The sequence below is a fragment of the Algoriphagus halophilus genome (assembly GCF_900129785.1).
Lineage (GTDB): Bacteria > Bacteroidota > Bacteroidia > Cytophagales > Cyclobacteriaceae > Algoriphagus > Algoriphagus halophilus.
In genome coordinates this window covers 1-57,395 of the sequence record NZ_FSRC01000003.1, presented here as the reverse complement: position 1 = coordinate 57,395, position 57,395 = coordinate 1, and the positions used below count along the sequence as shown (strand labels likewise).

At 38.6% G+C, this 57,395-nt stretch carries 62 protein-coding genes (1 of these 62 running past the window's edge); 32 read left to right on the top strand and 30 right to left on the bottom strand.

All coding sequences use genetic code 11. From position 1 onward, the window contains the following. A protein-coding gene (locus tag BUR11_RS17025) for an ABC transporter permease (RefSeq protein WP_074226231.1) crosses the window boundary here: on the bottom strand, positions 1–1,333 show its 5' portion. 1,190 nt of this gene lie to the left of the window's left edge; the window shows 1,333 of its 2,523 coding nt (coding positions 1–1,333); its start codon is at positions 1,331–1,333; the stop codon falls past the left edge of the window. Continuing rightward, on the bottom strand, positions 1,326–2,003 hold the full coding sequence (locus BUR11_RS17020; protein ID WP_074226230.1) for an ABC transporter ATP-binding protein: 678 nt from the start codon (positions 2,001–2,003) through the stop codon (positions 1,326–1,328). The genes BUR11_RS17025 and BUR11_RS17020 overlap by 8 nt, the downstream gene beginning before the upstream one ends. A gap of 239 nt (positions 2,004–2,242) precedes the next feature. Here BUR11_RS17020 and BUR11_RS17015 point away from each other — a divergent pair, with 239 nt between their 5' ends. From BUR11_RS17015 to BUR11_RS16995, 5 genes are all read left to right on the top strand, one after another. Beyond that, positions 2,243–2,929 carry an arylesterase gene (locus BUR11_RS17015; protein WP_074226229.1) on the top strand — a complete coding sequence of 229 codons (687 nt, stop codon included), beginning with the start codon at positions 2,243–2,245 and terminating at the stop codon, positions 2,927–2,929. 128 nt (positions 2,930–3,057) lie between these two features. Continuing rightward, positions 3,058–4,800 (top strand): GMC family oxidoreductase, encoded by a 1,743-nt coding sequence (locus tag BUR11_RS17010; protein WP_074226228.1) that lies wholly within the window; start codon positions 3,058–3,060, stop codon positions 4,798–4,800. A gap of 3 nt (positions 4,801–4,803) precedes the next feature. Then, positions 4,804–5,511 carry a gluconate 2-dehydrogenase subunit 3 family protein gene (locus BUR11_RS17005; RefSeq protein ID WP_074226227.1) on the top strand — a complete coding sequence of 236 codons (708 nt, stop codon included), beginning with the start codon at positions 4,804–4,806 and terminating at the stop codon, positions 5,509–5,511. A 102-nt stretch (positions 5,512–5,613) separates the two neighbouring features. Further along, the gene (locus BUR11_RS17000; protein WP_074226226.1) at positions 5,614–6,801 is read left to right on the top strand and encodes a hypothetical protein; all 1,188 of its coding nucleotides are present in this window, start codon (positions 5,614–5,616) and stop codon (positions 6,799–6,801) included. Further along, the gene (locus tag BUR11_RS16995) at positions 6,798–7,952 is read left to right on the top strand and encodes a hypothetical protein (protein WP_074226225.1); all 1,155 of its coding nucleotides are present in this window, start codon (positions 6,798–6,800) and stop codon (positions 7,950–7,952) included. The genes BUR11_RS17000 and BUR11_RS16995 overlap by 4 nt, the downstream gene beginning before the upstream one ends. Positions 7,953–8,003: 51 nt before the next feature. Here the strand turns inward: BUR11_RS16995 and BUR11_RS16990 are convergent, their stop codons facing one another. The 11 genes from BUR11_RS16990 to BUR11_RS16940 all read right to left on the bottom strand — a co-directional run bounded on the left by BUR11_RS16990 (position 8,004) and on the right by BUR11_RS16940 (position 17,369). Further along, complete coding sequence (locus BUR11_RS16990) at positions 8,004–8,597, bottom strand: porin family protein (RefSeq protein ID WP_074226224.1); 594 nt, start codon at positions 8,595–8,597, stop codon at positions 8,004–8,006. Between the two features lie 77 nt (positions 8,598–8,674). Beyond that, positions 8,675–9,046 (bottom strand): response regulator, encoded by a 372-nt coding sequence (locus tag BUR11_RS16985; protein ID WP_074226223.1) that lies wholly within the window; start codon positions 9,044–9,046, stop codon positions 8,675–8,677. Between the two features lie 138 nt (positions 9,047–9,184). Beyond that, entirely contained in the window at positions 9,185–10,570 is a 1,386-nt protein-coding gene (locus BUR11_RS16980; RefSeq protein ID WP_074226222.1) for a sodium-dependent transporter, read from the bottom strand. Positions 10,571–10,632: 62 nt separating this feature from the next. Next, the gene (locus BUR11_RS16975) at positions 10,633–11,568 is read right to left on the bottom strand and encodes an SDR family oxidoreductase (protein ID WP_074226221.1); all 936 of its coding nucleotides are present in this window, start codon (positions 11,566–11,568) and stop codon (positions 10,633–10,635) included. After that, complete coding sequence (locus BUR11_RS16970) at positions 11,540–12,388, bottom strand: peptidylprolyl isomerase (protein ID WP_234982188.1); 849 nt, start codon at positions 12,386–12,388, stop codon at positions 11,540–11,542. Before BUR11_RS16970 ends, BUR11_RS16975 begins: the two co-directional genes overlap by 29 nt. Beyond that, positions 12,385–13,323 carry a hydroxymethylbilane synthase gene (hemC, locus tag BUR11_RS16965; RefSeq protein ID WP_074226219.1) on the bottom strand — a complete coding sequence of 313 codons (939 nt, stop codon included), beginning with the start codon at positions 13,321–13,323 and terminating at the stop codon, positions 12,385–12,387. The genes BUR11_RS16970 and hemC overlap by 4 nt, the downstream gene beginning before the upstream one ends. After that, complete coding sequence (gene rimK, locus BUR11_RS16960) at positions 13,320–14,231, bottom strand: 30S ribosomal protein S6--L-glutamate ligase (protein ID WP_074226218.1); 912 nt, start codon at positions 14,229–14,231, stop codon at positions 13,320–13,322. The genes hemC and rimK overlap by 4 nt, the downstream gene beginning before the upstream one ends. 29 nt (positions 14,232–14,260) lie before the next feature. Continuing rightward, a complete protein-coding gene (locus BUR11_RS16955; RefSeq protein WP_074226217.1) occupies positions 14,261–14,710 on the bottom strand; it encodes an ATP-dependent zinc protease family protein in 450 nt (149 codons plus the stop codon). A 1-nt stretch (position 14,711) separates the two neighbouring features. Continuing rightward, positions 14,712–15,842 carry a DNA polymerase III subunit gene (locus BUR11_RS16950; RefSeq protein ID WP_074226216.1) on the bottom strand — a complete coding sequence of 377 codons (1,131 nt, stop codon included), beginning with the start codon at positions 15,840–15,842 and terminating at the stop codon, positions 14,712–14,714. Between the two features lie 12 nt (positions 15,843–15,854). Further along, entirely contained in the window at positions 15,855–17,051 is a 1,197-nt protein-coding gene (locus tag BUR11_RS16945) for a GlmU family protein (protein WP_074226591.1), read from the bottom strand. Positions 17,052–17,120: 69 nt separating this feature from the next. Beyond that, positions 17,121–17,369 (bottom strand): type B 50S ribosomal protein L31, encoded by a 249-nt coding sequence (locus BUR11_RS16940; RefSeq protein ID WP_074226215.1) that lies wholly within the window; start codon positions 17,367–17,369, stop codon positions 17,121–17,123. Positions 17,370–17,550: 181 nt separating this feature from the next. On the opposite strand from BUR11_RS16940, the gene BUR11_RS16935 reads away from it, so the two are divergent. From BUR11_RS16935 to BUR11_RS16920, 4 genes are all read left to right on the top strand, one after another. Continuing rightward, on the top strand, positions 17,551–19,251 hold the full coding sequence (locus BUR11_RS16935; RefSeq protein WP_074226214.1) for a hypothetical protein: 1,701 nt from the start codon (positions 17,551–17,553) through the stop codon (positions 19,249–19,251). A gap of 54 nt (positions 19,252–19,305) precedes the next feature. Then, positions 19,306–21,138 (top strand): ABC transporter ATP-binding protein, encoded by a 1,833-nt coding sequence (locus BUR11_RS16930; RefSeq protein WP_074226213.1) that lies wholly within the window; start codon positions 19,306–19,308, stop codon positions 21,136–21,138. Positions 21,139–21,164: 26 nt separating this feature from the next. After that, positions 21,165–21,530 carry a hypothetical protein gene (locus BUR11_RS16925; protein WP_074226212.1) on the top strand — a complete coding sequence of 122 codons (366 nt, stop codon included), beginning with the start codon at positions 21,165–21,167 and terminating at the stop codon, positions 21,528–21,530. 402 nt (positions 21,531–21,932) lie between these two features. After that, entirely contained in the window at positions 21,933–23,471 is a 1,539-nt protein-coding gene (locus BUR11_RS16920) for a YifB family Mg chelatase-like AAA ATPase (RefSeq protein WP_074226211.1), read from the top strand. 1 nt (position 23,472) lies between these two features. Here the strand turns inward: BUR11_RS16920 and BUR11_RS16915 are convergent, their stop codons facing one another. Both BUR11_RS16915 and BUR11_RS16910 read right to left on the bottom strand, forming a co-directional pair. Then, positions 23,473–24,318: an MBL fold metallo-hydrolase gene (locus BUR11_RS16915; protein WP_074226210.1), complete on the bottom strand. Its 846-nt coding sequence runs from the start codon at positions 24,316–24,318 to the stop codon at positions 23,473–23,475. Further along, the gene (locus BUR11_RS16910; protein WP_074226209.1) at positions 24,315–24,689 is read right to left on the bottom strand and encodes a PAS domain-containing protein; all 375 of its coding nucleotides are present in this window, start codon (positions 24,687–24,689) and stop codon (positions 24,315–24,317) included. Before BUR11_RS16910 ends, BUR11_RS16915 begins: the two co-directional genes overlap by 4 nt. A gap of 249 nt (positions 24,690–24,938) precedes the next feature. Between BUR11_RS16910 and BUR11_RS16905 the strand changes: the two genes are divergently transcribed. Together BUR11_RS16905 and BUR11_RS16900 are read left to right on the top strand one after the other, a co-directional pair. Beyond that, complete coding sequence (locus BUR11_RS16905) at positions 24,939–25,679, top strand: MBL fold metallo-hydrolase (protein WP_074226208.1); 741 nt, start codon at positions 24,939–24,941, stop codon at positions 25,677–25,679. Positions 25,680–25,790: 111 nt separating this feature from the next. Next, on the top strand, positions 25,791–26,156 hold the full coding sequence (locus tag BUR11_RS16900) for a cupin domain-containing protein (RefSeq protein WP_074226590.1): 366 nt from the start codon (positions 25,791–25,793) through the stop codon (positions 26,154–26,156). 289 nt (positions 26,157–26,445) lie between these two features. Here BUR11_RS16900 and BUR11_RS16895 read toward each other — a convergent pair whose 3' ends face one another. Further along, a complete protein-coding gene (locus tag BUR11_RS16895; protein WP_074226207.1) occupies positions 26,446–27,546 on the bottom strand; it encodes a trans-sulfuration enzyme family protein in 1,101 nt (366 codons plus the stop codon). A 287-nt stretch (positions 27,547–27,833) separates the two neighbouring features. Here BUR11_RS16895 and BUR11_RS16890 point away from each other — a divergent pair, with 287 nt between their 5' ends. From BUR11_RS16890 to BUR11_RS16880, 3 genes are read left to right on the top strand one after another with little or no spacing between them, the layout of a single operon-like run. Further along, complete coding sequence (locus BUR11_RS16890) at positions 27,834–28,364, top strand: RNA polymerase sigma factor (protein WP_074226206.1); 531 nt, start codon at positions 27,834–27,836, stop codon at positions 28,362–28,364. Then, positions 28,361–29,038 carry a hypothetical protein gene (locus tag BUR11_RS16885; protein ID WP_074226205.1) on the top strand — a complete coding sequence of 226 codons (678 nt, stop codon included), beginning with the start codon at positions 28,361–28,363 and terminating at the stop codon, positions 29,036–29,038. The genes BUR11_RS16890 and BUR11_RS16885 overlap by 4 nt, the downstream gene beginning before the upstream one ends. A gap of 28 nt (positions 29,039–29,066) precedes the next feature. Continuing rightward, entirely contained in the window at positions 29,067–29,825 is a 759-nt protein-coding gene (locus tag BUR11_RS16880; protein ID WP_074226204.1) for a hypothetical protein, read from the top strand. A gap of 48 nt (positions 29,826–29,873) precedes the next feature. Here BUR11_RS16880 and BUR11_RS16875 read toward each other — a convergent pair whose 3' ends face one another. Then, positions 29,874–30,350 carry a DUF4293 domain-containing protein gene (locus BUR11_RS16875; RefSeq protein ID WP_074226203.1) on the bottom strand — a complete coding sequence of 159 codons (477 nt, stop codon included), beginning with the start codon at positions 30,348–30,350 and terminating at the stop codon, positions 29,874–29,876. A gap of 101 nt (positions 30,351–30,451) precedes the next feature. Here BUR11_RS16875 and truA point away from each other — a divergent pair, with 101 nt between their 5' ends. The 7 genes from truA to hemE all read left to right on the top strand — a co-directional run bounded on the left by truA (position 30,452) and on the right by hemE (position 36,393). After that, positions 30,452–31,210: a tRNA pseudouridine(38-40) synthase TruA gene (gene truA / locus BUR11_RS16870; protein ID WP_074226202.1), complete on the top strand. Its 759-nt coding sequence runs from the start codon at positions 30,452–30,454 to the stop codon at positions 31,208–31,210. Positions 31,211–31,216: 6 nt separating this feature from the next. Beyond that, entirely contained in the window at positions 31,217–32,989 is a 1,773-nt protein-coding gene (locus BUR11_RS16865; RefSeq protein ID WP_074226201.1) for an ABC transporter ATP-binding protein, read from the top strand. 33 nt (positions 32,990–33,022) lie between these two features. Beyond that, complete coding sequence (locus tag BUR11_RS16860; RefSeq protein ID WP_074226200.1) at positions 33,023–33,607, top strand: hypothetical protein; 585 nt, start codon at positions 33,023–33,025, stop codon at positions 33,605–33,607. A gap of 2 nt (positions 33,608–33,609) precedes the next feature. After that, positions 33,610–34,134 carry a hypothetical protein gene (locus tag BUR11_RS16855; protein WP_074226199.1) on the top strand — a complete coding sequence of 175 codons (525 nt, stop codon included), beginning with the start codon at positions 33,610–33,612 and terminating at the stop codon, positions 34,132–34,134. Between the two features lie 70 nt (positions 34,135–34,204). Next, positions 34,205–34,714: a hypothetical protein gene (locus BUR11_RS16850; protein ID WP_074226198.1), complete on the top strand. Its 510-nt coding sequence runs from the start codon at positions 34,205–34,207 to the stop codon at positions 34,712–34,714. Positions 34,715–34,719: 5 nt separating this feature from the next. Further along, the gene (locus BUR11_RS16845) at positions 34,720–35,250 is read left to right on the top strand and encodes a hypothetical protein (RefSeq protein ID WP_074226589.1); all 531 of its coding nucleotides are present in this window, start codon (positions 34,720–34,722) and stop codon (positions 35,248–35,250) included. 117 nt (positions 35,251–35,367) lie between these two features. Then, positions 35,368–36,393 carry a uroporphyrinogen decarboxylase gene (gene hemE, locus BUR11_RS16840; RefSeq protein WP_074226197.1) on the top strand — a complete coding sequence of 342 codons (1,026 nt, stop codon included), beginning with the start codon at positions 35,368–35,370 and terminating at the stop codon, positions 36,391–36,393. A 52-nt stretch (positions 36,394–36,445) separates the two neighbouring features. Here hemE and BUR11_RS16835 read toward each other — a convergent pair whose 3' ends face one another. Beyond that, on the bottom strand, positions 36,446–37,255 hold the full coding sequence (locus BUR11_RS16835; RefSeq protein WP_074226196.1) for an MOSC domain-containing protein: 810 nt from the start codon (positions 37,253–37,255) through the stop codon (positions 36,446–36,448). Positions 37,256–37,693: 438 nt separating this feature from the next. Between BUR11_RS16835 and dnaK the strand changes: the two genes are divergently transcribed. After that, positions 37,694–39,613, top strand: a complete 1,920-nt coding sequence (gene dnaK, locus BUR11_RS16830) for a molecular chaperone DnaK (RefSeq protein WP_074226195.1) — start codon at positions 37,694–37,696, stop codon at positions 39,611–39,613. Positions 39,614–39,691: 78 nt separating this feature from the next. After that, positions 39,692–40,066: a co-chaperone GroES gene (locus tag BUR11_RS16825; RefSeq protein WP_074226194.1), complete on the top strand. Its 375-nt coding sequence runs from the start codon at positions 39,692–39,694 to the stop codon at positions 40,064–40,066. 35 nt (positions 40,067–40,101) lie between these two features. Here the strand turns inward: BUR11_RS16825 and BUR11_RS16820 are convergent, their stop codons facing one another. The 6 genes from BUR11_RS16820 to rocD form a co-directional block, all read right to left on the bottom strand. Beyond that, complete coding sequence (locus BUR11_RS16820; protein ID WP_074226193.1) at positions 40,102–40,461, bottom strand: hypothetical protein; 360 nt, start codon at positions 40,459–40,461, stop codon at positions 40,102–40,104. A gap of 300 nt (positions 40,462–40,761) precedes the next feature. After that, positions 40,762–41,949: a porin gene (locus BUR11_RS16815; protein WP_074226192.1), complete on the bottom strand. Its 1,188-nt coding sequence runs from the start codon at positions 41,947–41,949 to the stop codon at positions 40,762–40,764. Between the two features lie 97 nt (positions 41,950–42,046). Further along, on the bottom strand, positions 42,047–43,342 hold the full coding sequence (locus tag BUR11_RS16810; protein WP_143186081.1) for an ammonium transporter: 1,296 nt from the start codon (positions 43,340–43,342) through the stop codon (positions 42,047–42,049). Positions 43,343–43,866: 524 nt separating this feature from the next. Beyond that, on the bottom strand, positions 43,867–44,835 hold the full coding sequence (hemB, locus tag BUR11_RS16805; RefSeq protein WP_074226587.1) for a porphobilinogen synthase: 969 nt from the start codon (positions 44,833–44,835) through the stop codon (positions 43,867–43,869). 1 nt (position 44,836) lies between these two features. Further along, positions 44,837–45,490: an HAD family hydrolase gene (locus BUR11_RS16800; RefSeq protein WP_074226191.1), complete on the bottom strand. Its 654-nt coding sequence runs from the start codon at positions 45,488–45,490 to the stop codon at positions 44,837–44,839. A 2-nt stretch (positions 45,491–45,492) separates the two neighbouring features. Further along, entirely contained in the window at positions 45,493–46,728 is a 1,236-nt protein-coding gene (gene rocD / locus BUR11_RS16795) for an ornithine--oxo-acid transaminase (protein WP_074226190.1), read from the bottom strand. 74 nt (positions 46,729–46,802) lie between these two features. Here rocD and BUR11_RS21200 point away from each other — a divergent pair, with 74 nt between their 5' ends. From BUR11_RS21200 to BUR11_RS16760, 8 genes are all read left to right on the top strand, one after another. Then, positions 46,803–46,961, top strand: a complete 159-nt coding sequence (locus tag BUR11_RS21200; protein ID WP_159439240.1) for a DUF5522 domain-containing protein — start codon at positions 46,803–46,805, stop codon at positions 46,959–46,961. A 102-nt stretch (positions 46,962–47,063) separates the two neighbouring features. Continuing rightward, on the top strand, positions 47,064–47,306 hold the full coding sequence (gene rpmB / locus BUR11_RS16790) for a 50S ribosomal protein L28 (RefSeq protein WP_074226189.1): 243 nt from the start codon (positions 47,064–47,066) through the stop codon (positions 47,304–47,306). Between the two features lie 31 nt (positions 47,307–47,337). After that, positions 47,338–47,520: a 50S ribosomal protein L33 gene (rpmG, locus tag BUR11_RS16785; protein ID WP_014020702.1), complete on the top strand. Its 183-nt coding sequence runs from the start codon at positions 47,338–47,340 to the stop codon at positions 47,518–47,520. A 36-nt stretch (positions 47,521–47,556) separates the two neighbouring features. Further along, positions 47,557–47,709, top strand: coding sequence for a DUF4295 domain-containing protein (locus tag BUR11_RS16780; protein WP_074226188.1), 153 nt, complete (start codon positions 47,557–47,559; stop codon positions 47,707–47,709). Positions 47,710–47,798: 89 nt separating this feature from the next. Next, positions 47,799–48,755, top strand: coding sequence for a signal recognition particle-docking protein FtsY (gene ftsY, locus BUR11_RS16775; RefSeq protein ID WP_234982187.1), 957 nt, complete (start codon positions 47,799–47,801; stop codon positions 48,753–48,755). 119 nt (positions 48,756–48,874) lie between these two features. Further along, the gene (locus tag BUR11_RS16770; RefSeq protein WP_074226187.1) at positions 48,875–49,723 is read left to right on the top strand and encodes an SPFH domain-containing protein; all 849 of its coding nucleotides are present in this window, start codon (positions 48,875–48,877) and stop codon (positions 49,721–49,723) included. A gap of 2 nt (positions 49,724–49,725) precedes the next feature. Then, positions 49,726–50,214 (top strand): hypothetical protein, encoded by a 489-nt coding sequence (locus tag BUR11_RS16765; RefSeq protein ID WP_074226186.1) that lies wholly within the window; start codon positions 49,726–49,728, stop codon positions 50,212–50,214. A gap of 3 nt (positions 50,215–50,217) precedes the next feature. Further along, complete coding sequence (locus BUR11_RS16760; protein ID WP_074226185.1) at positions 50,218–50,379, top strand: Arc family DNA-binding protein; 162 nt, start codon at positions 50,218–50,220, stop codon at positions 50,377–50,379. Positions 50,380–50,466: 87 nt separating this feature from the next. Here BUR11_RS16760 and BUR11_RS16755 read toward each other — a convergent pair whose 3' ends face one another. Then, complete coding sequence (locus tag BUR11_RS16755; protein ID WP_074226184.1) at positions 50,467–51,963, bottom strand: TolC family protein; 1,497 nt, start codon at positions 51,961–51,963, stop codon at positions 50,467–50,469. Positions 51,964–52,139: 176 nt separating this feature from the next. Here BUR11_RS16755 and BUR11_RS16750 point away from each other — a divergent pair, with 176 nt between their 5' ends. Next, entirely contained in the window at positions 52,140–52,904 is a 765-nt protein-coding gene (locus BUR11_RS16750; protein WP_074226183.1) for a class I SAM-dependent methyltransferase, read from the top strand. Here the strand turns inward: BUR11_RS16750 and BUR11_RS16745 are convergent. From BUR11_RS16745 to BUR11_RS16725, 5 genes are read right to left on the bottom strand one after another with little or no spacing between them, the layout of a single operon-like run. Next, positions 52,901–53,863 (bottom strand): glycosyltransferase, encoded by a 963-nt coding sequence (locus tag BUR11_RS16745; protein ID WP_074226182.1) that lies wholly within the window; start codon positions 53,861–53,863, stop codon positions 52,901–52,903. The two genes, BUR11_RS16750 and BUR11_RS16745, sit on opposite strands and share 4 nt — an antisense overlap. Continuing rightward, entirely contained in the window at positions 53,863–54,825 is a 963-nt protein-coding gene (locus BUR11_RS16740; RefSeq protein ID WP_074226181.1) for a glycosyltransferase family 2 protein, read from the bottom strand. The genes BUR11_RS16745 and BUR11_RS16740 overlap by 1 nt, the downstream gene beginning before the upstream one ends. 3 nt (positions 54,826–54,828) lie before the next feature. After that, positions 54,829–55,377: a DUF4199 domain-containing protein gene (locus BUR11_RS16735; protein WP_074226180.1), complete on the bottom strand. Its 549-nt coding sequence runs from the start codon at positions 55,375–55,377 to the stop codon at positions 54,829–54,831. Between the two features lie 6 nt (positions 55,378–55,383). Continuing rightward, positions 55,384–55,896 carry a DUF4199 domain-containing protein gene (locus BUR11_RS16730; RefSeq protein ID WP_074226179.1) on the bottom strand — a complete coding sequence of 171 codons (513 nt, stop codon included), beginning with the start codon at positions 55,894–55,896 and terminating at the stop codon, positions 55,384–55,386. Next, positions 55,889–57,130: a dihydroorotase gene (locus BUR11_RS16725; protein ID WP_074226178.1), complete on the bottom strand. Its 1,242-nt coding sequence runs from the start codon at positions 57,128–57,130 to the stop codon at positions 55,889–55,891. Before BUR11_RS16725 ends, BUR11_RS16730 begins: the two co-directional genes overlap by 8 nt. Positions 57,131–57,395: the final 265 nt, after the last annotated feature.

The window sequence follows — 57,395 nt, the reverse complement described above, 5'->3', positions numbered from 1 at the left end:
CCCAAATAATGGACTGTGCAATGCCCCATAATATGCCAAAAGCAAAAACCACGAAAGCAGTAAAACCAAAGGCAAAATCCACCCGATCCAGCAGATAAAAACTAAATGCCCAAATAAACAATAAAATCCCTGCAATTACCATCCATCGAAGTGGATCTTTCAACAAGGTAGTATCAGCTGTTTCAGGTCTTAAGGTGGCCATCGGAGACACATTTCGAACCTTCAACAAAGGCAATAAAGCAAACAATACTGAAACAAAGAGACCGGTGATGATTCCAAAACCAACAGAGAGCCAAGAAATGCCAAAACTTACCTCAACAGGTAAGAAATCAGCAAATACAGCAGGCAGCACAAATTGTAATAGAGTACCCAAAAAGGCACCAAGTAGTGCTCCCACCAAGCCCATGATCTTGATTTCAGCCAAATAGATTAAAAGAACATCCCTCGATGAGACGCCCAAGCATCTCAACACTGCTACAGAAGCAAGCTTTTCCTTCACAAATACGTTCACTGCGCTTGCCACGCCTACACAACCTAATAATAAGGCGATAAATGCCACCAAACTCAGAAAGTTGGACATATTGGAGAATGACCTCCCAGTGGAACGCTTTTGATCTTCTACAGTATCTGCATCTACCCGATCAATTTCCCATTGTTCATCATAAGGTTGAATCAGCTCATCTACATTGGTTCCTTGTTCAAACAAATAATACCGGTTGTAATTTACCCTGCTTCCATATTGAACCAAACCAGTTTCCTCAAGGTAATCCATGGGTATATAAACCGCAGGTGCTACCGTCGCAGTGATCCCCGTTTGCCCTGGTACTGATTGTAATTCTCCGGAAACCACAAATTCCACATTCCCTACCTTGATCACATCTCCGACTTCAGCATTAAACTGAGCCATCAAAGTTTTTTCTACTAAGGCCTTTTTCCCTCCTGCCCTAAAATCTGCTTCTCCTGAGACAGGAATAGTTTCTAAAACACCATAAAAAGGGAAAGCTCCTTCCAACGCCCGAACTTGGGTAAGTCTACTGGCTCCGGTTCGAGGATAGGCTACCATGGAGGCGAAATTTACCTCAGAGGCCATTTCAATAGCTAAAGAATCTACAGACTGATCCCCTAAAGGTTGATTGTTTTCCAATCTCAAATCTGCTCCTAAAAGCTCTTTGGCCTGATTGTCAATATCTTTTGTCAGATTTTCGCCAAAACTACTAATCGCTACCAAAGCAGCTATTCCTACTACGATGGAACTGACAAATAATAAAAGTCTAGAGATGTTTTTCCGGAAGTCCCGAAAAGCCATCTTCATTATCCATCTAAAATCAGGCATGGGCATCCTCCTGTATTTTACCACCTTTGATATGAATAATACGCTGGGTTTTTGCTGCCAAATCCAAATCATGAGTCACCAATACCAAAGTGGTTCCTTGCTCTTTATTTAGATCGAAAATCAACTTTTCGATCATCTCTCCTGTTTCCGTATCCAAATTCCCTGTAGGTTCATCCGCAAATAAAATCTTAGGCTCATTGGCAAATGCCCTTGCAATGGAAACTCGCTGCTGTTCCCCCCCTGAAAGTTGTGTCGGGTAATGAGTCGCCCTATCTCCTAAACCTACCTTTTCTAATAATTCCTGTGCCTTCACACGGGCATCTTTCCTTTTTTTCAGCTCCAAAGGAACCATGACATTTTCTAAGGCAGTCAAAGTGGGTAAAAGCTGAAAATTCTGGAAAATGAAACCAACATGCTGATTTCTCACCGCTGCACGTTGATCTTCATTCATGGTCTGAAGATTTTCTCCATTTAGACTTACACTTCCTTTGGAAGCGGAGTCTAATCCGGCACAAAGTCCCAAAAGGGTGGTTTTTCCGCTACCTGAAGGGCCTACAATGGATATAATCTCTCCAGACTCTATATCAAATGACACTTCATCCAGCACAGTAAGTTTTCTACTGCCACTTTGGTAGACCTTGCTTAGGTCAGAAACTGATAAAATATTCATGGGGTGGTAAAAGAAGTAGGTAAAAGGATTGGCTATGACTTAACGATAAACCTCCAATTTAGTTTGTGGAAGATAGTAATCAAGCCATAAACCAACAAATTAGAGTAGGCACTCCCAGAAAAAGGGTTCATTTCCAACTCCAATGTCCCATTTTTGAGTATTTGAATTAGAATAATCGAACCTTTTGGCACGAAATTGCTTTTGGGTATATAGTTTTACATGTTAAACTATTGAACCCTATGAATCTTCAATTCAAGAATTTTCCAATATTCATTCTTAGCCTAGCTCTTAGCCTTTCCCTTATCTCTTGCTCAGAGAAAAAAGAGAAGGTTGCTCAAAATCAGACCAAAGAAGAAGTTGTAGAAGAAAAAAGTGACGAGAAGATCATCTTGTTTTTTGGCAATAGCCTCACTGCTGGATATGGGATTGAGCAGGATCTCGCGTTCCCAGGTTTGGTTCAAGCACGCTTAGATAGTTTAGGAGAAAACTATAAAGTAATCAATGGAGGACTGAGCGGAGAAACTACTGCTGGTGGAGTGGGAAGAATCGACTGGTTTCTAGAAGATGAACCAGACATTTTTGTACTAGAACTTGGGGGCAATGATGGCCTGAGAGGAATCCAGTTAAGTGAAACCAAAAAGAATCTTTTAACGATCATTGATAAGGTTCAAACCAAATATCCAGACACCAAAATCATTTTGGCAGGAATGCAGATTCCACCTAACATGGGACCAGAATATTCTCAAGAATTCCAATCTATTTACCCAGAAGTAGCAAAAGAAAAGGATGTGACTCTCATTCCATTTTTATTACAAAATGTCGGAGGCATTAAAGAACTCAACTTACCCGATGGAATCCATCCCACCGAAGAAGGTCATAAGCTAGTGTTTGAAAATGTATGGGAATACCTGAAGGAAGAAATTTAGCAGATCAGATTCTTCAAAAATTCTAACTTTTCCGCCATTTATTGAAAATATCCCTACTCAGAGCTAATGTTAATTTCATTTTCGAAAAAATTGAAGTAATTTTTAAACTTCATTAAAAATTTTCAAAAATGAGTTTTCAGATAAAATCATCCGGAGACAGCTATGATGTAATCATTGTGGGATCTGGAGCTGGAGGCGGGATGGCCTCAAAAATCCTTTCTGAGGCCGGATTGTCAGTAGCAGTAGTAGAAGCTGGAGGTGATTTTGACCCAGCAAAAGACGAAGATAGAACTCAGCTTCGTCCACCATGGGAATCACCAAGAAGAGGTGCAGGAACAAGAATTCGCCCATTTGGTGATTTTGATGCCGCTATTGGTGGCTGGGATATAGAAGGTGAGCCATACACTAGAGCCAATGGAACTAAATTTGATTGGTTCAGGTCAAGAATGGTCGGTGGACGTACCAACCACTGGGGAAGAATATCTCTACGCTTCGGACCGAATGATTTTAAAAGAGCAAGTATTGATGGGTTAGGAGATGATTGGCCTATAGGTTATGACGACCTGAAACCATATTACGATAAAGTAGATAAGTTAATCGGTGTATTTGGTTCAAAAGAAGGTATTTATAATGAACCAGATGGATTTTTCCTTCCTCCTCCAAAGCCAAGATTACACGAGCTTTTCTTGAAAAAAGGAGCTGATAAAGCAGGAATGCCGATGATCCCGGGAAGACTTTCCATGTTGACCCGTCCGATCAATAATGAAAGAGGCGTTTGTTTCTTCTGTAGCCAATGTAATAGAGCATGTCAAGTGTATGCCGATTTCTCTGCGGGAACCTGCTTGGTTCATCCGGCTATGAAAAAGGGTAAAGTTGACTTGTACACACACTCCATGGTAAGGAAGGTAACTACAGATGATACCGGCAAAGCCACTGGGGTATCTTTTGTAAGCAAAGTCGACATGAAAGAATACAAGCTGAAATCAAGAGTGGTAGTACTTGGTGCTTCTGCTTGTGAGTCAGCTCGTATCATGATGAACTCCAAATCCAAAACCCATCCAAATGGCATTGGCGGTGATTCCGGTGCCTTGGGACGTTACCTTCATGACTCTACCGGTGCAGATAGAATGGGAATCCTTCCTGATCTGATTGACAGAGACAGATACAATGAGGACGGTGTAGGCGGTATGCACATGTACACTCCATGGTGGTTGGACAACAAAAAGCTAGATTTTGCCAGAGGATACCATATTGAGTATTGGGGTGGAATGGGCCAACCTTCCTACGGAGCTGGCGGTGGCATGGACACCATGCGTAAATTCATCAAAGATGAGTTTGGCAACCCAAGCCCAAATGGAGGATATGGAGAAGGATTGAAGAAAGACGTGAGAAGAATCTACGGATCCACCCTAGGCATGTCAGGAAGAGGAGAAAGTATTCCTCGTTATGAAAACTACTGCGAAATCGATCCTAACACTGTAGATAAATATGGTATCCCTGTATTGAAGTTCAATTACAACTGGACTGATCAGGAGTTGAAGCAAGCCAAGCACATGCATGATACCTTTGAGGAAATATTAACCAATGCGGGAGCGATCCTATTGGGTGAAAAGCCAGGGCCAGAATCTCAGTATGGATTGCATGCTCCAGGTAGAATCATCCACGAAGTAGGCACTACCAGAATGGGGAATAGCCCTAAAGGTTCTGTGGTCAACTCAAATTGCCAGGCACATGACTGTGACAATTTGTTCGTGGTAGATGCTGGGCCTTTTGTATCTCAAGCAGATAAGAATCCAACTTGGACCATTTTAGCCCTAAGCTGGAGAACTTCAGAATATATTGTGGATCAATTGAAACAAAAAAATATCTAAGCCATGAACAGAAGAGAAAACCTAAAATTACTCTTTACCGGTTCGGTTGGAACAGGCTTATTATTAGCAGGATGTTCTCCTGAAGAGCAGGCGCTTCCTAAACAAGCACTACTATCTGGAGGGACCATTGGAGGAAGAACCGAAGAGGAGAAATTAAGAGATCAAGAACTTCTTTCAGAAAACTTCTTTACAGAAGATGAAATGAAGAAACTCAATATCTTGGTGGATATCATTATCCCAAAGGATGCTGAATCTCCTTCTGCCACAGAAGTAAAAGTTCCAGAATTCATGGAATTCATCATGAAGGACATGCCCTATAATCAAACCCCGATGAGAGGTGGATTGATGTGGCTGGACTTTGAAGCTGATGAGAAATTCGGTAAGCCATTCTTGGAACTAAGCCATGATCAAGTAATTGAAATCGTAGAATTGGTAGCGTGGCCGGATAAAGCAACTCCTGAATATGAAGGAGCTGTCAAATGGTTTAACCTGCTTAGAAATCTTACTTGTTCAGGTTATTTCTCTACCGAAGCGGGATGGAAATACATTGATTACAGAGGAAATCAACCTAATGTTTGGGATGGGGTACCTCAAGAAGTGATGGATAAACATGGCTTTACCTTACCTGAAAAATATGTACCGATCTATCTCAAACCGGAAGACCGTGGTACGGTAGCCAAATGGGATGAGGAAGGAAACCTAATCGGTTAAAATTTTGACCAGAAGCCTCTGAAAACTAATTTTTCAGGGGCTTTTTTCTTTCGAATTTTTCCAGATAAATTCTAATTAGTATTTTTCAAGAAACTAAACCACATGAAATCTTTACTCAAAACCAGCTTCTACCTTTTGCTGCTTTCTGCTATTTCTTGCTCCGAGAAATCAGAGACGATTATTGAACCCACCTCTTATTCTTTAGAAATATTGGACTCATTGGACCTCGCTATACTTGGAAATCCTTTGATAGCTGATGTTAAATCTGATGGATCAAAATTTCTTTTTTATGACTTTGCGAGCTCAGACCTAATCGTCACAAATGCGGAAGGTGAGATTCAAAGTAAATTCTCAAAAAAAGAGGACACCCCTGATGCCTATGGTTTCATGATGGAAGTACCCGGTTTTTTTGGCTCAAATCAAATAGCTATTGTAGGAATGAAGGGCATTTTCCTTTATGATTATGAAGGTAATTTGATCAAGAAAATGGATCATCCAGAATCCCTTGGAGGAGCAGGTTTTATGGCCTTTCCAGGGAAACACACAGAATCCACGGAAATCAATGGAAATGACTATTTGATCACAAAGTCTGTCAGGTCAAGGGATAGTTTTAATGGCGAAATGAAATTCTATAATAGTTTCAAGGCATTGGAATTAATCAATCCTGAATCAGGAAGTTTCACTGAAATGGTTCCGTTTGAAGAGGGAAGTATGTTTTTGAACGGCACAGGTTATTATGAAAGCGACTATGCCCCAGCTTTTGAAACAAAAGATGGAAAACTATATATCAGTCTTGGAGCAGAACAAAAACTCCATGTTTACAATCTTTCTTCAGAAGGAGCATCTCTTGACACTGCTATCTCCTTTTCTATTCCTGGTTTTGAAACATTAGTACCTAAAGATCTATCTGAGTTTTCCGAAGGAACTGTTACAATTAGTGGAAGCACCCCTTCCATTCGGAATATCCATATTATTGACAATAAAATTTTATTGCATTACTACCCAGGTATAGATCCTGAAAAGATGAAAGAAGCAGAACTTCTTTGGGAACAAGGCAAACAAGAAGAGGCTGGAGAATTATATGAAAAACTAGAAGCAGAACTGGACCAAGGACTTTTAGTGATTGATCAAAATTCTTTAAAACTTGAAGGAATCATCCCCCTTCCTGACAACATAAATAAAACTGGGTTTACTTCTGCAAATGGATTTCTCTGGATGGAAAAAGCAGCCAATGAAGAACAAGAGGAAGATTTTTTAAGAATATACAAGGTAAAAATTCTAGAAAAATGAAACTCAAAACCAACTTATTGATAGTCACTTTAGCTGTTTTCTCAATTGCTTGCTCAGAGGAAAAAGTGGCTGAACAGACCTCTATTCCCCTTCCTTCTCAAAATTTAGAGTTTGAAATATACGATTCACTGGTAGTGGATCATTTAGGCAACTTGACCCTAATGGACATCAGTCCTGATGGAAGCACCTTTCTTTTGCAGGATCAAGGGTCCAATGATATTTTAGTTATAAATGGCCAAGGAGAAATCCTATACCAATACAACAACTCGGAAGACGGCCCCAATTCCTACATAAATAAAAGTGGGAAAGCCTTATTCATCAACAATGAGGAATACCTTATCCCAACCACGATGAACCTTGTCCAATACAAGCTTTCGGGAGAACTTCTCAATACCTTTAAACCAGAATTTTCTGGCAGTGCCAATCTGATCGTTTCTTCTTCAAAATCAGTAATCAAACAGGGCGAAAATTATTTCTTCAAAATCCAGGGAAGGTATCCAGAACAAAATGATCTTGTTAACAGCAGGAATTTAGAAAAGGTGAATGTGAATACCGGAGAATACCAACCAATTATTCCAATTCCTAAATCTTCTAAGTTTGCAAATCCAGAAGCTAATTTTGCTGGCTTTGATTATTATCCTGTTTTTGACGTGGATCAGGATTCCTTGTATTTCATATTTAGGAATGAGCCCAATCTTTACACCTTCTCCTTATCCAATTTGGATAGTCCTGCATTTACCAAAACGATTCCGTTTGAGGAATTCATAGAGCGTAACAGCAGTCAAGGATTAGAAAACGGAGGCTTCAATATTAGGGACCTTTTACTGGGGTCAATCAATGACCTTAAAAAAATGGAGAGTGGAGAATTCTTGATCTTTTACACTTCAGGGTTGACAGACCAAGAGGCCGAAGAAGCAATGTCTGGTGTTTCTAGTGATTTCAATCAAATTTTTGAAAATGCGGATAAAGTGAATACGACAGGCTATGTAATTTTTGACGGACAAGCGGTGAGTAAACTCATCGAAAAAAATGAGCTTTTATCCAATTTGGCAAAATTTGTCTCCAGAGATGAAATTTGGTTCAATTTGAATTTCTCAGAAGTAGAAAACGATTATTCCGTTATTTACAAAACCCGGATTGTACAGAAATAAAAAAAGCCATTTTAATTCATCTTCAAATGGCTTTTCTATTCCCATGTGAGTTTAAAACAATCGGAATCCTAAGGATAGAATCCATTGGTTCAGTCGATGGTCTGTTTCATAACCTCCCACCGAGTTAGAGATATTCCCTAAAGCGCTTTCGTATTTGGCATCGATAATCAGGTTTCCTATATCCAAACCAAGACCTGCCTGGTAACCTAGGGTAGATTTTTTAAAGTCCACATCCCGCACATCTTCTCCCGCATTCTTTAATTCCGAGTTGACATTAAAGCTTGCAATAGGCCCCGCTTGAAGCCTCAACACATTGAATAACTTGAACCCTAGCATCACTGGGACATCCAGTCTATTAAAGCTAGACTCATACTCATTGCTTGGCTGAGATCCCATCTCCTCAAAGGAGAACCTTGCTTTGGTTTGAGTATACAGTAATTCAGGTTGAACAAAGAAACCACCTAATCCTACCCTTGCAAACAATCCGACATGATAGCCAAACTTGGCATCTCCAGATTTAAGGTACTCTTTTGAAAGGTCTAATTTGGTTTGGCTGATCCCCACCTTGGGTCCGATGGCAAAATCCTGAGAGAATGCCGATAGGGCAAAGCTCAAAAAGGCGAACGTAAAAAGAAGTTTTTTCATAGCTGCTAAATTGGTTTAGTCACCTAATAACGAAGGTTTGTGAAAAAAATTTAGCAATGTTCTTGCCAAGCCAACAATCAATTGAGCTGGGCGTCCACTTTTAGTTTGGCTAAAGTGTATAAATCATAAAAATCCAGAGGTTTAGAAACCAGCGAATCGAAAGCAATCGCACTCTTTTTACGGTAATATTCTACATCTCCTGCAGTAAAACCTATAACTGGAATTCTTTTGGAAAAATCCTGCTTTTTGAAATTCATTAAAAATTCAATGCCATCCATTTCTGGCATGACTATATCGGTAAGGATTACATGAAAGCCATGATCGGTTTCTAAAACCTTCAATGCCTCCAATCCATTATGCGCAGTAACCACCATGTCATGGGACTTTTCGAAAATCTTTCGAAGAATCAATAAGTGAATCTCATCATCGTCGACTACTAATACACGCATACTTGGTATGTCATTTTACAAAATACTTTTATAAGTATATGAAATTCATCTCATACCAGCATCAATTCCAAAAAGATATTTATTCAAAACAAAAAAAGGGAGCTTAAAAGCCCCCTTATTTAATTCTTAGTATTGGTTTTATGCAGCTTGAGGATCCCCAAATACTCCAACCATGTTTAAAATCAACAAGATGATAACAATCGGACAAACCCATTTGATGAAGAACATCCATCCTGTTCTAAACAAACCTTTAAACCCAGGAGCTCCTGAAGCCAATTCATCTGCATAATCGGAGAGCTTTTGTCCCCAACCTGTATACAAACTTAACATCAGACAAATCACAATCACTGCGAAAGTACCGAATACGAAGTCCATGATTCCGAAGAACCCTTCCAGTTGGTTACCGAAGAAATTTAAATGGAAAGAATGAAAGAAGTTACCAGGAATCTGGGACAAAGCTGAAGGCACAGATAGTAACATGGCTGCGATACCTACTGTCCACGTTGCTCTTTTTCTTCCCCACTTTTTGTCATCAATCAAATATGCAACTGGTACTTCCAACATGGAAATTGTGGAGGTCAAAGCAGCTACCATCAATAAAATGAAAAACAAACCTCCAATAATATTACCGCCTGGCATGGCATCAAATACCTTTGGAAGTACATCAAAAACCAATGCTGGTCCTGCTGCAGGATCTTTTCCAGGTAATAAGGCGAAAAGCGCCGGGAAAACCATTAAACCACCTAGGAGTGCTACGGAAGTATCCATCCCAGCAATCCAACCAGAAGACTGGATGATATTGGCACTTTTAGGTAAATAAGAGCCGAACGTAATCATCAAACCCCATCCTACAGACATGGAGAAGAATGCTTGACCGAGTGCCTGAAGGATCACAGTAGCATTAATCTTGGAGAAATCTGGGGTTAGGTAATATTCAATTCCAGCTTCAGCACCTTCCAGTGTAACTGACCTTCCAGCAATGAAAATGATAATAATGAATAATACAGGCATCAAAAATTTAGATGCTTTTTCAATTCCTCCACTTACTCCCCCTAAAACGATCAAGATCGTCATCATGATGAAAATGAAAGTCAATGGAATCACATACATCGGAGTTTCTACAAACACCTCAAAATCAATAGGAATATTGATGATTTCGGTAAAAATATACCCTACCGTCCATCCAGCGATTACTGAATAGTAGCTAAAAACAAAAAAGCAGACCAATACACAAAGTACTCCTGCTATTTGCCAAAATTTATTCCCTCCTGTTTCACGAATGGCTCCAATTGGGTTTTTACCTGATTTTCTACCTAAAGCAATTTCATTGAACAAAAGAGGTAAAGCGATTAAGAGTACACAAATAATGTATACAAAAACAAAAGCGCCTCCTCCGTTTTCACCTACTAGATACGGGAATCTCCAAATGTTCCCCAGACCTACTGCCGAACCTGCTGCGGCCATGATAAATCCGAGGCTCGACCCCCACTGACCTCTTTCTTCGGTGTTTGGACTTGCTGCCATAAATTATTACTTAATTAAATTTGAGTGATACTAAAGTTAAATATTGGGTAAGACTAGCTGTTTTACGAGCTGGCTAAGATAATTTGTTTTGATAAAATACCAATTGCCGTTCGGAAAGTTTTAGGCTCAAAATCAAGGACTTTTCTGGCTTTTTCAATAGAAAATCCTGTTTTAAGGGGTCTTTTTGCTGGCTGAGTAAATGTTTTTGAATCAACTCTTGCGATAAGGGATTTGTCTAAGCCAAAATAGTCCGCCGTAACCATGGCCATCTCATAAGGAGTAAGAAAATCGGGACCAGAAATATTAAATATTCCTTCAGCTCCTTTCTCAGCAATTAAGATACAACCCTCTGCCAAATCTTCTGCAAGCGTGGGAGTCCTGAATTGATCATCGACTACTTGAATATTTTTTCCGGATTCCAATGAAGACTTTACCCAAAGGATAATGTTGCTGCGACTCATGTCATGTGCGATACCAAACACCAGCACGGTCCTTGCAATTGCCCATTTAGTTGCGGAAGCTTGCACCAATTGCTCTGCCTCCAACTTCGTCTCCCCGTAATAATTCACCGGAGCAGGAACTGCCTGTTCATCTAAAGGACCTTCTTCTCCCGAAAAAATAAAATCAGTGGAAACAAAAATAAAGTGTGCTCCCACGCTTTCTGCAGCTCGCAATAAGTATTCAGTGGCTTTTACATTAACTTTATAGGCGGCCTCCTGGTGAAGTTCACATTCATCTACGTTGGTCATCGCTGCACCATGAATAATAATATCAGGATGAACCCTTTTAATTTCTGAATGTACTTTTGACTCGTCTGTAATGTCAAGTGTTACATATTCAAATTCCTGATTGGGAATTCGGCATGCACCTTTTCCAAAACCAATGACTTCAAAGGTCCCTCGGTCGATTAATTGGCTTACTAGCTTTTGGCCAAGCAATCCGTTTACCCCAGTAATCGCTATTTTCTGCTTACTTATTTTTGGGGTAGACAAACCCATATTCTTTCTCAATTTTATCCTTAGACATTTTTTCCACTGTCACAGTCATCCAAACCGGGTCGGTTGGTTTATCCCGAAAACCAGTTGGTTCCTCAGCAATTCTATCTACCACATCCATTCCCTGAACTACCTGACCAAAAACCGTGTATTCGCCATCCAAGTGGGGAGTTCCCCCTACCGTCGTGTAAGCTTCTACTTGGGCAGGAGAGAAATTTTTAGTCACATTAATATTCAGCGACTCTTCAATTTCCTTACTCTTTGATATCAGCAATGACGTCAAACTATCAAATTCCTGAGCCTCATATAACCTCACATATTCATTTTTTAATTCTTCTTGGCTTCCCAATTGAATGTACTTCATAAAAGCAGGCTGAAGTAAACTCAGATCCACCATCAATTCATCTTCAGAATATACTTTACCTAATACAATATAAAACTGGGATCCATTGGATCGTTTTTCAGGATTTATTCCATCTGGTTGGCGTGCCGCTGCAATCATCCCGCGTTGATGAAAATGATTCGAGGTGATTTCAGCAGGTAAGGTAGGCCAGGTAGCAGGATCCAATCCTTCTTTTGTGAAGACATCTCCTCCTTGAGCCATAAAACCTTTCATTACCCGGTGAAATTCGGTAGAATCAAATCTTCCCTCTTCCGCAAGGGAAATGAAATTGGATTTATGAACTGGGGTATCGTCAAAAAACACTGCGACTATATCTCCAAATTCGGTATGAATCGTGGCCACATAATCCTGATCCCCACCACAAGAAAAAGAGCTGATCAACAGAACAGCCCAAAGGACTAATTTAATTGGGTTCCTCACTTGTTCAATGTTGTTTTTATCTGATCTAATATCTTTTTACCACCTCTTGCAAATACTTCCTCTGCCAATTTCTCTCCTAACGCTTCCGGTTGATCTGCACTTCCGCTTACAGAAACACTGATTCTTTCTTTCCCATCTAAACTGACTATCCCCCCTTTCAAAGTAACGGTATCTCCTTGATTATCAGCCAAAGCAAAGACCGGAATACTACATCCCCCTTCTAAGACCCGCAAATAGCCTCGCTCTGCACGCAATTTGATTTCTGTTTCCCGGTGGTTACACGCTGAAATGATGAGTTCTTTTACTTTGGGATCTAAAGTGCTGGAAGCTTCAATGGCTACGGAACCTTGGCCCACGGCAGGGGTAAATTCTTCCAAGCTCAACTTTTCTACAATCATCTCATCATAGCCCATTCTATGAACTCCTGCATAGGCGAGCAAAAGTGCATCACAAAGCCCATCTTCCATTTTTCGAATTCGGGTTTGCAAATTCCCTCTTACCTCCACAGTCTTGACATGTGGGTAAAAGTGTTTGAGGGTGGCTACTCTTCTGGTAGAGGAAGTCCCCAAAACCAAAGGTTGGGAGCTATCCGAAAGTGTGATCCCTTTTTTATGTGAGGCAATCACATCATTTTCAATTTCCCTCTCAGTAAATGCAATAATTTCAAAGCCATCCGGAAGGTTTGACTGCATATCCTTGGCACTGTGAACCGCAATGTCAATTCTTCCATCCAGTAATTGATCTTCTAATTCTTGGGTAAAAACTCCTTTACTCCCAATTTTAGAAATAGACACATCTAAGATTTGGTCTCCTTTTGTATCAATGATGACAATTTCTGTGGCTAGTCCGGACTTTTGAAGAAGTTGTTCTACATGGTATGCTTGCCACAAGGCCAGTTTACTTCCTCTAGTTCCTATTTTGATCAATCTGCTCATTGATTAGTGACTCTACCGGAGTTTCTTTTTCTCTTTACTCCGCCTTCTATAAATTTAATGATTTCACCTGCGATGTCTATTCCAGTAGCTTTTTCAATTCCCTCTAGTCCAGGTGAACTGTTTACTTCAAGAATTAATGGGCCTCTGGCCGACTGTAACATATCTACACCAGCAACATCCAATCCCAAGGCCTTTGCAGCTCCTAAGGCAGCAGCCTTCTCAGCTCTCGAAAGTTTTATGACTGTAGCCATTCCTCCGCGGTGGAGATTGGATCTAAATTCACCTTCAGCACCTTGTCGTTTCATGGCCCCTACTACCTTTCCATTGACAACGAAAGCGCGAATATCGGCTCCTTTTGCCTCTTTTATAAATTCTTGGACAATAATTCTTGCCTTTAATCCATGAAAGGCTTCAATTACTGACTGTCCAGCTTTTTTTGTTTCCGCCAAAACCACTCCCAATCCTTGGGTTCCTTCCAATAGTTTGATGATCAGAGGAGCTCCACCTACTTGCTCAATTAATTGCTTCTCTCCCCCTTTGGAAAAATTGGTGAAGGCAGTCTTAGGCATGCCCAAACCCGCTGTTGATAAAATCTGCAAGCTTCTTAGTTTATCCCTGCTTCTCACTATCGCTTGGGAATTCACCACAGAAAAAGCCCCCATTAACTCAAATTGTCTTACTACAGCTGTTCCATAAAAAGTAACTGAAGCTCCTATCCTTGGAATGATGGCATCTACGTTAGTAATTTTTTCTCCTTTATAAATAATAGAAGGGCCTTCTTGCTCAATGATAATATCACAAATACTATGATTGATCACCATTCCTTCGTGGCCAGCAGCATGAACTGCTTCCAAAAGCCTTTTGGTGGAGTATAAATTTGGGTTCCTAGAAAGGATTGCAATTTTCATGATTTTCAATTTTTCCTAAAAGAAATTGGTTATTTCTCTTTTGGTTTTTGGCGGTAAACTTTAGCTAGATTATAACCTGATACGTCTACAAGAAACTTATCCTTCAATATCTTCCTACCTAGTAAAATAGGATTACGCATTTTGGACCGGTCCGAAAGAGTAAATTCCGCAGGATATTCTTCCCCTGCAAGTTGAAATGTCACTTGGATTAAATACCTGGTCTCTGCTTGTCCAAATGAATTTTTAACACTTTTCTCACGAAACCGATCCACCTTTATTTCTTTACCTGTATATGATCTATGTCCAGGCATCAATACCCGAAAGGTAAGTACCTTTTTCCCATCCTCTTCTTTTACCTGAATGTTTTCCGCATGGATACTGCTGGTGTAGGCACCTGTATCTACTTTTGCCCAAACCAGATCAAGGTCAAAATCCGGAATGGAAACTTTCTCTTTTCTACCAATAACTTTCTTTTCCATTTTAACTGGTTTTTGCCATTGAAAGCAAAACTTTCATAGAAAGGTCAGTAAATATCATTTTGGCATTCCCATTACGTTCCAAATGATAGTGGGCCTCATTGAAAGATTCGTACAACTCCATCACATGGGTTTCCTTAAGGACTCTTCCGGAAATTTTTTCAATAAAACCACGATCTTCTCCTGTCGTTCTCAGCAGTTCCTCCAAACTGAAGTTCTTGAGCATAATTTCTCTCAATACATTCAAACCAGTAAGGATCATAGATTTCTGAGCCTCTTTGTCAATTTTATGGAAGTTGTCAGCCAGTTCAAACAAGTCCTTTAATTTCTTGCTGTAGCACAGTAGAAACCATTCTCTTATTTTGCTTACCTGTTCATCCTCCACCTCATTGACTAAGCGATAGGCAGCTCTTAAATCGCCATCAGCCAGCATGGATATTTGCTCCGCCAATTTACTTTCACACTGCCCGGATTCCACCAAATGATTTTTTACCTCTTCATCAGAAAAGGCTCTTACCATTACCTTTTGAGTCCTGGACAGAATGGTGGTCAGCAATTGGTCTGGTTGAGAAGTAACCAGCATAAACACAGTTTTTGCAGGCGGTTCCTCAATAATTTTCAAAAGAGAATTGGCTGCCGAAGGGTGTAGATACTCAACTCCCCAAATCAACATCACTTTATACCCTCCTTCAAAAGACATCAAAGACAAAGACTGAATGATCTTTCTGGCTGCGCCTTTCGAGATATTTAATTGTTTCTTCTCAAAACCATTAAAGTATATAAAGTCATGCATGTTGCCATATGGCTGTTCCAATGCAAAAGTCCTCCAATTGGCCAGTTCATTATTTTTCTCATCCTCTTCTCCTTCTTTATCTTTTGAAATAGAAGGAAATGCAAAGTTCAAGTCCGGAACAATTAATTTTTCCATCCTTTTGCAATAGGAGCATTCTCCACAGGAATCTTTCTCACCTGGATTCTGACAAAACAAATAAGTAGAAAGCGCCAATGCCATGGTCAAGCTTGCAGAGCCTTCGGGCCCATGAAAAAGTAATGCATGTGCCAAATGATTGTTTTTGACAGCATTGATCAGATTTTCTTTGGTCTCGGGTAAACCCGGAATATCAGCAAATAGCATGGTTTAATTTATTCAGGAAGAAGTTTCCCAAATTCTATAGGTTTTGGTTAATTCAAAAATCCAATGAAGAATTTCTTCATCTTTTTTTGTCCATTCTACCTTTCTTCTTGCCATCACAGCAATAGCAGTCTCTTTAAATTTATGGAACTGGTAAGTAGACATGCCCTCTCTTCCTCCCCAAGAAAAGGAAGGAATAAAGTTTCGGGGATATCCACCTCCGAAAATATTGGCCCCAACCCCTACTACAGTTCCCGTATTAAACATGGTGTTTATCCCAGATTTGGCATGATCCCCCATCATCAATCCACAAAACTGTAATCCTGTATCTGCGAAGCTTCCTTTGGTATAATCCCAAATCTTGACGGATGCATAATTATTTTTCAGGTTACTGGTATTGGTATCTGCTCCTAAATTACACCACTCTCCAATGACAGAATTTCCCAAAAATCCTTCATGCCCTTTATTACTGTAACCAAAGATCACAGAATTGGAGATTTCACCTCCCACTTTTGAAAAGGGACCCACGGTCGTATCTCCTCTCAATTTTGCCCCCATGTTCACTGTAGAACCTTCACAAAGAGCAAACGGACCACGAATTAAAGAACCTTCCTGGATCTCTGTATTTTTCCCAATATAAATCGGACCATTCTCTGCATTTAACACCGCAGCTCTTATGACTGCTCCTGGTTCAATAAATATATTTTCAGGGGCATAGACCTTTGTATGAGGGTCTGTAATTAAAGCAGACTCCCTCCCTTCCGTAATCAGCTTAAAATCCGAGGCAATTTCAGCACCGTTCAACTGAAAGATAGTACTGCTTTTCTGAATCAGAACAGGATCAAAATCCAACTGAATAGCCTCTTTCTCCTTGGCTGAATCTAGGTTCTTCTCAGTTTCACCGATATAAGACGCCAATAGAGTTTTACCAAAGAACAAAGCCTGATTTTCTTTCAATTGTTTCAAACAGGCTATTGCTTGCTCATTAGGAAGCCAGGCTCCATTAATGGCAAGTTGCGTACCTGGTTTTCTTTGAAACCTGTCTTTGAGGTATTTCTGGGTAAGGTAAGATATCTCAGCGCCTAAATGGACTCTCCATTTTTCTGAGATTTTTAATATCCCCACTCGGATATCTGCCACCGGCCTGGTAAAAGTAAAAGGGAGTAGTGATCCCCGAATCGCCGGATCATCAAATAATAACAAGTTATCCATGGGGCAAAAATAAAAAAGTCTCCCGGAATCCATGCTCCGGAAGACTTTTTAGAATGTGTCGCAGGAGAATTACTTCTTCTGAGCGTATCTTCTGTTGAATTTCTCAACTCTACCAGCTGTATCAAGCATCATTTTCTTACCAGTATAGAATGGATGAGATTGAGAACTCACTTCAATTTTATATACAGGGTATTCATTACCATCTTCCCAAACGATGGTTTCGTTAGTTTCGATAGTTGACTTGGTCAAAAACTTGAACTCGCTAGAAGTGTCGTAGAAAACCACGTCTCTGTAGTTTGGATGAATATCGGCTTTCATTGTATCGTTAGTTTTATTGTACCTTTTTCAAATGAGGCACAAAGTTACCCTTTTTCAGAAAATCCACAAAATCTTTCTAAAGTATTTCTAAATGAATTATTAAAAACTAGGATCTTTGGCTTCGAAATTCAAAAATACTCTCTTTATTTAAGAATCATCCGCTTTTTTTAGCTTTAATCCAATGCAAAAAAAACTACTTAGATCGACTGGACTCTTTTGGATTATCCTGATTTGTCTTATTTCTTCTCCTTTTTTGGCATCTGCACAAGGGTCTTACATCCCGTTTGACCGAGATTATTATCATCTAATAGATCGGTATCAAATCCTTCAGGGCAAAAATAATTCGTTCTTTCACACGGCTACCAAACCCTACCGAAGGGATGATGTCGCCAAGTATTTAGATAGCATTGCAAATTCGGAGGTTATTCAGTCCAGATCGGATGAATTTAATTTGGCCTACCTAAGTCAGGATAATTGGGAATTTATCGATCGGGAAACCCCAGAGTCAAAAAAGCCTTTTTTGAAAACTCTGTATAGAAGACCTGGAGACTTTGCACACTATTATAGTGAAGATTTTGACATTCATGTAAGTCCTGTGATTTACTTGAACGGGGGGTTCGAACCAGATAACGATCAAAACCCAAATCGCCTCTCTAGGGGGGTAGTATTGAGAGGGTCTATTGACAAAAAGGTAGGGTTCTATACCTATTTCACTTCTTCAGAAGCATTTTTCCCAACGTGGGTCAAAGGGTACGCCCTCCACAATGGAGCTGTGCCAGGGGAAGGTTTTTGGAAACAATACAATACCAATGGCTACAGTTACTTCTCTGCATTGGGCCACGTCAGTTTCAATATCACCAAGCATATTGAAATCGAAGTAGGCCATGATCGCAACTTTATCGGAGAAGGCTATAGATCCTTTCTACTCTCGGACTTTTCTAATCCCTACATGTTTGTCAAGTTCAATACCCGAATATGGAAATTTCAGTTGACGAATATCTGGACGCAAATGACAGCTGATGTAGATTATGATCGAGGTAGACCTACGGACGGAAGGTATCCTCAAAAATGGTTTTCCTTCCACCGCCTGGGATTCAACATCGGCAAAAACGCCAATCTAGGGTTCTTTGAATCTGTCATGACCGACCAAGCTGATTTCAATTATTTCAACCCAATCGTCTTTTACCGCTGGGTAGAGCAATCCCTGGGCACTCCAGACAAAGTAATGCTGGGATTGGATGGCAAATGGAATTTCTATCCAGGCATGCAGGTTTATGGTCAATTTGCTTTGGATGAATTCGTTTTCTCAGAGTTTTTTGGACAAGATGGAAAAGGGTCCAAAAGAAATAAATATGGAATTCAGGCAGGTTTGAAGTATTACGACTTACTGAAAGTTTCAAACTTAGACCTTCAATTAGAATTCAACTCTGCAAGACCATACACATTCCAGGAGAAAAACGATTATCAATCCTATAGTAACTGGCGAACTCCATTGACACATCCCCGTGGCGCCAATTTTCGAGAAATGCTTGGAATCATACGTTACCAACCCCTTCCTAGATTAAGTCTTACTTTTCAAAGCATGTACCAATTGTATGGAGCTGATCCGGATGAAGAAACTAATTGGGGTGGAGATGTGCTAAAAAACAGGTTAGAGGGTAGCCCAACGGGATTGTTTGGGAATGAAATTGGTCAGGGAATTGAAAATAAAGTGGTGCAAACTCATCTGAATGCTTCCTACATGTTAAAGCATAATTTCTTTATCGATGCTTCCCATACTTGGAGAAGAAGGACTGCCCAGGATTTGGATGCGCCAGCTACCAATAACTACCTTCAATTAGCATTTCGATGGAACTTCATTAGACCGGATTACAATTACTAAAGTATGCCGCAGGAAATTCCGTAACTTGCGAGCTTATTTTCAGGATTTACTTACATGAAAACATACCTGCGGATATTGGCCTATGCCAAGCCTTATGGAAGGTTTGTTCCGATTTATATTATCTACGCATTTCTATCCATTGTATTTGGGTTACTCAATTTCACGCTCCTCAAGCCTCTGTTTGATGTAATCTTTGAACAAGTGGACCCAGAAGTGTTGTCTGCCTATCAACAAAAGCCAGATTTTAGTTTTTCAATTGAATATTTCACCCATTTATTCAATTACAACTTCCTGCAGGTAGCCGAGGAGTTTGGCAAACTTGGCACACTCTTTTATGTCTGTATTATTATTGTAGTATCGGTATTCTTATCTAACCTCTTTACTTATTTATCGGGAGTGGTGCTTGCCAAAGTAAGAGCGATTGTGATAAAAAAGATGAGGATGGATATCTTCAACCACGTAAGTCAATTGCATATCGGTTATTTCTCCAATGAGCGTAAAGGAGATTTAATGTCCAAGATGACCAATGATGTACAAGAGGTTGAAAACACCATTGTCCAGTCTTTAAGAGTGGTATTTAGAGAACCTGTGACCATCATTTTGTATTTCAGCGTATTATTTTTCATGTCTGCCAAGCTTACTTTTTTTACCATTCTAATTATCCCAATCACCGGAGCCATTATTGGTGGGATCACCAGAAGGTTAAAAAAGAAGGCGGTAGAAAGCCAACAATCCTTAGGCAGACTGGTCAATATTTTGGACGAGTCCTTAGGTGGTATGCGAGTGATCAAAGCATTTAATGCGGAAAACTTCATGGAAAAGAAATTTGACCGAGAAACAGATTACTACTCAGGTGTCAATATTAATATGGCCCGTAAAAATGAATTGGCCTCTCCAATTTCCCAATTCTTGGGTGTCACAGTAGTTGCGGGTATCTTGGTATATGGGGGAAGTTTGGTTTTGAGTGGTAATTCACAATTGGGAGCCAGTGATTTTATTACCTATATCATCATTTTCACCCAAGTACTCAATCCAGCCAAAGAAATTTCAAGAGCAGTCAGCAGTATTCAAAGAGGCATTGCTTCTGCAGAAAGAATTTTTGAAGTAGTGGATACCCCTCCTCAGATAAATTCTGCAGAACCAGCCCTGACTTTAAACTCCTTTGAAAAAGAAATTTCTTTCCAGAAGGTAAGCTTTGCCTACCAAGATCAATTGGTCCTCAAAAACATCAATTTTAAATTAGAAAGAGGGAAAACCATTGCCTTAGTAGGTCCATCAGGAGGTGGAAAATCTACAATTGCAGATCTGGTGCCACGGTTTTATGACCCAAGTGAGGGACAAATATTACTAGATGGCAATGATCTCAAAAAGTTTAAGCTAGAAGACCTCCGAGCGTTGATGGGAATTGTTACGCAAGAATCAATTCTCTTCAATGATTCTGTTTACAATAACATAGCGTTTGGGATTGAAAATGCGACTGAGCAGCAGGTAATCGAAGCTGCAAAAATTGCCAATGCCCACCAATTTATTTCCCAATTGGAAAACGGCTATCAGACTTCAATTGGAGAGCGAGGTTCCAAGCTGTCAGGGGGCCAACGTCAACGTGTCAGCATTGCAAGAGCCGTATTAAAGAATCCTCCTATCTTGATTTTGGATGAGGCGACATCTGCTTTGGATTCTGAATCAGAGTTATTAGTACAGGAGGCGCTTACTAAATTAATGTCCAACAGAACGACATTGGTAATTGCACATCGACTCAGTACTATTCAACATGCAGACGAAATTCTAGTTATTGAAAGAGGAGAAATTGTTCAGAGAGGAACTCATCTTGAACTGATTGAACAAGAAGGGCTTTACCAGAAACTTTCCAGTATACAGTCGGTTTAGTATATTCGTAAAAAATATTAGTTGAAATGAAGAAATTCCATCAATTTGCCCAAATAGCACTGCTGATCTTTTTCGTGGCATATCTCATCTTTTTTATGGCATTCAACACGCTAGGGAGCATGTTTGGAATGGAAGAAATCACTTCTGATGGCCTTGTCAAAATATTTCTAGCAGGATTAGTATTGGTTCTTCTCACTTGGGCAGGAGCGTATTTCGCTATGAAAAGCCAGTCAGACCAGCTTTCAAAAAAAGAAGTCGAAATGAACAAACTGAAAGCCAAGCTATATGACTTAGAACATCCGGATACTCCAAGTACACCTAAAAGTAAAGAACCAAAACCAACGGATCCTGACAGCTCAGGAATTAAACCAAGACAAAATTTTACGGAATAGGATTCAATCCTTAAAAAAATCAATAAAAAAGGAGACCTATAAGGTTTCCTTTTTTATTGCAATCTATTTTTCTTATCTCCTTAGACTTACTGTTTTCCAATAATAAAATTGCAGTTGCATTTAACTTGAAAATTGGGCAACATTAATCCCAAACCACTAAATTCACCCACCATCCATGAAGCTCTTTCAAACTAAACTCTTTATTTTTTCGGTAATGAAAACAACAAAAATCTACATCTCAATCTATTGAGAAACATCACTAAAATCGGACTGACCTTCGTATTCATCATTTTTACACAATGAGGGTTTGGTTTTAGGCTAAATCAATGAAACCCCTTGAAAATAAAGATTTAATTCAACTAAACATGTATATTAAATAAAAGAAACTTTTCATTTTTAATTATGGTAGCAAAAACTTTTGGAAGTGCAGTCTCTGGCGTAGATGCAAACCTGATTACGATCGAAGTAAATGTGGGACAGGGGACCAGTTTTTACATGGTAGGGTTACCTGATTCTGCAGTCAAAGAATCGCAGCAGCGTGTAGAATCTGCACTTAAATATTTTGGATACAGAATGCCCCGACAAAAGGTAGTCATCAATTTGGCTCCAGCAGACATTAGAAAAGAAGGCTCTTACTATGATTTGCCTATTGCGATGGGGATTCTACAAGCATCAGAGCAAGTAGAGTTTCCTGAACTTGATCAATACATCATTATGGGAGAACTTGCACTGGACGGTAAGTTGAGAACTATCAAGGGAGTACTGCCTATTGCTATAGAGGCCCGAAAAAAAGGGTTTAAGGGTTTCATTCTTCCTTCAGAAAATGCCCAAGAGGCATCCATAGTTAATAATCTGGATATCATTCCAGTAAAAACGCTGGAAGAAGCATCGCAATTTTTACAAGGTGATTTGAAAATAGATCCCTTGGTTACTGATACCAGAGATATTTTCTACCATTCGTTAAATGAAAGCGAATTTGATTTTGCCGATGTTCAAGGGCAAGAAAACATCAAGCGTGCCATGGAAATTGCGGCTGCTGGAGGTCATAATGTGATTATGATTGGCCCTCCTGGAGCTGGAAAAACCATGCTGGTAAAAAGACTTCCTTCCATTTTACCTCCGTTGACCTTGCAAGAAGCATTGGAGTCTACCAAAATACATTCTGTGGCAGGAAAATTAGACAAGAATGGAAGTTTGCTTGCACAAAGACCATTTCGAAGTCCGCATCATACAATCTCAGATGTAGCGCTTGTCGGTGGTGGAGGAAACCCGCAACCTGGAGAGATTTCGCTTGCTCATAATGGGGTCTTATTTTTAGATGAATTACCTGAGTTTAAAAGAACGGTTTTGGAGGTCATGCGACAGCCTTTGGAGGAACGAAAAGTGACTATTTCTAGAGCAAAGATCTCCGTGGATTATCCTGCCAATTTCATGTTGATCGCCAGTATGAACCCATGCCCATGTGGTTATTATAATCACCCTGATAAAGAATGTGTATGTGGCCCAGGGATTGTTCAACGTTACCTGAATAAAGTTTCAGGCCCACTTCTGGATCGAATTGATTTACATGTAGAAGTCACACCAGTTAAGTTTGAAGAAATGACTTCCACCCGAAAAAGCGAATCGAGTCAAAATATTCGAGAACGAGTAATTATTGGTCGGGAGCGTCAAAAAGAACGTTTCAAGGATAATCCGGAAGTATTTTGCAATGCGATGATGCCCTCTCACCAAGTGAAAGAAGTTTGTGAAATCAATGAGGCAGGTAAAATTCTTTTGAAAACAGCGATGGAAAGACTTGGGCTATCAGCAAGAGCTTATGATAGAATCTTGAAAGTAGCCAGAACAATAGCAGATATTTCTGACTCGGATCAGATAAAAGTAGAACATATCGCCGAAGCCATTCAATACAGGAGTCTAGACCGAGAAGGGTGGGCGGGTTGATTTATTCCCCACCACCTAAGTTATAAACACTGCCTTCCTTACAGAGTTCGACAATAAATTGAGGATCTTTAAACTCCATACTTTGTTTAAAAATTTCTTCCAGCTTCTCATCTGAATTTAAAGGATCATGGTGAAAAATCCCCATTTTTCGAACGCCACAAAGCCGACCAAAATCGATGGCCCCATCTATTGAGCTGTGCCCCCATCCAATTTTACCTTTATATTCTTCTTCAGTGTACTCTCCATCATGCAGTAATAGATCCGCATTTCTAGCCAGCTCAAATCCACTGGTCCATTCTGGATCGTAAGGAAAATTGGCCGAACCCAAAAATGGTTCGTGATCTGGCAGATATGTAAATACACATTCCCCATCGTCAATCCTAAATCCCAAAGTTGGGCCAGGATGACAAATATATTCAGACTTGATTTTCAATTCCCCTATCATAAATTCAGAATTATCAATCTCATGAATAACCGGATGGTTGGGAAGTTCATTCATCCTTACGGGAAATAAGGGTGGAGAAAAATACCTTCTGAGCCTATGCAATAAAGGTTCGACAGCGGTAGAAGGGCCCCAAAGATGAACTGTTATATCAGGATGGTATAATGGCTGAAAAAAGCCTAAACCCATCGTATGATCAATGTGCAAATGCGTTAAAAGGATATGGACTTCTTTAATTTTTGGGTTTAGAAATTTCCCCAATCTTTGAATTCCAGACCCTCCGTCCAAGATCACACAGGTATCCTTGTACAACACTTGCACGCAAGAAGTATTCCCTCCATAAATAATATTTTCAGGCCCCGGAGACGGTAAAGATCCCCTACAGCCCCAAACTTTTATAATCATGAGAAATTAGAATTCCAGAATAATGCCATTGCTCCTAAAAACCTATTTGGCCTTCCCTCCAATGGAATAGAGGTCACCGTAATAAGATGGCGTTCTCCTTTTAAGTTTTTAATATAAAATGAACCGTGAGCCGGTTTTCGATTCGATAAAGTCTGAACCAATGGAAGTCCTTCTGGTGGTAAAGGTTTACCATCCATATCCGTGGGAGTAAAAACCGTAGACCACTCCTCCACAGGCATACTTCCGGTTTCACCAAACCTTAACCCAAGAATAGCTTCAGCAGGTTCGTTATAAAAAACTAATGTCCCTTCTGTGTCAACTAAAAATACCGGCATGCTCATACTATCTGCAAATTGCCTACCTAGAATCATTTCTATTGGTTGCACTGATCTTATTATTTAGTTAAAATGCGAAAAGTGATAGAATATAGCAATTATTTTATAAAAACACCTGCACAACTCATCAATAATCCAAATATGATTTCCAATTAAAGGCACCGATAACAAAATCCTTAGGATACAGTTATGAAGTATCAGTTTTCCAGCATGGATTCATGCTGGATAAATTTCAAATTTTCAACAAGTTATGTATCTTAAAATTAAGCTTTAAAACCACTTACTATGAAAAATATTTTATTCGCATTCCTCTTTTTACCCATAACTTTATTTGGGCAAGATGTAATCCCTACCAATTCAGGAGACATCAAAATCACTCCAATTTTACATGGAACTCTTGTTATAGAATACCAAGAAAAAACAATCTATGTAGATCCCTATGGAGGAGCTTCTGCATTTGATGGACAAAACACGCCTGACATTGTATTGATCACTGATATTCATGGGGACCATCTCAACCAAGAAACTTTGGGAGGACTGGATTTGAGCAAAGCAACTATAATAGCTCCAAAAGCAGTGGCAGACCAGCTAGATGGATCCAAATCAAAGTCAATACTAGTGATGGGTAATGGCCAAAGCCAAAAAGTATCAGAAATTCTTGTCTCCGCCATCCCTATGTACAATCTTCCAGAAACTGATGATAGCAGGCATCCCAAAGGAAGAGGAAATGGCTATGTGATTAGTATGGGTGGTAAAAATATTTACCTATCAGGGGACACAGAAGACATTCCTGAAATGCGAGATTTAAAAGAAATTGATGTGGCATTCGTGTGTATGAACCTACCTTACACCATGGATGTGGATCAAGCTGCTGACGCTGTTTCAGAATTTAAACCCTCCATTGTATATCCTTATCACTATCGTGGCACCGAAGGCCTTGCAGACGTTGAGAAATTCAAATCTCTGGTTAACACCAATGCGCCTGAAGTTGAAGTAAGACTTAAAAACTGGTATCCAAGCAACTAAAAAATGTAGGCAGAATTAACTGCCTATTTTTTTTGTCCCTTGGTAATGTCATTAAGGATACATTTGCCCTGTAAACAAACTGCAGCAATACGTCCTATAACAATACAAAAAATGAACATAGATAAGGTCTCTATCCCAGCTAAACTAGCTCAATTTTCAGATTATTGGAACCCACGCATAGTTGGCGAACTAAATCAGCAACAAGTTAAACTGGTCAAATTTAAAGGGGAGTTCGTTTGGCATCACCATGAACATGAGGATGAGCTTTTCTTAGTCCTTGAAGGAGAGTTTGATATGGAATTCAGGGATAAAACGATCCATTTAAACAAAAACGACTTCTTGATTGTCCCGAAAGGAGTAGAGCACAGACCTGTCGCTTCCCAAGAAGTTTCAGTTCTTTTATTTGAACCTGCTAGTACCTTGAATACAGGTAATACGGTTGGGGATTTAACTAAGTCAGAATTGGAAAAACTTTAAAACTCATGTGATTTTATTAAGGCAATTTAAATTTTATGAGATTGCAGAATTAAACTACCAATCGAAAAAGTAACAAAATGTAGACTATTGGAACGTAATTTTAAGTTCCTTCTTACTTATTCTCTTTAAATCATTCAATTTTTCCCTAAAAAACAAAAACATTTCTTAAAACGTAGTTCATATTCAAAAAAAAGTATTTAATTTATTGTCAAATCAAATGAGTAAAAGTTGATTGAATCACCACCTTAAGTTCCCTTAAGAAATGAGGCTGCATTTTTTGCGGCCTTTTTTATTTCAAAGCCTCGTCTAAATCTTCTAGCAAATCATCTAAATGCTCTAAGCCTACAGAGAGTCTAATTAAATTTTGTGGAGTTTTAGTATCGGGTCCCTCGGAAGCAGCCCTTCTCTCTATTAAGCTTTCTACTCCTCCAAGGCTCGTGGCATTTGTGTAATACTTTAACTTTGAAATCAGCATATCTGCTGTTGTAGCATCCCCTTTTACTTGAAAAGAGAGTATTCCTCCAAATCCTGTCATCTGCCGAGCAGCAATGTCGTGACCTGGATGATTTTTCAAGCCAGGATAATAGACTTTTTCGATGTTTGGGTGTTGAGATAAATAATTTGCTAATACCATTGCATGTTCAGCATGTCCTTTCATTCTATAAGGAAGAGTTTTTATACTTCTACATAAATAGTAACAATCCATTGGGGAAGGAACCGCCCCACCAGTGGTCTGCACATTCTTTATTTTGTCCCAGAATTCATTTTTTTCTTTTGTCACCAAGGCTCCTCCTAAAATATCAGAGTGACCTCCAAAATATTTAGTACTGGAATGCATGACTAAATCAGCTCCTAATAACAACGGGTTTTGAAAAACAGGAGTCGCAAAGGTATTGTCACAGGCAAGGATCGCACCTTTTGATTTTGCCAATTTTGAAATTGCCTCTAAATCAGAAATTTTCAACAAGGGATTGGATGGTGTTTCTACCCAGACCAATTTGGTGTTTTCCTGGAAAGCTTCCTGTACTTTCTCTAAATCAGTCATATCCACAAATGAGGCCTCCAATACTCCATCAAACAAAGTCAAAATTCCTTTTTTTAAACCATGATACATATCATCTGGAGCAATAATATGAGAACCAGGCTTCAAAGCTTGAAATACAGCTATTCCAGCCGCATTCCCCGAACTGAAAGCTGCTGCGTCTTCTCCTCTTTCCAAACTTGCCAATAATTTTTCCAAAGAAGCTCTATTGGGATTATTTGCCCGAGAATAGATCATGGAGTTTTCCTGATGAATAAAAGTGGTACTCAAGGTAATAGGCTGGATTACTGGTTTTTCAGAATCCGACACGAAATTCCCTCCATGAATTGCGATTGTTTCAAACCTCATATTCTTGATTATTTATGTCTTGTTAATCAGAAATGGAAATTAGCAGAATTATCTCCAGAAAGGAAGAAGCTTTACACCAATGTTTATTCAGTCTTTGAAGAATATGATTTTCTAAAAACCGGAAATCTCTAATTCTCTGCCTTTGTTAAAGATTCTAATCAAATACCAATACTATTAAGAGAATCCTTTAAATTTTAAGTACACACTATTTAAGAGAGGCAACATTTTTTTAAGGTCTTTCCAACCTTTTCGCTTGGAATACTCTCTTTTAAGTAGACAGTAAAATTATGGGTATTCAAAAGCTAAATTCAGAGTTAATCAATAAGGTAATCCAACAAGACCGATCCGCTCAATTCCAGCTTTTTGAATTAACCAAAAGTATGCTGTATTCCATTTGTTATAGAGTGTTGGCCAATGAAGACGAAGCAAATGATGTATTGCAGGATGCATATGTGGAAGTATTTCAAAACATACGAAAACTCGAACATCCACAAGCACTTATTTCTTGGATGAAGACCATTACAATTCGGAAAGCAATTAAGGAAAGTAAAAAACAGATTCTTTTTGCTCCGATTGAAGACCATAATCCAGCAACTACCGAAAATTTTGATGCATGGTTTGATGCGGAAGTCTTGGACCAAGCCATTCAAAGCCTTCCTGACGGAGCCAGAACTGTTTTCGTTTTAGTGGCAATAGAAGGTTACTCTCATCAAGAGTCAGCCAAGTTATTAGGGATTTCAGAAAGCACCTCCAAATCGCAACTTCATTATGCAAAAACCTTATTAAAATCCAGAATCACTAATCTCCTACAGGCATGAAAGAATTTAATCCAAATCCTGATTTATGGAGTAGAATTCAAACCCGAAAGGAATTTGATAACCAGCTCCAAGGATTAATCACAGAACTTCCCGAAAGAAGTCCAAAAGCAGAACTTTGGAGTAATATTGAGAATATTCTGGATCAACAGGAAGCACCAATACCAATATGGAAATACCTGTCTATTGCAGCCGCGATCATATTGATCGTATCATTTTCAGGGATCTATTTTATGAACCAAAATTCTACTACCATAAACCCACAAGACCAAGTAGCAATAAATTCTGATGATTTGGATTTAGCTCCCTCAGTAGAAAAAGAAATAATTTTAGAAAAGAAAAATTCTCCCGAAGAACTTCAAAAGGACGCCCCTATTCCACTCGAAGACAATATTGAGAAAAAGAGACAGGATGTATCAGTTCCAAAAAAAGTGGATAAACCAGCTATAACCGAAATAAAGAACAATGGTCTAGAGGCTTCCAGCCTAATTATTCCAGAAAGAAGCCTGCCTCAAAAAGCTCCATCTTACCACCAAGTGACAATCGCTTGGGAGATTCAGGAAAAAATAAAAATCAGAACACAATTTGGGAAACGACCTGAAATAGGTATTCATCAACAAATAGGAAAAGCTGAACCCTCAAAACGGACGATCCAAATAGATTTTAAAAGAAAATAATTCCATCAAACAGATAAAAGTAAAACTCATGAAAAGATACCTATTCGCATCTTGCCTGGCATTCCTATGCTTTTTTCAAGCGAGAGCCCAAGCCTTAGAAAACCAACTGGGAAATACCAATCAAGAATGGCTGGACCGAGACTGGCCAATTACAGACACCTTGATATTTGACTTCCCCAACGCAAGTTCATTGATTATTTATTTTAACAACCAGGAGTTTTCAGTGACAGAATTAGAGGAAGAGTTTGAACCCTTACTAAAAAAAGCAACTGACTTTCCTGAATCCACCACATTAGCTTATAGATTGGGAAAGGAATTCCCTAAAACTACTCTCAGCCATGTAAAATATGAACTAGAGAAAAAATATGTACCCTATGTGGACAGCCTTGAAATGACCTTTCCGGTTGGCCTGGATTTTACAGGAGGAGATTTCACCCCAGTGGTAGGTTTTAGAGCTCATCTCAATTGGAGGAATTTTTCAATGGGCGGTTCCATCATCAACACTATTTATTTTCCCGAAAGAATCGAAAACAATATTAAGGTCAATAGCAGCTGGTTTGTCAATGCAGAATTTTCCTGGGAATTCGGGAATCTAGAAGGGCCTAGAAGAAATACATTTGGTGTCGGATATTTGATTAATGAAAACAAAAGCCAGTTATTTTCTGGAACCACCATGCAGGCATTTTACAATCGAAAACTCAACAAAAATATTTCCATCCAAGTAGGGGTGATCAGCACAGAAAACTTCAAGACTTTTTATCCTACAGTCGGAATTAGGTTTTGGTAACAAAAAAAGCCAGCGGAATGCTGGCTTTTTTCTTAATATCAGAAAGATTTATCTGATTCTATCTACGGATCTTACCAAAGCTTCATCTTTTCTAATGAATCGATTGGCAAGCATATTACAAACCATGGCAGCAAGAACTACCCAAAAACCGATCTTGTAATCCCCGCTTTGAGATAAGGAAAGTTCAGAATTAATTCCATTCGTAGTTATGAAAATAGTGGCAACTAAGCCTACCATGACCAATGAATTGACCATATTCAACATCATTTGCCTACCTCTATTTCTAAATTGGAAAATCGAAATGATTGCCAAAAACCCTACAAATGAGGCCAATGCAGCGATATACCATTTAGATTCTGAAAGTAATACTTCCCCTGAAGCATCATATTTTTCCAAAAAAAGTGCGGTCAAAGAAAAACTTTCTCCTGAATCTGGAATCACTTGATGCCAAATTTCCATACTTAAGGTTATCCCCATAGCGACTGCCACTAAAAACAGGAATATTGTTTGAACTCGTTGAATCATTAGATTTGAAATTTTTTGCAAATTAACAGGCTTATCAGATCAATCACAAGGATTGAAGGTTTCTCTACCTCTTTTGAGTTGGAATAGTATCTTTGCACCCGATGAACCAAACCAAACGATATTTTCTTGAATTAAGCTATAAAGGGACTCCCTTTCATGGCTGGCAAAAGCAAAACAATGCTCTTACTGTTCAGGAATGCCTTGAATCAGCTCTTTCCACCTATTTCAGAAGTGAGATTTCCATTATGGGTAGCGGCAGAACTGATACTGGCGTACATGCCTCCATGCAGGTATGTCATTTTGATTGGGAACAGGAAATTGATCAATTCAGATTCATGAAAGCGATCAATGGTATTTTACCAAAGGAAATAGCGATTCATAAAATTAGAGAAGTAAAAAAAGATGCTCATGCCCGTTTTGATGCGGATGAAAGGTCTTATTTCTACAGAATCATTTTCAGAAAGGACCCGTTTCTGGAAGATTTAGCTTGGTTAAGTTATTTCCAACCTGATGTCTCAAAAATGAACCAAGCCATAGAAGCTTTGTTAGTTCAGGAGGATTTCGAGTGTTTCAGCAAAGTAAATACCGAAGTAAATCATTTCCGATGCAACATATTTTCCGCCCATTGGGAACAAAACGACAATGAATTGGTATTTCATATAACCGCAAACCGTTTTTTACGTGGAATGGTGAGAGCAATTGTCGGTACTTTAATGGAAATTGGACTTGGTAAAAGAAGCCCAGAGGACATGGAGAAAATTATTTTGGCAAAAGACCGAACAAAAGCGGGGAAATCAGCTCCTGCTAAAGGGCTTTTTTTAAGCCGGATTAAATACCCAGAACTAATTTATTTAGACTAAGAAATTTTGAGCCTAGAAAAAGAAAAGCAGTCATCCGGTGAAATTGTAGACACCCAAGTACTTAAGCAGCTTTACAGTCATGTCAAGCCGTACCGAGCACAATTTTATTTCCTGGTGTTTTTGACCATTGCAATGGCCGCGTTGGCACCGACCAGACCTTATTTCATTCAGGTTGCCATAGACGATTATGTAGCCAAAGGGGATGCTCCTGGTTTATTGAATATCATTTATGTTTTGGTGGGATTAATGATCCTTCAAGCGGTAGTCCAATGGGCACATACCTTTTATTCGGGATGGATTGGCCAGGTAATTATCAAAGACATTCGGGTCAATCTCTATAAGCACTTATTGAAATTACGCCTTAAGTTTTTCGATAACACCCCAATAGGGAGATTGGTTACCCGTAATGTTTCGGATATCGAAACATTGGCAGATGTTTTTAGCGAAGGATTGGCAGCAATTATTGGTGACCTACTTCAACTCGTGACCATACTTGGAGTAATGTTTTATATTGACTGGAAATTGACTTTAGTCAGTTTATGCACTCTTCCATTGATGATTATCTCCACTTATATATTTAAGGAGAAAATCAAGGTCACTTTCAATGATGTTCGGAATGCTGTTTCCAACCTCAATTCCTTTCTGCAAGAACACATCACGGGGATGAATATCGTTCAGATTTTTAATAGAGAAGATCGGGAGTTTGAAAAATTCAAGTCAATCAATAAAGAGCATCGGACGGCCCATATCAAATCAGTTCTTTACTACTCTATTTATTTTCCGGTAGCAGAGATTATCCAGGCCATTGGAATCGGCTTGGTCGTATGGTATGGAGCAGTTGGAGTTTTAGGAATGGATTTACAAGTTGGAATCTTGATTTCCTTTATCATGTATTTACAACTCTTTTTCCGCCCCATTAGAATGATCGCTGATCGCTTTAATACCCTTCAAATGGGTGTGGTCAGTTCATCTAGAATATTCAAACTTTTGGAAAGTGATGAGCATATCGCCAATGAAGGAGAACTTAAACCCGAGTCGGTAAAAGGAAATATCAGTTTGGAGCATGTATGGTTTGCCTACAATAATGATGAGTATGTTTTAAAAGACATCAATTTTGAAGTTAAAAGCGGACAGACAGTTGCCTTAGTTGGTGCTACCGGAGCGGGTAAATCCTCAATAATCAACCTGATTTCTCGTTTTTATGAAATCAATGAAGGAGTTATCTCCATTGATGGGAAAGATATTCGTGATTTTGACTTAGGAATTTTACGTAAGCATATCGGAGTGGTATTGCAAGATGTGTTTCTGTTTTCTGACACCATCTATTATAATATCACTTTGGGAAATCCTTCCATTTCCAGAGAACAAGTCATGGATGCAGCAGAACAAGTAGGTGCAAGAAAATTCATCGAAAGACTTCCAGGAGGCTTGGATTACAATGTAATGGAAAGAGGAGCTACTTTATCTGTGGGTCAAAGACAATTAATCTCCTTTGTCCGAGCGATGGTATATAATCCAGAAATCATCATTCTTGATGAGGCTACTTCCTCTGTGGATACAGAAACAGAAGAATTGATTCAGGAATCGATCGATAAGATGATGAAAGGAAGAACTTCCATTGTCATCGCCCACCGTCTTTCTACCATTCAAAAAGCAGATAAAATTATTGTCTTAAACAAAGGTGAAATCGTGGAAACCGGCACCCATACTGAATTACTTGAACTGGGAGGGCACTATACTCAGCTTCACCAGATGCAATTGAAAACAATGGCTATTTAAGCCGATCACTAAACCAATAAAAAAGATTACCCTGTGAAATTAAAAGTTTTAGCACTCATTCTATTTATCCCATTCATCAGTTTAGCTCAAGAAAGAGGAGTAGGAATTCGACTTGGAGAACCTTTATCCATCACCTACAAGGACTTTATCAGTGATTACATTTCTATTGAAGGAATGATAGGAAGCGCTGGAGTCAACGGTGCAAGTTATTATCAGAAGGATTTTGAAAGTAACCCGCCTGCATCCAATGCCTTTTACATAGGTCATTCCGTTTCAAAAGGCGTTTCTTTCAACGTCAGATCTGCCTATCATGAGGATTTTACAGATAGTTTTGGAATCACTCAAGGGTATTTATTGGCCTATGGTGGGGCGGGTATTCAATTGAGAACTACCAAGGTGAATTACAGCTATGAGGTAAATCAGGTTTCCAATGGAAATCTTAGAACGGAAAACCGAACGAATGTAGACTTTGGACCCGAGGCATTTATAGGTTCTGAATATTATTTCTCAGACCTTCCTATGAATGTCTTTGCGGAATTTGGCCTTTTTCTGGAGTTATTAGACAGAGTTGGACACATGAAAGCCCAAGGCGGGATCGGAGTCCGTTACCTATTCTAACCATGAGCAAGAAAATTGGCATAGGAGCCATTGCATTAGTAGCTATTATTATTGCTGGCTATTGGGGCTTTGATCAATTGGGAGGAAACACTCCTATAGAAATTAGTGTAATTGAGAACCACCCTCCTACCTTAGTAGGCATTCATTTTCGAGGAACTCCACAGGATCCCGTGTTAGAGAGAGCTTTTAAAAGTGTAGAAGCCCAAAAAGGTTTGCATCCGGGAAGCTCCTTGCATACCATTTATTACAGTGAACCTGCAGGGAAGCTAGATACTATGGAAGTGTTTATTGGGATTGATCAAAAATTACCCATTGAAGACTTTGAAGTAATGGATTTCAAGGAAACTAGCTTCTTGTTAGCTTCTATTAAAAGCAACAAATGGGTGATGCCCAACCCCACAACGGTACAGAAAAAATTGAAAGAATATGCCCTCCAGCATGACATTCAGTTAACTGGGGTCTTCATCGATAAAATCGTATCAAAATCCGAAGTTCAGGTAATTGCTCCCATCCAATCAATCAACTAATTAGTTTTTTTAACAAAGATCGGTCAATAATTTCACCAACCCCAGCACAGTTATTGCCGTGAAAAGAACTATGTTCCAACTAAACCACATAAAAATTAGAAAATTAACTGCCATTCTTGGACTTTTTGTTCTTTTATCCTTTAAAGGTTATAGTCAGTCTTCTTCTGATTATTTAAATAATGTGGAGTATACAATTAGAGGTGTCCAACTTCCAACATATAAAATAATCCCTTCCTTAGTTTATATTTCAAGTAATGAACAGGATTATGTAATTGAAATAGAACAAGAAAGAGTTTATGAATATGATAACTCCAATACAATTGTAGATTCAACACTTGATTTTAAGTTTCTCGTTTCAAAATGGGTAAATATAAGGACTTCAAACGGACCTCGCGGTTCTGATTCAACCTACGAAAGAGTGCTAATAAATATTGGATATGGAAATCAAGGTGAAAAAGGCACAATAGTTGTCACAAAAGATAAAATAATTGGAACTGGTAAAATTTTATATCTGACTCCAAAAGGGTCATATGAAGTGTCAATTAATATTTTAATCTCTCCTTCAACAAATAATCTTTAATGAAAATGAATCGAACTGTTAAATACCTATTTTTCTTTATTGGACTAATCACCTTCCAAGCATGTGAAGGTCCGATAGGCCCAGAAGGCCCCATGGGTCCAGAAGGTGAGCCAGGAATAAATATATTAGGGACAACCTATGAAGTGGAAATTGACTTTACCGAATCAAATGATTACGCTGACCTATTTGAGTTTCCGGAAGACTTAATTGAAAGTGATGCAGTATTAGTTTATAGACTTTCTGGAATAGATAATGGAAGAGATGTATGGAGAATTCTTCCTCAAAACTATTTCTTCGAAGAAGGTGTTTTGATTTTTAATTTCGACTATACTATCAGTGATTTTTCTATATTCTTGGATGGCCCGCTTAACTATTCATTGCTTGGACCTGAATGGACAGATGGACAAATTTTCAGAGTTGTTGTCCTTCCTTCTGATTTTCCATCTGGAAGAATCGATTATTCTGACTATGAAAACACTATGAAAATGCTGAACATTGAAGAGTCCGACTTCATCAGAATTGACTCAAAAAATTAAACTATTACTCTAAACCAACAGATTACCACAGACAGGATTTATGTTTTACAGAGATCCTGTTTTTTTTATGTCAACATTTTTCGATGCCAAATTTAAATTGGCTGTTATCTTTGCGGCATGCAATTAAAAAATGATCTTCTGCTACGTGCTGCCAAAGGGGAACCAGTTGAAAGAACCCCAGTTTGGTTAATGCGCCAAGCGGGTAGAATACTACCAGAATATAGAGCTGTCAGAGAAAGTGTCAGCGGGTTTATTGAATTAGCACAAACACCGGAATTGGCTGCTGAAGTCACTATTCAGCCTGTGGACCATTTAGGGGTAGATGCTGCCATTATTTTTTCAGACATCTTAGTGATCCCCGAAGCAATGGGACTTCCTTATGAAATGGTGGAAAAACGAGGACCTTGGTTTTCCAACACAGTCAATAGCACAGCAGATCTAAAGAAATTAAGGATTGCAGATGGTGCCAACGATTTGAGTTACGTGATCAAAGCAATTGAAATCACTAAGAAAAACCTCAATGGCCGTGTTCCTTTGATTGGATTTGCAGGGGCTCCATGGACTATTTTTGCCTACATGGTAGAAGGTAGTGGTAGCAAGACATTTTCTAAAGCAAGACAAATGCTCTATACCCAACCTTCATTTTCGCATGAACTTTTGCAAATGATTACCGACAGCACCATCAATTATCTGCAAGCTCAAGTAAAAGCGGGAGCAGATTTAATTCAGGTGTTTGACAGTTGGGCCGGAATCTTAGGACCTAAACAATATGAAGAATTCTCCCATCTCTACATCTCTCAGATTTGCGATGCTATTACGGAGGTTCCAGTTACCGTATTTGCAAAAGGTGCATTCTTCGCAAGAGAAGAAATGGGCAATTTAAATTGTGAGACGATTGGTCTTGACTGGAATATGGGGATTGAGGAATCCAGAAAACTAATAGGAGCGAATAAAACCCTTCAAGGCAACCTAGATCCTGCTGCATTGTATGGCAACCCGGAACAAGTAAGAGCTGCTACTTTGGATATGATGGAACAGTTCCGTGGATCCAGACATATTGCTAATTTAGGACATGGTGTTTATCCGGATATAGACCCAGAAATGGTCAAAGTCTTTATCCAGACAGTCAAAGATTTTAAATAAACAGACTAACTAGAGAAAGCCCAATTCAAAAAATGAGTTGGGCTTCTTTATGTTATTCCATTACAATAAGCGAGTCTCCCACTTTTACTTTACCCAAACTTAAGGCCACCATATTTTGACCGAATAATATTTTATTGTTTTTGGTACGAAAACTTGCTAAAGTAGCGAGAGGTTCCTTTCCTTTCTTTCCAGTTTCCTGATCCACGGTAGTCAGTACACATCTAGCGCAAGGCTTAATAATACCAAACTCCACCTCTCCTATCCGTATAGAATTCATTTCATCTTCGCAAAAAGCCCTTCCTCCAGAAAAAACAATATTAGGTCTAAATCGATCCATGGGTACCGGGTCATTTAATTTGGAATTAAGTTCCTGTAAAGAAGACTGACCGATCAACAAGTAGGGCATTCCATCTGCAAAGCTTACTATTTCTCCATTTTTGGCATATTTAGGATCTACCTTTCTTTGGGTAGTTTGTGGCATTTTTACCAAAAACACCTTCATGCCCAATTTCTTTTGAAACCATTTATCATATTCGACCCCTACCTTTTCAGCAATCATCACATCATCCCATACAGTTACTTCCATTTGCTCTGAAGTAGATTTATCAAAGGGGATTCTAATCTGACTTGCTCTGTCATTTTTATCAAAAACCAGTAAAGCCTCTTTTGCCAATACGACTTGAAGAAGTGCTAATTGGGGATGCTTTCTTTGGGTAATAAATGTTCCATCTGGTGCTACTAGCATCCACCTTCTATCATGAAGAAAACCTCTTTCCTCTACCCAAGCTTCTTCTACACGAACTCCTCCCAAGGATTTAATTGGATAAATATAAATATCCTGAATTGCGAGATTTAATTGCATCCTTAAAAATAAGGGAGTTCTCTAGGAAAGAACAGTTTATCCCAAATATTTTCCAATAGAAAAGCCAGAAATATTGGATTTAAAAAACTGCCAGCAAAAAGGTATAATATCAAACTGAGCATTCAATTGGATCAAAACTGTTCCAATCAAAAACACCAAAATCCACCTTAATCGCTCCTTATTTCCCTTAAAAAAGTTCTTCATTCTATTAAATAGATGCACTTGTCTAGAAAAAGGTTGCAACATGAATTCATAAAAATGAAGAATCTGTCATAATTGGAAGATTTATCTATTCATAGTGACACTTCTGTAAAAAATCAGAATTGGCACTGCCAACAATTCTGACAAACTGACACAAATCCCTTAGTTTTTTGCAATGGCACATCCCTTGAAGAAAGGAGCTTGTAATAATTTGAAAAAACTTAAATAGATATAATTATGGGAAAAATTATCGGCATTGACTTGGGTACCACCAACTCCTGCGTAGCCGTAATGGAGGGTAATGAGCCTGTAGTCATCCAAAACAGCGAAGGGAGAAGAACCACTCCATCAATTGTGGCTTTTCTTGACAATGGAAACGGAGAACGCAAAGTAGGTGATCCTGCAAAACGTCAAGCAATCACTAACCCTGCTAATACGATTTCATCTGTAAAAAGATTTATGGGTAAAAAATTCTCTGAAGTTTCTGAAGAGAAAAAACATGCCTCTTATAAAGTCGAAAAAGGATCAAACGACACGATTGTAGTTAAAATCGGTGACAGATCTTATACTCCTCAAGAGCTTTCCGCAATGATTCTTCAAAAAATGAAGACCACTGCAGAAGACTTTTTGGGACAAGAAGTTACTGAAGCAGTAATTACCGTACCTGCATATTTTAATGACTCTGAGCGTCAGGCTACGAAAGAAGCTGGACAGATTGCAGGCCTTGAAGTAAAAAGAATTATCAACGAGCCTACTGCTGCTGCATTGGCTTATGGTATGGATAAAAAGAATCAAGACATGAAAATTGCCGTGTATGACCTTGGTGGTGGTACATTTGATATTTCAGTCTTGGAACTTGGTGACGGTGTTTTCGAAGTGAAGTCTACCAACGGTGATGTTCACTTAGGTGGAGACGACTTCGACCAAGTAATTATCAACTGGTTAGCAGATGAATTTAAAAGCGAAGAGCAAATTGATCTAAGACAAGATCCAATGGCACTTCAGAGATTGAAAGAAGCTGCTGAGAAAGCTAAAATCGAACTTTCAAGTTCTTCATCTACAGAGATCAACTTGCCATATATCACAGCGACTCAATCAGGTCCTAAGCACTTGGTAAGAACTCTAAGCAGAGCAAAATTTGAGCAACTTTCTGAAGATCTTGTAAGAAGATCTATGGAGCCTTGTAAAAAAGCATTGGATGATGCTGGATTAAGTCCATCTGACATTGATGAAGTTATCTTGGTAGGTGGATCTACAAGAATTCCTAAAATCCAAGAAGAAGTTGAGAAGTTCTTTGGCAAGAAACCTTCTAAAGGAGTAAACCCTGATGAGGTGGTAGCAATTGGAGCTGCAATCCAAGGTGGTGTATTGACTGGTGAAGTAAAAGATGTGTTGCTACTTGATGTGACCCCTCTTTCTTTAGGAATCGAAACAATGGGTGGAGTATTCACCAAATTGATCGAATCTAACACCACGATCCCAACCAAGAAATCAGAAGTGTTCTCTACAGCTGCTGACAATCAGCCAGCGGTAGATATCCACGTCCTTCAAGGTGAAAGACCAATGGCTAAAGACAACAGAACAATTGGTAGATTCCAACTTACTGATATCCCGCCAGCTCAAAGAGGTGTTCCACAAATCGAAGTAACCTTTGATATTGATGCCAACGGTATTCTAAATGTGTCTGCAAAAGATAAAGGAACTGGTAAAGAGCAAAAGATCAAAATTGAAGCTTCATCTGGACTTTCTCAAGAGGAAATTGACAGAATGAAAAATGAAGCTGAAGCAAATGCTGCTGCAGATAAAGCTGAAAAAGAGAAGATTGAAAAATTGAATCAAGCTGACAGCTTAATCTTCCAGACTGAGAAGCAATTGAAAGAATATGGAGATAAGCTTTCCGAAGGAAACAAAACTGCCATTAATTCAGCGCTAGAAACTTTGAAGGCTGCTCATCAGTCTCAAAATGTAGAAGGTCTAGATCCAGCTATAGAAGGCTTGAATAAGGCATGGGAAGCTGCTTCACAAGAAATGTATAATGCTGCGGGTGCAGAAGGAGCTCAACCAGGTCCTGATGCCTCAGCGGGTACAGATGAAGGAACTTCTGGAGATGGAGTTTCTGATGTAGATTACGAAGAAGTTAGCGAAGACAAGAAGTAATTTTCGTCTAAACCAACTAGATACGGCATCTGTTATAGCTAACAGGTGCCGTTATTTGTTTATACTAGATTTTAAGAAATGGAACTGACAGCTGACAATAAATTAAAAAACCTGATCGTCGTAGGGGACAGAGTTTTGATTAAGCTAAAGAAACCAAATGAAAAAACCGGTTCAGGCTTATATCTCCCGCCTGGTGTTCAGGAAAAAGAGAAAGTCCAACAAGGATACATCATCAAAACAGGGCCAGGCTATCCAATCCCAATGCCCACTGAAGACCCTGAACCTTGGATGGATAAAGAAGAACCCATTAAGTATGTCCCGCTTCAAGCTAAAGAAGGGGATTTGGCAATTTTCCTATTAAATGGATCTTTTGAGGTGATTTATGGAGGTGAAAAATATCATGTTGTCCCACAAAGTTCTATACTAATGCTAGAAAGAGAACAAGAGCTATAAAAAAAGCCCGGCTAAACCGGGCTTTCGTTTTTTTATTAATGCCACCAAAACTTTTTAGGCCGCATGGACTTTGGTAATATGTAACTAGCTTTCGAACCTGTAACAGATAATTCTGGATCTTCCCAAACTTTTCTGTTCTTCGCTTTTAAGCCTTTAGGGTTGTCAACGTTCTTTCTGGTATAAACCTTAGATGTAGCTCCTGCCCTTTCCCAAACTTTAGCATTTTTAGCTTGGGGGCCTTTTAAAGATTCTGGTTGATCGTAGTACACTACTTGTATTGAATTCCTGGTCCTATCTGATACTTTCGCATTTTTTGCTTTAGGGCCTGTAACACTCTGTGAATAAGATGCAACAGCAATAAACATGGCCGCTATAATTAAAAACGGTCTTTTCATCGATCTACATTGGTTGATTTCAAATAATATACTCAAAACCAATCTTTTTGTTTCAATCCAACAATATATTTTACACGAAATTGACCATAATCAAAAATTATATTTCAATATTAACCAAACCAACCAGTCAATTCTTTTATTATATTTCGTTTTAAAAACAACCGATTTTTTATCTTTCAATCTAACTTATACAAATAGAAGGTATTATTCTACCCTCTATGACCCAGATTTTATCCATAAAACAAAAAAACCGGAGTGAAAATCACCCCGGCTTTATTGACAATAGACCCTGTTTATTTTTTAGAAAGCAAATACTGCTGCCAACAGAAATGATGACAAACTTTTACTTCCTGCTAGATCTTTATTAAGGAAATAATCTTCCTCACTCATAGTATCTAATCTAATTTCTGGAATCAAGGTTAAGTTATTTCCAATCTTCGCATTTCCTGAAAGAGTTAAAGCAAATACATTTCCATCTCCATCTGGATCTGTTCCTACTACACCTTCTAACCCATTGTTGAATACACTAAAATACTCTCCTCTAAGACCAATTGCAAAATTCTCGGAAGCAGAAGCCTGTAAATAACCCGCAAATCCATAAAACCCTGCATTATTATCTTCTAGAGAGAATATATCTGCCCCATCAAACTCTTCTCCTCCACTTGTAGAGTTATAGGTAGTATTTACTCCAAGATACCAAACGTCTGATAAATCAAAACCTGTTGTCAAGTCCACCTGAAAGGTATTTCCATAGGAAACTTGACCCGGGATAAGATCTCCATTGTTGATCAATTTTCCATCATTGTCCCCGTAAACAAAATTCAAAAACGTGCTGCCCGACCCAGTACTATAACCTAGTTGAGCTCCAAATGTATAAGTTCCGAAGGGATTGAATTCCGTAATATCTGTCGGATTCATCACTGAAGCCATTAAAGACCATTTTTCAGATAGAGCGAAATCTGCTTTCAAACCAGTATGAGAAAATGGACCGTAAGAGAACATGTAAGAAGTAGAGTAGTTGAAATTCCCTGTTGGGGAAATCACTTCATACCCTAAGAATGTATTGAAGTTACCAAAGGTCAAGGTGACTGCATCAGACACATTCCAGTATACATACAATTGGTTAATAATTTGAGAACTACCCGCCATGCCTCCTGCATATAGTGGAGAACCGAAAACAGCATCTTCACCTCTTGGACCAAATACCAAGTCTGCAACAGCACCTACTTTTTCTCCCTCATAGGTAGCAATAATATTTGCCATACCTAGAGAAAATCCAGGAAGGTTACCAAAAGATGAGGCAGGAGCCTGAAAATTCTCGCCTTTATTAGGCGCACCAAAGTTAGTTCTGAAATAAGCGTCTACAGAACCTGAAAAAGAGAATTTAGATGGCTCTTTTTCTTCTTCCACAATAATTACATCCTGTCCAAAACTTACAGTAGAGACAAAGAACATCCCTGCCAATATTAGTAGATTAATATTTTTCATTTTAATTTTAAATGTTGGTTAATAAATAGATAGTTGACCATACAGGCCTTCGGGACCGGAAAGAGAGTCGCGTTTTTTTCCGATCGAAGGCTTTTTTTTATTCGTCGTAAACGATAGTATATCCACGAATACCATGTTCATGAGAATCAAGACCACTTTTCTCATGCTCTTCAGAAACTCTGATACCTACGGTAACTTTTAGTACATAGAAGATGATGAAAGCAGAAATAAATGCTGTTGCACCGCAAATCAACACGCCGATCAATTGTGTAATAAATGAATGCTCTGGATTTGTAGAAAAAATACCAACTGCTAAAGTACCCCAAACACCACAAGTTAAGTGAACGGATACAGCTCCAACTACATCATCTAATTTTAAACGGTCTAATAATACTGCAGAAAGTACTACCAAAATTCCAGCAATAAAACCTACAATAACCGCTGATCCAGGATTGATCACATCAGCACCTGCCGTAATACCAACTAGGCCAGCAAGCACTCCGTTCAAAACCATCCCAAGGTCCAATCTTTTGAACACAAAGTATCCTGCAAGGAAACCTCCCATGCCACCAGCACAAGCTGCAAGACATGTTGTCACCAAAACAAAAGACACTAAAGCCGGATCAGCTGAAAGCACGGAGCCTCCATTAAACCCAAACCATCCTAACCAAAGAAGGAAAACACCAATAACAGCTAATGGAACAGAAGCACCTGGCTTATCTACTGTTTTTCCATTTACATATTTACCGATTCTTGGACCTACAAGGATCACACCTGCCAATGCACCCCATCCTCCAACAGAGTGAACCAAAGTACTACCTGCAAAATCATAGAAGCCCATTGCATCAAGAGCACCACCTCCCCATTTCCAACTTCCGATAATAGGATAAACAATTCCTACAAAGAATAAGGTAAAGACCAAATAAGCCCAAAGCTTCACACGCTCAGCAATGGCACCAGACACAATAGTAGCAGCTGTTGCAGCAAACATTGCTTGGAACAAGAAATCTGTCCAGTAAGTATACCCTGCATCAGCATAATCCGCAGTCACATCGGCATCTCCAGGAGAAAACCAAAACATGCTCCAGCCTGAAGCATCAAATCCAAACCATCCTGGAGTCTCAAATCCTGGATACATTAAATAGAACCCTGCTACTGCATAGGTCAAAATTCCAAGAATCGGAGTAATCGTATTCTTGAAAAGGATGTTTACTGTGTTTTTGGCTTGACCAAAACCAGCTTCAACGCCTGCGAAGCCCAAGTGCATAATGAACACGAGAGCTGTAGAAAGCATCATCCAAACATTGTTTGTAGTGAGGATGTTTTGCGTTAAGGTCGCAGAAACATCCATTGTCGCGGCCGCATCTTGGGCCAACAGGGGTGCGAAATACATCATAGGTTTTATAGAAATTTTGAATTGATTTTCAGAATTTAATATAGGTTTGAAGAGAATTCTCAAATCGAATGTAAACAGATTAATACCAATAAAACAAATTGACATTTTCAAAAAATGACATATTTAGTAAGATAGTTGGGTGATTTTTGAGCCTTTTTTTAATGATTTTGCAAAAAATACCTTGTTTTCAATGTTTTTTACACCCTATAGGGTAAAAGAATAATATTTGGAAAATATGCGCTTTATTCTTCGAAAACGATTTCTAAAACAGGGTTTTGGAATATTGTTAATTTTTTAGCTATAAAAACAATATTTTATTTTAAAAAAATATAAAAAACAATATTTTAATATATTTCTCTCGTTTTACAAAAAATATAAAAATTCACTTTTTACATTTTTTTTTAACCGATCAACCACAAAAACTACCGTTTCTTTTAAAAATAGGATAAAATCAAACCACCCTTTCACAAAAAAACCGGAAAAAATCCGGTTTTTACTAAAATTTGAAACTAGAAGTAATTCTATCTCCCTAATTGGGCATATTCCTTTGCAAAATAGGTTAGAATAATCTTAGCTCCTGACCTTTTAATACTGGTCAAAATCTCTAACATAGCTCTTTCCCCGTCCAGCCATCCTCTTTCTGCTGCCGCTTTCACCATACTATATTCACCAGATACATTATAAGCAGCTATAGGTAGAGGATAATTATCACTTAATAGCTTGATGATATCCAAATAGGACAATGCTGGTTTCACCATTAAAAAATCCGCACCCTCTTCCATATCCAAATCTGCTTCGATCAAAGCCTCTTTAGAATTTGCATAATCCATTTGGTATGTCTTTTTATCCCCGAATTTGGGAGCAGAATCAAGAGCATCCCGAAAAGGGCCGTAAAATGCACTGGCATATTTAGCAGTATAAGACATAATAGAGGTATCCGTGAAACCATGTTCATCTAAAAGGTCTCTTATATATCCTACCCTTCCATCCATCATATCAGAAGGGCCTAGAATATCCACTCCAGCGTCAGCTTGTGCCAAAGACATTCTCCCCAATACTTCCAAAGTTTCGTCATTCAGCACTTTTCCGTCTTTCACAATTCCGTCATGTCCATCACTACTATAAGGGTCCATAGCCACATCAGACATCAAGCAAACTTCAGGGAACTGCTTTTTAATTTCCCTCAAAGCTTTTAAATAAAATGTTTCGGGATTGAAACTTTCACTGGCTTTTGCATCCTTCAATTCTTCCGGGTAAGCAGGAAACACATCAAAGGAGGATATTCCAAGTTTTAAACAGGATTCAATCTCCGAAAGCATGGTATCAATAGAGTACCTGAAAATCCCTGGCATGGAATCTACTGCTACTTTTTTCCCTGTCCCAGAAACTAGAAACAAAGGAAGAATCAAATCCTTCACTGAAACAGAGGTTTCTTCCACTAAACTTCGAACCACCTCAGATTTTCTATTTCTTCTTGGTCTTCTTTGCATGTTATTCAAATAATTCATTTAAATGAGCTAAATCCAGCCCTAAATAATCCTCTATATAATAGTGACATGCTGGAAGCTCCTCTTTAGAATGGCTAGACAACACCCCTACTACCTTCATTCCTGCATTTAATCCAGCACTTGCTCCCGAGAAGGAGTCCTCAAAAACCAAACAATCTGATGGGGCAATACCTAAATTATAAGCAGACTTTAAATATACTTCTGGGTCAGGCTTATGTTTTGAAACATCTTCTGAAGCCAACTGAGAATTCATCAAGTTTGAAATATCCAGTGTATTGATAATTAAATCCAGATTCGCCCTTGGGGCTGAAGTAGCTACCGCAGTAGGCAAGCTTGATTTTTTTAAACTTTGGAAGAAAGGCATAAAGCCAGGAATTGGATCTACTTCTGTTTTATAGATCTCCCGAAACAAACTCTCTTTTTCATCTTCTAAAATAGCCAATTCCTCCCCTTCGACCTTTCTCCCCAGGAAATGACTCAATATGTAGCCATTATTCTTCCCGTACATATGTTCTTGATATTCTTCCTCGGAGGGATTCAAATTTCTCTTGGCGAAGAATTGCTGAAACGCGACAGAATGATATGGGTTGGTGTGACAAATGACCCCATCCATATCGAAAATCACTGCTTTAAGCATAGTTATTTCTTGAATTCAGTAATTGTTTTCTCAATGATGTCACAGCATTCATGAATTTGCTCTTCGGTCATTACTAAAGGAGGAGCAAATCGAATAATATTTCCATGAGTAGGTTTTGCCAGAAGCCCATTATTCTTTAGCCCAATGCAAATATCCCATGCCGTTGAACTTTCTTCAGTATCATTGATTACTACCGCATTCAACAAACCTTTCCCTCTAACAAGTTTCACCAAATCCGATTTTTCAACCAGTTTTTGCATTCTGTTACGGAAAACTATACCGAGTTTCTCCGCATTTTCAGCCAAACTTTCATCTTTTACTACATCCAAAGCCGCCATAGCAACTTTGGTTCCTAAAGGATTACCTCCATAGGTAGAGCCATGCTGCCCCGGCTTGATGACATTCATGACCTCATCATCGGCAAGAACTGCAGAAACAGGGTAGAATCCTCCAGAAATAGCTTTTCCCAAAATAACCATATCAGGACGCACATTTTCATGATCTACCGCCAACATCTTACCTGTTCTTGCAATGCCAGTTTGGATTTCATCCGCAATAAATAAGACCTTCTTATCCGCACAGGCATCCTTAGCGTTTCTCAAGTATCCAGCTGATGGCACATAAACACCAGCCTCACCTTGTATTGGTTCTACCAAAAAAGCAACTACGTCAGGATCCTGAAGTGCTGCTTTCAATGCATCAATATCATCATAGGGAACTTTAATAAAGCCTGGGGTATATGGTCCAAAGTTTTTCCTAGCAGTTTCATCATTAGAAAAGGAAATAATCGTGGTTGTTCTACCATGAAAATTATTCTCTGCCACAATGATTTTGGCTTGTTGTTCATTTACACCTTTGCGCTCATACCCCCATTTTCTAGCGATTTTAATGGCAGTCTCGACACCTTCCGCTCCCGTGTTCATCGGCAGCACCTTGTCATACCCAAAAAATTCCGTCAGGTATTTTTCAAATGGCCCTAAAACATCATTATGAAATGCTCTGGAGGTAAGAGTCAAAATCCCTGCTTGTTCAATCAACGCATTCTTAATTCTTGGATGACAATGGCCTTGGTTAACTGCTGAATACGCAGAAAGAAAATCATAATATTTTTTCCCTTCCACATCCCAAAGGAAAACACCTTCTCCTTTAGCCAAAACAACAGGTAATGGATGATAATTATGAGCACCATACTTCTCTTCTAATTCAATTGCCTGAGAGCTAGATGTGATTGTCTGCATGTTTTTCTTATTTTTGTATCCTGAATTGTGATCTCTTATCAGCAAAAATAGGATAATTGGCTGTACCTCTAGGCATGAAACCAGAAAAGAACACTCAAAATACCCCTAATTTAACTTCGGAAGATTATTATTTCAACGAAGAAGGCTTGATGGTATTCACAAAACACTACCACTTAAAAAGGGGATACTGCTGCGGAAACGGGTGTAAACACTGCCCTTACCCAAAAGGTTGAATTAAAAGGGAATAATTTTAAATTCCTTTGTTGTTAATTCCCAAAAAGTTCCGATATTTGCAGACTCATTACAGAAACGCATACAAATTACGATACTATATCATGGCAAAAGTTTGTGACATTACCGGAAAAAGACCTCGCGTAGGAAACAACGTGTCCCATGCAAACAACAAAACGAAGCGTAGATTCTATCCAAATCTTCATAAGAAGACTTTCTACGTTCCAGAAGAAGACGCATGGATCACACTTAAAGTGTGCACTAAGGCATTGAAGACTATCAACAAAAAAGGTATCTCTGCAGTTTTGAAAGAAGCTCAGGATTCTGGCATGATCGTAATCAGATAATCAAAGTCACGACCTTAAAATTTACACGAAGATGGCTAAGAAAGGAAACAGAGTACAAGTGATTTTGGAATGCACGGAGCATAAGACTTCAGGCATGCCAGGTACTTCAAGATATATCACTACCAAGAACAGAAAGAACACAACTGAAAGATTGGAGTTGAAAAAATTCAACCCAATTCTGAAGAAGGTTACTGTTCATAAAGAAATTAAGTAAATCAGCTCAGGATTATTCCTGTAAAACGAAAAAGATATGGCTAAGAAAGTAGTAGCAACCCTGAAGAAAAAAGACGGTGTAACATACGCTAAAGTCATCAGAGCTGTAAAGTCTGATAAGACTGGTGCTTATACATTCAGAGAAGAAATGGTTCCTTCCACCTCGGTACAGGAAACTTTAAGCAAATAATTGCCTAGTGCATCTTCATGCATTTAAGTCCCTCTGGTCAAAGGTCAGCAGGGACTTTTTCGTTATATTCCGTTTTTAAAACAATCACTATGGGAATTTTTGGTTTCTTTTCTAAAGACAAGAAAGAAAGCCTGGATCAAGGCTTGCAGAAATCTAGCGAAAACATCTTTTCCAAACTCAGCAAAGCAGTAGTTGGGAAGTCAAAAGTTGATGAAGAGATTTTAGATGAATTGGAAGAAATCCTCATCACCTCTGATGTCGGAGTCGACACCACGATCAAAGTTATTCGAAGAATTGAAGAACGAGTAGCAAGAGACAAATACGTCAACACAGAGGAACTCGATAAGATTCTTAAAGAAGAGATTTCAGGCCTGCTAGAAGAAAACAATTCGCAGGATTTACTGGATTTCGAAATTCCAGAAGGAAAGAAACCCTATGTGATCATGGTGGTGGGTGTAAATGGAGTCGGAAAGACCACAACCATTGGTAAATTGGCCAACCTTTTTAAATCAGCTGGGAAATCCGTAGTTCTGGGCGCCGCAGACACTTTTAGAGCTGCAGCAGTTGATCAATTGATTTTATGGGGTGAACGAGTAGGTGTTCCAGTGATATCACACGGAATGAATACAGATCCTGCCTCAGTAGCTTTTGATGCCGTAAAAAAAGGAGTAGATAGCCAAGCAGATGTAGTAATTATTGATACCGCCGGTAGATTGCACACCAAAGTCAATTTGATGAACGAATTGGGAAAGATCAAACGTGTCATGCAAAAGTTTATTCCTGATGCACCTCATGAGATTTTACTGGTTCTAGATGGCTCCACCGGGCAAAATGCCTTTATTCAAGCCAAAGAATTCACCAAAGTAACAGAGATTACTTCCCTTGCAGTCACCAAACTGGATGGCACCGCAAAAGGAGGGGTTGTAATCGGTATTTCTGACCAATTCAAAATCCCAGTGAAATACATCGGAGTAGGTGAAAAAATGACCGATTTACAATTGTTCAATAGAAAAGAATTTGTTGACTCGTTGTTTACAAAAAAATAAAAAATCTTCTCTTGCCGTATTCAACCTCAGAGCTATCTGAGGTTTTTTTTGCTATAACTATAACCATTTCAATAATTTTACCGTAATTTAATATGATATCATTTTAACATCATATTGAAATGGAAAAAATAAGCAAACCAAACTCAGGATACATTTTTATCCTTTTAGATCTAGCGCTGATAGTAACCACTATTTTCGCTTTCGTTAACGATCTTCCTTTAGTGGGAGCAGCGTCAGTTTTAATATCAATTCTTATAATACCAGGGTTTTTCATTGTGGAACCGAATAAAGCAATGGTTTTGCTTCTTTTCGGAGAATACAAGGGAAGTGTTAAAGCCAATGGATTCTATTGGGTAAATCCATTTATGACCAAAAAGAAAATCTCACTTCGAGTGAGAAACTTTGAAAACAAGCCTGTCAAGGTAAATGATAAAATCGGTAACCCCGTACTGATCGGTACTATCGTTGTTTGGCAAGTGGAAGACACTTTCAAGGCAACTTTTGATGTAGATGATTATGAAAACTTTGTTCACCTTCAGTCAGATGCGGCTATCAGAAAAATGGCAGGACTTTATCCATATGACAATTTTGAGGATGAAGAGGCTGAAATCACCTTACGCTCCGGGGTAGAGGATGTCAACCATTCGCTAGAGCAAGAAATCAGTGAAAGACTACATCATGCAGGAATTAAAGTGATTGAAGCCCGAATTTCTCACTTGGCTTACTCCTCAGAAATTGCATCTGCCATGCTTCAAAGACAACAAGCTACTGCGATAGTTGCAGCTCGTCAGAAAATAGTGGAAGGAGCAGTAGGAATGGTAGAAATGGCTTTGGAAGACTTAAAGCTGAAAGATATTATTGAATTTGATGATGAAAAAAAGGCTGTCATGGTCTCTAATTTAATGGTTGTGCTTTGCTCAGATAAAAGTGCTAGCCCTGTTCTAAATGTTGGTACACTACATCAATAACAATGGGTAATCGGGTTTTCAAAGAAGAACAAACTTACCGTGGGACCTGGATCATGTATTTGATCCTGCTCTTCGAATTACCCACGGTAGTTCTCCTTATCGTCCTTTATTTCAATGCCGAGGATAAGACCGAAATTGGAATGGGTTTAACATTTGTAATGATAACGCTAGTCCTTATCCTAATTTTCATCTCAAGTTTAAAACTTGAAACAAGAATTGATGATTTTGGGGTTTCATTTCGGTATTTTCCCTTTGTTCGAAGTTGGCGGAAAATAGAAAAAAGCAACATTCTGTCCATCAAAGTGATTAATTATAGTCCTCTGACAGATTATGGAGGATGGGGCCTGAAGGGAAATAAAACCGCAAAAGCCTATAGTATTTTGGGTACTGAAGGAATTTTGATTGATACAGGCGAAAAAAAGAAAATAATGATAGGTACATCTAAAGCTAAAGAGCTTAGATCGTATTTAGAAAATTGGAAGGAGGTATAGAGTATGGCTGGGAAAAAGGCCTTTGCGCTGAGACTGGATGAAAAAATGATGAAGGCAATAGAAAAATGGGCATCCGATGAATTTAGAAGCACCAATGGTCAATTGGAATGGATTGTTAGGGAGGCTTTAAAGAAAAATGGAAGACTTCCAAAAAATGAAAATTAGTAAATCTGACCCTTGAGTTTGAATTTTTAATCAAAAAATCGGCCTAGGTAAAGAATTGAATTTCAACACTACACGATATTTCTAATTTCATTGTTCAAGTTCAGGTATATAAAGTAATTCCTTGTTTTCAAAATCATAAAGAGTCAATGCTCTGAGTTCGTAGTATGCCATCCAATAATCTTTTAATGAATTAAAAAAAGCTCTCTTGTTAGTGTCTTTTTCATTCTGGGCAATATTCAAATCAGAAATGGTTACATTCCCTGTCTGATACCTATTTAAAGCGATTTGATATCTTTTTTCGGCTACTTCATCTGATTTTTTGGTTACTTCAATCCTATCTCGAATCATCAAGAAATTCCTGACTTTAGTAAAAATCTCTTGTTCAAAATTGATCCTCTCCTGCTCCACTTCATATTCGGTCAATTGTTGATTCGCCAATGCTTGTGACATCCTAGCCTTATTTCTACCCCAATCCAAAATAGGAACTGAAATCCCTAGATTTACCAATGCTTGCGTATTGGGGTTATCATAAATACCTCCCCAAGTCAATGCTGCATTGTTGTATCCATAACTCGCATTTAAATTCATGGAGAGTCTTTGACCTTTAGCATTGGCAACATCCGCCTCCGATTCAAGCATTCTCCTTTCAAAGCCCAAGGCTTCAGACCGATGCTGAAAAGCATAATTGATCGCTTCAGCAATATCTACATTCAAATCCGGGATCTCATTTGGCGAAAGCAATTTGATCTTGGCATTTTGATTTAACCCTATGTAAGAATTTACTGCCAGAGAAGATCGCTCAAGGTCTAACTGTGCCTGAGCCAAATCCTGTTTTGCTTGCAGCGTTTGTAACTCCACTTGTAATAATTTATCCTCGAAAGTGGCCCCTATTTCATACCGTTTTTTCTCGATAGAATAAATGTTCTCGGTATTGGCTAGATTCTTAGATGCTATTTCAAAATTCACTTGGGCAATTAAATAATCAAAAAATAGCTCCGTAACCATCATCGAGATTCTTTCAGCCTCTTCTACGAATTCTCGTTTACTTTCTTCAAATAATAAAGGTTGAATCTTTTTATCCCACTTATAAGGATTATAGGCGAAAATAGGTTGTGACAAACTCACATTCAAAGGAATCCCTGACCAGCTTGTTTGAACATCATTGTCTCCAGCTAAAAAATTATCAAATCGATTGGTAGAAGTATTCACCGAGACAGTCCCTCCCGTGGGCGCAATTACTTGTTGCAAACCCAAGCCCACATCAATAAAGTTTTGATTTACCTCTCTAAACTGAATGGATCCATCTGGTTGCTCCACATTGTTAAAAGCTTGAGAATAAGAAGGAATATTTCCATTAAGCCTCAATTGGGGATTATAATTTGATCTAAAGAACCTATACCCCCAATACCTGTTTTCTCTTCTAGTTTTTGCCCTTAAAGAGGCAGGTGACTGATCTTTTGCCCTTTGGACCATTTCCTCCAACGAATAAGTAATCGAGTCCTGTGCCTTAGATTGGGGAGAGATCAAGAAGGTCAATGCAAAAAAAGTAAAACCAAGTAATTTAGAAGAAAAGGGAAAGTCCATAGAATAATTATTGAGGAATCAGGTTTAAAAAGAGTTCAACTAAAATAATGATAGTTTAATGGGATGCAAAAGACATTTTGGGCTCAAATGCTAAAACTTCCTAAAGAGTTAAAAGAATAGTTAGAACTGGGCTACTAGCACAACATTGAGTAACTTGCGGCTTTAATAAGAATAGAATGAAGCCCATCATCAGTTTTGTCATCCGGTACATTCCAAGACCTATTTTACAAAAAGTAAGTCCATTGGTCATGAAGTTTTTTGCCCAACTCAATAAGGGAACCGATGTCAATTGCCCAGTATGCGATCATAGCTATAAAAAATTCCTACCATATGGGAGAGTAGCCAGGGAAAATGCGTTATGTCCTAACTGTTTAGCTTTAGAAAGGCATCGACTGATGTGGTTATTCCTTCAAAACCGAACAAATTTCTTTTCAGCTCCTTTGAAAGTCCTTCATATTGCTCCCGAACATTGTTTCATTGATCGATTTGAAGCTTTACCCAACCTGGAATATATTACAGGGGATATTGAATCCCCTCTTGCCAAAGTAAAAATGGACGTTCATCAAATACCTTTTGAAGACGATTCCATTGATGTGGTATTTTGTAATCATGTGATGGAACATGTGGAAGATGACATAAAAGCTTGTTCCGAGATTAATAGGGTATTGAAGAAAGATGGATGGGGAATCATTCAATCTCCTGTATATGACTTACCTGAAACCCTCGAAGATGCAAGTATTACTGACCCAGCAGAAAGAGAACGTATTTTTGGCCAGCGGGACCATGTCAGAAAATATGGAAATGATTATGCCGCAAGACTAAGAAAATCAGGGATAGAAATTGAGGAAAACAATTATGTAAAGGATCTTTCCGAGGAAGTCATTAAAAAATACGCTTTACCGGAAAAAGAAATCATATTTGTGTGTAAGAAGGGGCTTTAACCCTTAATCGCTTTTTTAAGCCACTCTACAATTAGACCTGTGCCATAGGAACATAATTGAGTGAATGAGGTAAATAAACTCAGCCCCCCCACCAAAAAAGACTTATAACGTATACTTGCTGATATAAATACAGCCATAGACCATCCAAACAGTAACAGCAATTGACCATAAAATACAGGAAATTGGAAAATCCCTGTGAATACTATACTGATCAAAAAGATTAAAAATAGACTTGGTAGCCAATGAACCAGCTTGATGGCATCGGGGTGAAATCTTGACACGTTCACTCTATTTCTACCAAAAGAAAATGCTTGTTTAGCAAAAGAAGCTAAGGTGTTCTTCCTCTTATGAAACACAAAAGCCTCTTCCACCAATTCCAATTGAAATCCTGCATTTTTTATTCGGATACTCCATTCTATATCCTCTCCTTGATTGGGATCCAAAAACCCTTGCGTAGATTCGAAAACAGTACGGGAAACCCCCATGTTAAAACCTCTAGCCTGGTACTTGGCAGGATCCTTTAATTTTCCCCTGATTCCACCAGTAGTCCAAAAAGAAGTCATCGCAAAATCCATTGCTTTCTGTAGGGGATTGAAATCACTATCAGCTGCATCAGGACCTCCGAAAGCATCTAGGTTTCTATCCAATATAGCCACTTTAAGCAGCTTTAAGTAGTTATTGGGCAATAAGACATCAGAATCCAGAATTACAAAAAAATCTCCCTTTGCCAATCGCATTCCCTCATTTCGCGCAAAACCTTGGCCTTGGTTTTCTCCAAAATGATATTGGATATGAAGTTTATTCTGGTACTGATCGACTACCCTTTTTGAAGTAATAGATGAACCATCATCCATGACAATCACTTCAAAATCCTGCTCTGTTTGATGAACCAAACTAGATAATAGATCTGCAAGTTCTTCAGGACGGTTATAAACCGGTATGACAACCGAGAAAAACATCAGTAGTCAAAATTAAGCTCTTCGTCTATTTTATACTCGGCCTCTTTGGACTGATTAGAAGTCATCAACTCTGCAATAAATCCAGTCACAAATAATTGAACTCCTATAATTAATGCAACCAACGCTAAAAAGAACAGGGGTTGCTCGGTAATCTCACGTACCTCTAACCCTTTACTTAGTCCATAGACCTTTTGAAATATAAGCCAGCAAGTAATTACAAAGCCCGAAAAAAATGATAAAGAGCCTAATAATCCAAAAAAGTGCATAGGCTTCTTTTTATATCGATGTACAAAAGAAACTGAAATTAAATCTAGAAACCCATTGAGAAAGCGCTCAATACCAAACTTGGAATACCCATATTTTCTGGCCTGATGTTGAACAATCTTCTCACCTATTTTGGGGTAGCCATTCCATTTTGCAAGCAAGGGAATGTATCTGTGCATTTCACCATAGATATGAATATTCTTCACGACCTTTATTCGATACGCCTTTAGTCCACAATTAAAATCATGTAATTTAATTCCAGATATCCATCTTGTGACGGCATTAAAAAATCTAGAAGGTATCGTCTTTGTTATGGGGTCATGTCTTTCTTTTTTCCAGCCGGAAATAACATCAAAACCACCTTCTTTGATCAAGGTATATAATCCTGGGATTTCATCTGGACTATCTTGTAAGTCCGCGTCCATGGTAATTACGACCTCTCCAGATACTTTTTGAAATCCTGCATCCAAGGCCGCGGACTTTCCATAATTCCTCGTGAAATTTAACCCTTTGACAAATTCATTCTTTTCGGATAATCGATTAATGACAGACCAAGAGTCATCTGTACTACCATCATTGACAAAGAGTATCTCATAAGAAAAGCCGTGGTCATCCATGACACGGCTAATCCATTGAGTTAATTCATTCAGAGATTCCTCTTCGTTAAATACAGGAACGACTACGGAAATTTGAGGCATATTTTAATAATCCAGAGACTTATCTCTTTTTTTGAGAATAGCAGCTAAAATTAATGCAATAATAGCGTAGATAATAATCCCTATTCCAAAACTGGTCAATTGACCTTTTAAGGTAAATTGATTGGTAGTGTTTGCTCTCATTTCTTCCAGTTGGCCTGGAGGAAGTGAATCAGGAGAAGCTCCAAAATTCTCCATCATTTTTAAACTGTTTTCAAATGCTAGGTCTCCCAATACACCAGGTAAGGATGGGTCAATTACATGAAAAAGCAAAATCTGTCCAATAAGACCTATGATACCGGAAATAAGAATGGCTATAAAGCTAAAATTAAAGGCAGTCCCAAAAGTCATAAACCCACCAATTTCAGTCCTGTACTGTCTACCAAAATAGATGATCAATCCAAAAAAGACTACCAAAGCGATTAGACCAAACCAAGCGGAACCTAATAAGGTGGCATCAATAAAGTAAGCAATAAAAGTCAATGCAAGCGATATCAAGCCAATCGTTAATCCTGGTTGAATAGCCGCTTTAAAAGGAGATTGTTGCTCTTCCATAATTTTCTAGTTAGGGTTTTTTCTCAAAATAATTGAAATAATAATAGTAAAAAAAAGACCCGGTACGATTTTCCAGATAGCATCATTTAGAGCGACATCAGAAATCTCCATTTCTTTTACACTTTCAAGAGTTGCCTCGTAGGAATTATCTCCCACCTGAGAAACGATCGTTTCTTTACTTGTTACTAAAGTATCAATTTTAGAAGACTTTATTAGCTCAAAAAGAGAAGAGTCGAAAGATAAAATCAGGTAAATCCCAATAAAGGAAAGAATTGCAATAATCATATAGGCGACAAAGCCAACACTCATTCCTTCAGCAAAAGATATATAGCCATGATTAGAATAATCCTTAAAATACCGTAAAGCCAAATAAATGGAGATCGGTACGATTACATAACCGAAAATTAAATTTAAGGTAGTGGGGTCTTCATTAAAGAAGGAAAGAGTAAAAAAAGAAATAATACCTAATAATCCTCCCAACACACCAAATAGGTAAGCAGATTTGAAATACCTATTCATTGACTTTAATTAACCCTCCTTTTTGAATCACATATTTCACTTTCCCAGTGAGCTCTTTGCCGAACCACGGGGAATTAAATGAATTGGATTTATTGGACTTCCTATCAAACAACCATTTTTCATTTGGATCAAAGATCGTCCATGCTTTATTCTCTTGATCAATGATTGAAAGTGGACCTGTTGTCAATTTTTCAATCAATAATGGCCACGAAAGTTCCTCTTGAAGTTGCACCAATGCAGGTAAAAATGTTTGAAGGCCCACCATACCAAAGGAAGCCAGGTCAAATTCCATGAACTTGGAATCGAAATCCTGTGGCCTGTGATTAGAAACCATTGCATCAATGGTTCCATCTTTTAATCCTTCTATTAAAGCTTTTCTATCTGATTCACCTCTAAACGGAGGTCTCACTTTAAAATTAGCATCAAAAGACATCAGGTCTTTATCAGTAAAGAGCAATTGGTAAATAGACACATCACAGGAAATATTTAATCCCTGAGACTTCCCTTTTCGAATTAAGTCAACCCCCTTAGCAGTACTTACAGTCTGGAAATGCACTTTCCCTCCTGTGTAATTCAATATCTCCAGGTTTCTTTGAATGGCTACATCCTCTGCTAAGCTTGGGATTCCTTTCATCCCTAGCATGGTAGAGTTTTCACCCTCATGCATTTGACCAAAAATCGCCAATAAAGGGTCATACGCATGGTCAAAAAGAACTCCGTTAAATTTCTGAAGGTATTGCAGGATTTTCATGTATCGATCACCATTGGCCAGTGTCTTCGTGCCTTCACCAAATATGGTCACTCCGGACTGATGATACATGTCCAATATTTCGGTAAGATCTTCTCCTTCATTATTCTTCGTCACAGCTCCTTGCATCAAAATATTCAATGGATATTTTTTTGCCTTGTTCAGGACAAAATCTACCTCATTTTTACTTTGAATAACAGGATTAGTATTTGGTAACACCACAGCAGTCGAAAAGCCGCTACTCATCAACGTTTCACAAAGAGACTCCACCGTTTCTTTGTATTCAAAGCCCGGGTCTCCTACCATACATCTTAGATCTACCCAACCTTGGGACACCATTAATGAAGAAGCGTCTATTACTTCTGTAGGCTGTATGTTAGTGTGATCTGATGCGGGAAGAAGTTCACCTTCGTGAAAAATAAAATCCTGAGCTTCTTGAACTCCTGAAGGAGTTATCAATTTTAATCCTTGAAATAGAATTGACATGAACTTTTTTCTTTGCTACAAAACTGCAACAATATTCTAAAAATGAAAAGTAGAAATTGAATTGTATTAAACAAAAACTTCTGCGGAGATCAGCAAACCATATTCAGTTGGCTTTATCTATACAAGTTACTAGGCATCAGAATCCTCCAGAATAGATGGGATGAGGATGAACAAAAAAAGCCAGCTATCTAGCTGGCTTGAATAATGGGTGGTTCGGGTTCCTTTTCTTGGGGGCATGAAAACACAAAAGCCCTTCGGAGTGATC

Coding starts and splice junctions, on each gene's coding strand:
- BUR11_RS17020 (WP_074226230.1), bottom strand. CDS start 2,003: ATGAATATTTTATCAGTTTCTGACCTAAGCAAGGTCTACCAAAGTGGC.
- BUR11_RS17015 (WP_074226229.1), top strand. CDS start 2,243: ATGAATCTTCAATTCAAGAATTTTCCAATATTCATTCTTAGCCTAGCT.
- BUR11_RS17010 (WP_074226228.1), top strand. CDS start 3,058: ATGAGTTTTCAGATAAAATCATCCGGAGACAGCTATGATGTAATCATT.
- BUR11_RS17005 (WP_074226227.1), top strand. CDS start 4,804: ATGAACAGAAGAGAAAACCTAAAATTACTCTTTACCGGTTCGGTTGGA.
- BUR11_RS17000 (WP_074226226.1), top strand. CDS start 5,614: ATGAAATCTTTACTCAAAACCAGCTTCTACCTTTTGCTGCTTTCTGCT.
- BUR11_RS16995 (WP_074226225.1), top strand. CDS start 6,798: ATGAAACTCAAAACCAACTTATTGATAGTCACTTTAGCTGTTTTCTCA.
- BUR11_RS16990 (WP_074226224.1), bottom strand. CDS start 8,597: ATGAAAAAACTTCTTTTTACGTTCGCCTTTTTGAGCTTTGCCCTATCG.
- BUR11_RS16985 (WP_074226223.1), bottom strand. CDS start 9,046: ATGCGTGTATTAGTAGTCGACGATGATGAGATTCACTTATTGATTCTT.
- BUR11_RS16980 (WP_074226222.1), bottom strand. CDS start 10,570: ATGGCAGCAAGTCCAAACACCGAAGAAAGAGGTCAGTGGGGGTCGAGC.
- BUR11_RS16975 (WP_074226221.1), bottom strand. CDS start 11,568: ATGGGTTTGTCTACCCCAAAAATAAGTAAGCAGAAAATAGCGATTACT.
- hemC (WP_074226219.1), bottom strand. CDS start 13,323: ATGAGCAGATTGATCAAAATAGGAACTAGAGGAAGTAAACTGGCCTTG.
- rimK (WP_074226218.1), bottom strand. CDS start 14,231: ATGAAAATTGCAATCCTTTCTAGGAACCCAAATTTATACTCCACCAAA.
- BUR11_RS16955 (WP_074226217.1), bottom strand. CDS start 14,710: ATGGAAAAGAAAGTTATTGGTAGAAAAGAGAAAGTTTCCATTCCGGAT.
- BUR11_RS16950 (WP_074226216.1), bottom strand. CDS start 15,842: ATGCTATTTGCTGATATTCCGGGTTTACCCGAGACCAAAGAAAATCTG.
- BUR11_RS16945 (WP_074226591.1), bottom strand. CDS start 17,051: ATGGATAACTTGTTATTATTTGATGATCCGGCGATTCGGGGATCACTA.
- BUR11_RS16940 (WP_074226215.1), bottom strand. CDS start 17,369: ATGAAAGCCGATATTCATCCAAACTACAGAGACGTGGTTTTCTACGAC.
- BUR11_RS16935 (WP_074226214.1), top strand. CDS start 17,551: ATGCAAAAAAAACTACTTAGATCGACTGGACTCTTTTGGATTATCCTG.
- BUR11_RS16930 (WP_074226213.1), top strand. CDS start 19,306: ATGAAAACATACCTGCGGATATTGGCCTATGCCAAGCCTTATGGAAGG.
- BUR11_RS16925 (WP_074226212.1), top strand. CDS start 21,165: ATGAAGAAATTCCATCAATTTGCCCAAATAGCACTGCTGATCTTTTTC.
- BUR11_RS16920 (WP_074226211.1), top strand. CDS start 21,933: ATGGTAGCAAAAACTTTTGGAAGTGCAGTCTCTGGCGTAGATGCAAAC.
- BUR11_RS16915 (WP_074226210.1), bottom strand. CDS start 24,318: ATGATTATAAAAGTTTGGGGCTGTAGGGGATCTTTACCGTCTCCGGGG.
- BUR11_RS16910 (WP_074226209.1), bottom strand. CDS start 24,689: ATGATTCTAGGTAGGCAATTTGCAGATAGTATGAGCATGCCGGTATTT.
- BUR11_RS16905 (WP_074226208.1), top strand. CDS start 24,939: ATGAAAAATATTTTATTCGCATTCCTCTTTTTACCCATAACTTTATTT.
- BUR11_RS16900 (WP_074226590.1), top strand. CDS start 25,791: ATGAACATAGATAAGGTCTCTATCCCAGCTAAACTAGCTCAATTTTCA.
- BUR11_RS16895 (WP_074226207.1), bottom strand. CDS start 27,546: ATGAGGTTTGAAACAATCGCAATTCATGGAGGGAATTTCGTGTCGGAT.
- BUR11_RS16890 (WP_074226206.1), top strand. CDS start 27,834: ATGGGTATTCAAAAGCTAAATTCAGAGTTAATCAATAAGGTAATCCAA.
- BUR11_RS16885 (WP_074226205.1), top strand. CDS start 28,361: ATGAAAGAATTTAATCCAAATCCTGATTTATGGAGTAGAATTCAAACC.
- BUR11_RS16880 (WP_074226204.1), top strand. CDS start 29,067: ATGAAAAGATACCTATTCGCATCTTGCCTGGCATTCCTATGCTTTTTT.
- BUR11_RS16875 (WP_074226203.1), bottom strand. CDS start 30,350: ATGATTCAACGAGTTCAAACAATATTCCTGTTTTTAGTGGCAGTCGCT.
- truA (WP_074226202.1), top strand. CDS start 30,452: ATGAACCAAACCAAACGATATTTTCTTGAATTAAGCTATAAAGGGACT.
- BUR11_RS16855 (WP_074226199.1), top strand. CDS start 33,610: ATGAGCAAGAAAATTGGCATAGGAGCCATTGCATTAGTAGCTATTATT.
- BUR11_RS16850 (WP_074226198.1), top strand. CDS start 34,205: ATGTTCCAACTAAACCACATAAAAATTAGAAAATTAACTGCCATTCTT.
- BUR11_RS16845 (WP_074226589.1), top strand. CDS start 34,720: ATGAATCGAACTGTTAAATACCTATTTTTCTTTATTGGACTAATCACC.
- hemE (WP_074226197.1), top strand. CDS start 35,368: ATGCAATTAAAAAATGATCTTCTGCTACGTGCTGCCAAAGGGGAACCA.
- BUR11_RS16835 (WP_074226196.1), bottom strand. CDS start 37,255: ATGCAATTAAATCTCGCAATTCAGGATATTTATATTTATCCAATTAAA.
- dnaK (WP_074226195.1), top strand. CDS start 37,694: ATGGGAAAAATTATCGGCATTGACTTGGGTACCACCAACTCCTGCGTA.
- BUR11_RS16825 (WP_074226194.1), top strand. CDS start 39,692: ATGGAACTGACAGCTGACAATAAATTAAAAAACCTGATCGTCGTAGGG.
- BUR11_RS16820 (WP_074226193.1), bottom strand. CDS start 40,461: ATGAAAAGACCGTTTTTAATTATAGCGGCCATGTTTATTGCTGTTGCA.
- BUR11_RS16815 (WP_074226192.1), bottom strand. CDS start 41,949: ATGAAAAATATTAATCTACTAATATTGGCAGGGATGTTCTTTGTCTCT.
- BUR11_RS16810 (WP_143186081.1), bottom strand. CDS start 43,342: ATGTATTTCGCACCCCTGTTGGCCCAAGATGCGGCCGCGACAATGGAT.
- hemB (WP_074226587.1), bottom strand. CDS start 44,835: ATGCAAAGAAGACCAAGAAGAAATAGAAAATCTGAGGTGGTTCGAAGT.
- BUR11_RS16800 (WP_074226191.1), bottom strand. CDS start 45,490: ATGCTTAAAGCAGTGATTTTCGATATGGATGGGGTCATTTGTCACACC.
- rocD (WP_074226190.1), bottom strand. CDS start 46,728: ATGCAGACAATCACATCTAGCTCTCAGGCAATTGAATTAGAAGAGAAG.
- BUR11_RS21200 (WP_159439240.1), top strand. CDS start 46,803: ATGAAACCAGAAAAGAACACTCAAAATACCCCTAATTTAACTTCGGAA.
- rpmB (WP_074226189.1), top strand. CDS start 47,064: ATGGCAAAAGTTTGTGACATTACCGGAAAAAGACCTCGCGTAGGAAAC.
- rpmG (WP_014020702.1), top strand. CDS start 47,338: ATGGCTAAGAAAGGAAACAGAGTACAAGTGATTTTGGAATGCACGGAG.
- BUR11_RS16780 (WP_074226188.1), top strand. CDS start 47,557: ATGGCTAAGAAAGTAGTAGCAACCCTGAAGAAAAAAGACGGTGTAACA.
- ftsY (WP_234982187.1), top strand. CDS start 47,799: ATGGGAATTTTTGGTTTCTTTTCTAAAGACAAGAAAGAAAGCCTGGAT.
- BUR11_RS16770 (WP_074226187.1), top strand. CDS start 48,875: ATGGAAAAAATAAGCAAACCAAACTCAGGATACATTTTTATCCTTTTA.
- BUR11_RS16765 (WP_074226186.1), top strand. CDS start 49,726: ATGGGTAATCGGGTTTTCAAAGAAGAACAAACTTACCGTGGGACCTGG.
- BUR11_RS16760 (WP_074226185.1), top strand. CDS start 50,218: ATGGCTGGGAAAAAGGCCTTTGCGCTGAGACTGGATGAAAAAATGATG.
- BUR11_RS16755 (WP_074226184.1), bottom strand. CDS start 51,963: ATGGACTTTCCCTTTTCTTCTAAATTACTTGGTTTTACTTTTTTTGCA.
- BUR11_RS16750 (WP_074226183.1), top strand. CDS start 52,140: ATGAAGCCCATCATCAGTTTTGTCATCCGGTACATTCCAAGACCTATT.
- BUR11_RS16745 (WP_074226182.1), bottom strand. CDS start 53,863: ATGTTTTTCTCGGTTGTCATACCGGTTTATAACCGTCCTGAAGAACTT.
- BUR11_RS16740 (WP_074226181.1), bottom strand. CDS start 54,825: ATGCCTCAAATTTCCGTAGTCGTTCCTGTATTTAACGAAGAGGAATCT.
- BUR11_RS16735 (WP_074226180.1), bottom strand. CDS start 55,377: ATGGAAGAGCAACAATCTCCTTTTAAAGCGGCTATTCAACCAGGATTA.
- BUR11_RS16730 (WP_074226179.1), bottom strand. CDS start 55,896: ATGAATAGGTATTTCAAATCTGCTTACCTATTTGGTGTGTTGGGAGGA.
- BUR11_RS16725 (WP_074226178.1), bottom strand. CDS start 57,130: ATGTCAATTCTATTTCAAGGATTAAAATTGATAACTCCTTCAGGAGTT.